The organism is Streptomyces sp. NPDC002889 (genome assembly GCF_042888425.1).
In the GTDB taxonomy this organism is placed as follows: Bacteria; Actinomycetota; Actinomycetes; order Streptomycetales; family Streptomycetaceae; genus Streptomyces.
This window is the reverse complement of record NZ_JBIAPT010000003.1, coordinates 168,104-224,824: the sequence shown is the minus strand read 5'-3', so window position 1 is coordinate 224,824 and position 56,721 is coordinate 168,104. Positions and strand designations below refer to the sequence as shown.

50 protein-coding genes and 1 tRNA gene (2 of these 51 only partly in view) are annotated in these 56,721 nt (G+C 70.7%); 34 read left to right on the top strand and 17 right to left on the bottom strand.

Annotation, left to right across the window (positions count from 1 at the left end):
• The 3 genes in view from ACFYWI_RS06015 to ACFYWI_RS06005 are tightly spaced (each overlapping or abutting the next) and all read right to left on the bottom strand, a layout consistent with a single transcriptional unit that may run on beyond the window.
• Nucleotides 1-458: the 5' portion of a CoA-transferase subunit beta gene (locus ACFYWI_RS06015; RefSeq protein ID WP_389225791.1), read on the bottom strand. 274 nt of this gene lie to the left of the window's left edge; the window shows 458 of its 732 coding nt (coding positions 1-458); the start codon lies at nt 456-458; its stop codon lies off the left edge, out of view.
• The gene (locus ACFYWI_RS06010; RefSeq protein WP_389225788.1) at nt 455-1,306 is read right to left on the bottom strand and encodes a CoA transferase subunit A; all 852 of its coding nucleotides are present in this window, start codon (nt 1,304-1,306) and stop codon (nt 455-457) included. Before ACFYWI_RS06010 ends, ACFYWI_RS06015 begins: the two co-directional genes overlap by 4 nt.
• Entirely contained in the window at nt 1,299-2,057 is a 759-nt protein-coding gene (locus ACFYWI_RS06005; protein WP_389225785.1) for an enoyl-CoA hydratase family protein, read from the bottom strand. Before ACFYWI_RS06005 ends, ACFYWI_RS06010 begins: the two co-directional genes overlap by 8 nt.
• Nucleotides 2,058-2,112: 55 nt before the next feature.
• On the opposite strand from ACFYWI_RS06005, the gene ACFYWI_RS06000 reads away from it, so the two are divergent.
• The 4 genes from ACFYWI_RS06000 (at nt 2,113) to ACFYWI_RS05985 (ending at nt 4,711) form a co-directional block, all read left to right on the top strand.
• Entirely contained in the window at nt 2,113-2,880 is a 768-nt protein-coding gene (locus ACFYWI_RS06000; RefSeq protein ID WP_389225782.1) for an SDR family oxidoreductase, read from the top strand.
• Nucleotides 2,877-3,788 carry an SDR family oxidoreductase gene (locus tag ACFYWI_RS05995; RefSeq protein WP_389225779.1) on the top strand — a complete coding sequence of 304 codons (912 nt, stop codon included), beginning with the start codon at nt 2,877-2,879 and terminating at the stop codon, nt 3,786-3,788. Before ACFYWI_RS06000 ends, ACFYWI_RS05995 begins: the two co-directional genes overlap by 4 nt.
• Before the next feature lie 116 nt (nt 3,789-3,904).
• The gene (locus tag ACFYWI_RS05990) at nt 3,905-4,294 is read left to right on the top strand and encodes a ribonuclease domain-containing protein (RefSeq protein WP_389225776.1); all 390 of its coding nucleotides are present in this window, start codon (nt 3,905-3,907) and stop codon (nt 4,292-4,294) included.
• Between the two features lie 30 nt (nt 4,295-4,324).
• A complete protein-coding gene (locus tag ACFYWI_RS05985; protein ID WP_389225773.1) occupies nt 4,325-4,711 on the top strand; it encodes a barstar family protein in 387 nt (128 codons plus the stop codon).
• On the opposite strand, the gene ACFYWI_RS05980 is transcribed toward ACFYWI_RS05985, so the two are convergent.
• Nucleotides 4,708-6,282, bottom strand: coding sequence for an ankyrin repeat domain-containing protein (locus ACFYWI_RS05980; protein WP_389225770.1), 1,575 nt, complete (start codon nt 6,280-6,282; stop codon nt 4,708-4,710). The genes ACFYWI_RS05985 and ACFYWI_RS05980 overlap by 4 nt on opposite strands.
• Before the next feature lie 23 nt (nt 6,283-6,305).
• Nucleotides 6,306-7,199: a hypothetical protein gene (locus ACFYWI_RS05975; RefSeq protein WP_389225767.1), complete on the bottom strand. Its 894-nt coding sequence runs from the start codon at nt 7,197-7,199 to the stop codon at nt 6,306-6,308.
• Between the two features lie 276 nt (nt 7,200-7,475).
• Here ACFYWI_RS05975 and ACFYWI_RS05970 point away from each other — a divergent pair, with 276 nt between their 5' ends.
• The 5 genes from ACFYWI_RS05970 to ACFYWI_RS05950 all read left to right on the top strand — a co-directional run bounded on the left by ACFYWI_RS05970 (nt 7,476) and on the right by ACFYWI_RS05950 (nt 14,589).
• Nucleotides 7,476-8,246 carry a S1 family peptidase gene (locus tag ACFYWI_RS05970; RefSeq protein ID WP_389225764.1) on the top strand — a complete coding sequence of 257 codons (771 nt, stop codon included), beginning with the start codon at nt 7,476-7,478 and terminating at the stop codon, nt 8,244-8,246.
• Between the two features lie 173 nt (nt 8,247-8,419).
• On the top strand, nt 8,420-8,821 hold the full coding sequence (locus ACFYWI_RS05965) for a chorismate mutase (protein ID WP_389225761.1): 402 nt from the start codon (nt 8,420-8,422) through the stop codon (nt 8,819-8,821).
• A 96-nt stretch (nt 8,822-8,917) separates the two neighbouring features.
• The gene (gene pepN, locus ACFYWI_RS05960; RefSeq protein WP_389225758.1) at nt 8,918-11,407 is read left to right on the top strand and encodes an aminopeptidase N; all 2,490 of its coding nucleotides are present in this window, start codon (nt 8,918-8,920) and stop codon (nt 11,405-11,407) included.
• 351 nt (nt 11,408-11,758) lie between these two features.
• Nucleotides 11,759-13,135, top strand: coding sequence for a pyridoxal phosphate-dependent decarboxylase family protein (locus ACFYWI_RS05955; protein ID WP_389225754.1), 1,377 nt, complete (start codon nt 11,759-11,761; stop codon nt 13,133-13,135).
• Nucleotides 13,132-14,589 (top strand): lysine N(6)-hydroxylase/L-ornithine N(5)-oxygenase family protein, encoded by a 1,458-nt coding sequence (locus tag ACFYWI_RS05950; protein WP_389225751.1) that lies wholly within the window; start codon nt 13,132-13,134, stop codon nt 14,587-14,589. Before ACFYWI_RS05955 ends, ACFYWI_RS05950 begins: the two co-directional genes overlap by 4 nt.
• Here ACFYWI_RS05950 and ACFYWI_RS05945 read toward each other — a convergent pair.
• Nucleotides 14,586-16,409: a bifunctional metallophosphatase/5'-nucleotidase gene (locus tag ACFYWI_RS05945; RefSeq protein WP_389225748.1), complete on the bottom strand. Its 1,824-nt coding sequence runs from the start codon at nt 16,407-16,409 to the stop codon at nt 14,586-14,588. The two genes, ACFYWI_RS05950 and ACFYWI_RS05945, sit on opposite strands and share 4 nt — an antisense overlap.
• A gap of 199 nt (nt 16,410-16,608) precedes the next feature.
• On the opposite strand from ACFYWI_RS05945, the gene ACFYWI_RS05940 reads away from it, so the two are divergent.
• Entirely contained in the window at nt 16,609-17,310 is a 702-nt protein-coding gene (locus tag ACFYWI_RS05940; protein ID WP_389226300.1) for an SIMPL domain-containing protein, read from the top strand.
• Between the two features lie 202 nt (nt 17,311-17,512).
• Nucleotides 17,513-18,946 (top strand): pyruvate kinase, encoded by a 1,434-nt coding sequence (gene pyk / locus ACFYWI_RS05935; RefSeq protein WP_389225745.1) that lies wholly within the window; start codon nt 17,513-17,515, stop codon nt 18,944-18,946.
• A 4-nt stretch (nt 18,947-18,950) separates the two neighbouring features.
• Here the strand turns inward: pyk and ACFYWI_RS05930 are convergent, their stop codons facing one another.
• Together ACFYWI_RS05930 and ACFYWI_RS05925 are read right to left on the bottom strand one after the other, a co-directional pair.
• The gene (locus ACFYWI_RS05930; RefSeq protein ID WP_389225742.1) at nt 18,951-19,739 is read right to left on the bottom strand and encodes a helix-turn-helix domain-containing protein; all 789 of its coding nucleotides are present in this window, start codon (nt 19,737-19,739) and stop codon (nt 18,951-18,953) included.
• Between the two features lie 84 nt (nt 19,740-19,823).
• Nucleotides 19,824-19,906: transfer RNA gene (locus tag ACFYWI_RS05925), tRNA-Leu, on the bottom strand.
• A gap of 95 nt (nt 19,907-20,001) precedes the next feature.
• On the opposite strand from ACFYWI_RS05925, the gene ACFYWI_RS05920 reads away from it, so the two are divergent.
• From ACFYWI_RS05920 to ACFYWI_RS05890, 7 genes are all read left to right on the top strand, one after another.
• Nucleotides 20,002-20,655 (top strand): ANTAR domain-containing response regulator, encoded by a 654-nt coding sequence (locus tag ACFYWI_RS05920; protein ID WP_389225739.1) that lies wholly within the window; start codon nt 20,002-20,004, stop codon nt 20,653-20,655.
• Between the two features lie 696 nt (nt 20,656-21,351).
• Nucleotides 21,352-22,512 (top strand): branched-chain amino acid ABC transporter substrate-binding protein, encoded by a 1,161-nt coding sequence (locus ACFYWI_RS05915; RefSeq protein WP_389225736.1) that lies wholly within the window; start codon nt 21,352-21,354, stop codon nt 22,510-22,512.
• Between the two features lie 178 nt (nt 22,513-22,690).
• The gene (locus ACFYWI_RS05910; RefSeq protein WP_389225733.1) at nt 22,691-23,614 is read left to right on the top strand and encodes a branched-chain amino acid ABC transporter permease; all 924 of its coding nucleotides are present in this window, start codon (nt 22,691-22,693) and stop codon (nt 23,612-23,614) included.
• On the top strand, nt 23,611-24,996 hold the full coding sequence (locus tag ACFYWI_RS05905; protein WP_389225730.1) for a branched-chain amino acid ABC transporter permease: 1,386 nt from the start codon (nt 23,611-23,613) through the stop codon (nt 24,994-24,996). Before ACFYWI_RS05910 ends, ACFYWI_RS05905 begins: the two co-directional genes overlap by 4 nt.
• On the top strand, nt 24,996-26,021 hold the full coding sequence (locus tag ACFYWI_RS05900) for an ABC transporter ATP-binding protein (protein WP_389225727.1): 1,026 nt from the start codon (nt 24,996-24,998) through the stop codon (nt 26,019-26,021). Before ACFYWI_RS05905 ends, ACFYWI_RS05900 begins: the two co-directional genes overlap by 1 nt.
• Before the next feature lie 74 nt (nt 26,022-26,095).
• Nucleotides 26,096-26,785: an ABC transporter ATP-binding protein gene (locus tag ACFYWI_RS05895; RefSeq protein WP_389226297.1), complete on the top strand. Its 690-nt coding sequence runs from the start codon at nt 26,096-26,098 to the stop codon at nt 26,783-26,785.
• 91 nt (nt 26,786-26,876) lie between these two features.
• Nucleotides 26,877-27,377, top strand: a complete 501-nt coding sequence (locus ACFYWI_RS05890; protein WP_389225724.1) for a GNAT family N-acetyltransferase — start codon at nt 26,877-26,879, stop codon at nt 27,375-27,377.
• Between the two features lie 326 nt (nt 27,378-27,703).
• On the opposite strand, the gene ACFYWI_RS05885 is transcribed toward ACFYWI_RS05890, so the two are convergent.
• Nucleotides 27,704-28,162 carry a PaaI family thioesterase gene (locus ACFYWI_RS05885; RefSeq protein ID WP_389225721.1) on the bottom strand — a complete coding sequence of 153 codons (459 nt, stop codon included), beginning with the start codon at nt 28,160-28,162 and terminating at the stop codon, nt 27,704-27,706.
• Nucleotides 28,163-28,258: 96 nt separating this feature from the next.
• Complete coding sequence (locus tag ACFYWI_RS05880; RefSeq protein WP_389225718.1) at nt 28,259-30,538, bottom strand: FdhF/YdeP family oxidoreductase; 2,280 nt, start codon at nt 30,536-30,538, stop codon at nt 28,259-28,261.
• A 122-nt stretch (nt 30,539-30,660) separates the two neighbouring features.
• Here ACFYWI_RS05880 and polA point away from each other — a divergent pair, with 122 nt between their 5' ends.
• Complete coding sequence (gene polA / locus ACFYWI_RS05875; protein WP_389225715.1) at nt 30,661-33,369, top strand: DNA polymerase I; 2,709 nt, start codon at nt 30,661-30,663, stop codon at nt 33,367-33,369.
• A gap of 82 nt (nt 33,370-33,451) precedes the next feature.
• Here polA and ACFYWI_RS05870 read toward each other — a convergent pair whose 3' ends face one another.
• Nucleotides 33,452-34,306 carry a DUF4184 family protein gene (locus ACFYWI_RS05870; protein ID WP_389225712.1) on the bottom strand — a complete coding sequence of 285 codons (855 nt, stop codon included), beginning with the start codon at nt 34,304-34,306 and terminating at the stop codon, nt 33,452-33,454.
• 200 nt (nt 34,307-34,506) lie between these two features.
• Between ACFYWI_RS05870 and ACFYWI_RS05865 the strand changes: the two genes are divergently transcribed.
• The 3 genes from ACFYWI_RS05865 to ACFYWI_RS05855 all read left to right on the top strand — a co-directional run bounded on the left by ACFYWI_RS05865 (nt 34,507) and on the right by ACFYWI_RS05855 (nt 37,547).
• Complete coding sequence (locus tag ACFYWI_RS05865) at nt 34,507-36,222, top strand: lytic transglycosylase (protein WP_389225709.1); 1,716 nt, start codon at nt 34,507-34,509, stop codon at nt 36,220-36,222.
• 175 nt (nt 36,223-36,397) lie between these two features.
• The gene (locus tag ACFYWI_RS05860) at nt 36,398-36,535 is read left to right on the top strand and encodes an SPW_0924 family protein (RefSeq protein ID WP_389225706.1); all 138 of its coding nucleotides are present in this window, start codon (nt 36,398-36,400) and stop codon (nt 36,533-36,535) included.
• Nucleotides 36,536-36,545: 10 nt separating this feature from the next.
• Nucleotides 36,546-37,547, top strand: coding sequence for a DUF3068 domain-containing protein (locus ACFYWI_RS05855; protein ID WP_389225703.1), 1,002 nt, complete (start codon nt 36,546-36,548; stop codon nt 37,545-37,547).
• Here ACFYWI_RS05855 and ACFYWI_RS05850 read toward each other — a convergent pair.
• Together ACFYWI_RS05850 and ACFYWI_RS05845 are read right to left on the bottom strand one after the other, a co-directional pair.
• Nucleotides 37,537-40,122: an ATP-dependent RNA helicase gene (locus ACFYWI_RS05850; protein WP_389225700.1), complete on the bottom strand. Its 2,586-nt coding sequence runs from the start codon at nt 40,120-40,122 to the stop codon at nt 37,537-37,539. The genes ACFYWI_RS05855 and ACFYWI_RS05850 overlap by 11 nt on opposite strands.
• An 11-nt stretch (nt 40,123-40,133) precedes the next feature.
• Nucleotides 40,134-40,937, bottom strand: a complete 804-nt coding sequence (locus tag ACFYWI_RS05845; RefSeq protein WP_389225697.1) for a class I SAM-dependent methyltransferase — start codon at nt 40,935-40,937, stop codon at nt 40,134-40,136.
• A 350-nt stretch (nt 40,938-41,287) separates the two neighbouring features.
• Here ACFYWI_RS05845 and rpsA point away from each other — a divergent pair, with 350 nt between their 5' ends.
• From rpsA to ACFYWI_RS05825, 4 genes are all read left to right on the top strand, one after another.
• On the top strand, nt 41,288-42,796 hold the full coding sequence (gene rpsA / locus ACFYWI_RS05840) for a 30S ribosomal protein S1 (protein WP_389225694.1): 1,509 nt from the start codon (nt 41,288-41,290) through the stop codon (nt 42,794-42,796).
• Between the two features lie 177 nt (nt 42,797-42,973).
• Nucleotides 42,974-43,912: a PAC2 family protein gene (locus tag ACFYWI_RS05835; RefSeq protein WP_389225691.1), complete on the top strand. Its 939-nt coding sequence runs from the start codon at nt 42,974-42,976 to the stop codon at nt 43,910-43,912.
• Nucleotides 43,913-43,935: 23 nt separating this feature from the next.
• Nucleotides 43,936-44,535 (top strand): dephospho-CoA kinase, encoded by a 600-nt coding sequence (gene coaE, locus ACFYWI_RS05830; protein ID WP_389225688.1) that lies wholly within the window; start codon nt 43,936-43,938, stop codon nt 44,533-44,535.
• A gap of 130 nt (nt 44,536-44,665) precedes the next feature.
• Nucleotides 44,666-45,034 carry a tetratricopeptide repeat protein gene (locus ACFYWI_RS05825; protein ID WP_389225685.1) on the top strand — a complete coding sequence of 123 codons (369 nt, stop codon included), beginning with the start codon at nt 44,666-44,668 and terminating at the stop codon, nt 45,032-45,034.
• Nucleotides 45,035-45,063: 29 nt separating this feature from the next.
• Here ACFYWI_RS05825 and ACFYWI_RS05820 read toward each other — a convergent pair whose 3' ends face one another.
• Entirely contained in the window at nt 45,064-45,321 is a 258-nt protein-coding gene (locus ACFYWI_RS05820) for a DUF6343 family protein (RefSeq protein WP_389226294.1), read from the bottom strand.
• A 130-nt stretch (nt 45,322-45,451) separates the two neighbouring features.
• Here ACFYWI_RS05820 and ACFYWI_RS05815 point away from each other — a divergent pair, with 130 nt between their 5' ends.
• The 6 genes from ACFYWI_RS05815 to ACFYWI_RS05790 all read left to right on the top strand — a co-directional run bounded on the left by ACFYWI_RS05815 (nt 45,452) and on the right by ACFYWI_RS05790 (nt 52,964).
• A complete protein-coding gene (locus ACFYWI_RS05815; protein ID WP_389225682.1) occupies nt 45,452-45,892 on the top strand; it encodes a DoxX family protein in 441 nt (146 codons plus the stop codon).
• 153 nt (nt 45,893-46,045) lie between these two features.
• Nucleotides 46,046-47,077, top strand: coding sequence for an SPFH domain-containing protein (locus tag ACFYWI_RS05810; protein WP_389225679.1), 1,032 nt, complete (start codon nt 46,046-46,048; stop codon nt 47,075-47,077).
• A 150-nt stretch (nt 47,078-47,227) separates the two neighbouring features.
• Nucleotides 47,228-50,131: a DEAD/DEAH box helicase gene (locus ACFYWI_RS05805; RefSeq protein WP_389226291.1), complete on the top strand. Its 2,904-nt coding sequence runs from the start codon at nt 47,228-47,230 to the stop codon at nt 50,129-50,131.
• The gene (locus ACFYWI_RS05800; protein ID WP_389225676.1) at nt 50,128-51,459 is read left to right on the top strand and encodes an SWIM zinc finger family protein; all 1,332 of its coding nucleotides are present in this window, start codon (nt 50,128-50,130) and stop codon (nt 51,457-51,459) included. Before ACFYWI_RS05805 ends, ACFYWI_RS05800 begins: the two co-directional genes overlap by 4 nt.
• A gap of 343 nt (nt 51,460-51,802) precedes the next feature.
• Entirely contained in the window at nt 51,803-51,961 is a 159-nt protein-coding gene (locus ACFYWI_RS05795) for a hypothetical protein (protein ID WP_389225674.1), read from the top strand.
• A 295-nt stretch (nt 51,962-52,256) separates the two neighbouring features.
• Nucleotides 52,257-52,964 (top strand): chaplin, encoded by a 708-nt coding sequence (locus ACFYWI_RS05790; RefSeq protein ID WP_389225671.1) that lies wholly within the window; start codon nt 52,257-52,259, stop codon nt 52,962-52,964.
• Nucleotides 52,965-52,992: 28 nt separating this feature from the next.
• Here the strand turns inward: ACFYWI_RS05790 and ACFYWI_RS05785 are convergent, their stop codons facing one another.
• Nucleotides 52,993-53,652, bottom strand: a complete 660-nt coding sequence (locus ACFYWI_RS05785; protein WP_389225668.1) for a DUF2293 domain-containing protein — start codon at nt 53,650-53,652, stop codon at nt 52,993-52,995.
• 19 nt (nt 53,653-53,671) lie between these two features.
• Nucleotides 53,672-54,130, bottom strand: coding sequence for a hypothetical protein (locus tag ACFYWI_RS05780; protein ID WP_389225665.1), 459 nt, complete (start codon nt 54,128-54,130; stop codon nt 53,672-53,674).
• A 68-nt stretch (nt 54,131-54,198) separates the two neighbouring features.
• Here ACFYWI_RS05780 and ACFYWI_RS05775 point away from each other — a divergent pair, with 68 nt between their 5' ends.
• Complete coding sequence (locus ACFYWI_RS05775) at nt 54,199-54,930, top strand: hypothetical protein (protein ID WP_389225662.1); 732 nt, start codon at nt 54,199-54,201, stop codon at nt 54,928-54,930.
• Nucleotides 54,931-55,342: 412 nt separating this feature from the next.
• On the opposite strand, the gene ACFYWI_RS05770 is transcribed toward ACFYWI_RS05775, so the two are convergent.
• Entirely contained in the window at nt 55,343-56,554 is a 1,212-nt protein-coding gene (locus ACFYWI_RS05770) for a pyridoxal phosphate-dependent aminotransferase (protein ID WP_389225659.1), read from the bottom strand.
• Nucleotides 56,555-56,640: 86 nt separating this feature from the next.
• Here ACFYWI_RS05770 and ACFYWI_RS05765 point away from each other — a divergent pair, with 86 nt between their 5' ends.
• Nucleotides 56,641-56,721, top strand: partial view of a winged helix-turn-helix transcriptional regulator gene (locus ACFYWI_RS05765; RefSeq protein WP_389225656.1) — the 5' portion only. It continues 558 nt past the right edge of the window; only the first 81 of its 639 coding nucleotides appear in the window; its start codon is at nt 56,641-56,643; the stop codon falls past the right edge of the window.

Below are 56,721 nucleotides of genomic sequence, written 5' to 3'. Positions count from 1 at the left end.
GCACTGTCGTACCCCACCCCGCAGACCATGTCGACCCGCGCGACGAAGGACCGGGTGGAGTGCCTGGGCACCCAGTAACTGACCGGGTGGTTGAGGGTGTTGACCGGAGCGCCGCGCACCCCGAGCAACTGGCGCGTGGGGCGCTGCCAGTCGCCGATGCACGAGATGTTCTGGTTGCCGTGCCGGTCGAGCTGACTGGCGCCCATCATGACGTGCCGCCTGCCGCCGGTGACCAGGGCGAGATGGCGGCGGTACGGCAGCCAGCCCTCCACCGTCCCGTCCAGGCCGACGAGCATCGCCTCGCCGTCGGTGAGCAGCAGGTCGGGGGAGAAGGTGTGCTTGGCGAGCCGGGCGGCGAGGGACGGGATCAGGCCCATGGGGCTCGCCAGTACCTCCCCGTTGCCCCGCCATGCCTCGGCGCAGGCGACGACGCAGTACTCGCCCCGGCTGACGGTCATCGCTGCTCCTCGTGCCAGGCGGCGACGGCGCGCCGGTAGGCCGCTTCGCCGCCGGGGAGCAGGAAGCGCTCGGCGAACTCCGGCCAGGGCGTGCTCGCGTAGTGGCGCAGAAAGGCCTCGTCGCGGTCGTAGTGGGCGGCGCAGGACGTGAAGTGCGCGCCGCCGGGGACCTCGACGACCCCGGTGACGCTGTGCCGGCTGATCAGCAGGGTCTGCGGTGCCGCGTCCTTGGTCAGTTCGGCGCTCTCGACCAGCTGCTCGCACGAGACGTACGCCTCGTCCGCGGCCTCGCAGAACAGATCGTCGAAGTACGGGTCGGGGCCCAGGTACTGCGCGTTGCCGTGCCGGTCGGCGCGGTTCAGGTGCACGAGCGCCGCGTCCAGGCGCAGGGCGGGCACGGCGACGAGCGTCTCCCCGTCCTCGTACGGCGAAGTCACCGTCCGCAGGCCGGGGTTCACGCGCATGACGTCGGAGCCGATACCGGCCCGGACCGGCAGGAACGGCAGCCGGTTCGCGGCGGCGTGCAGCCCCCACATGAACATCGCCTCGTCGAGCTCGGTCAGTTCGAGGGCTCCGCGCTCACGGGCGGCCCGGAAGTGCGGCTCGAGCGGTACGGAGTCGAGCGTGGCGAACGGCGCGACGAGCCTGCGGATCCGGCCGGCGGCGGCGAGCAGGCCCACGTCGGGTCCGCCGTACGAGACAACGGTGAGATCAGTGATCTCGGAGCGGAGCAGCGCACGCACCAGTGCCATGGGCTTGCGGCGTGCCCCCCAGCCGCCGATACCGAGCGTCATCCCGCTGCGCAGCCGGGATGCGACCTCGCCGGCGGTCATGGTCTTGTCACTCATGCGCGGCGGCCTCCTCGCTGCCGAAGGCGGCGCGGACGCGGCCGGCGGTTCCGCCGAGCGCGGCCTCGAAGGTGAAGCCCTGCTCGAATCGGTAGCTGCGGCGTACGTCGACAGGGTCGATGCCGTTGATGGCCGCCTTCGCGAGCCGGATCAGGATGCCGTCCTTGCGGGCGATCTCCCCGGCCAGCCGCAGTGCCTCGGCTGCCAGTTCGGCCCGCGGGACGACCTTCCAGACCGACCCGTGGGTGTGCAGCTCCTGCGCGGTCACGGTCCGCGAGGTGTAGTACAGGCCGCGCATCAGATGCTGCGGGACCAGCCGGGCCAGATGCGTGGCCGCGCCGAGCGCGCCCCGGTCCAGTTCCGGCAGCCCGAAGGCGGCGTCGTCGGAGGCGACGATCACGTCCGCGTTGCCCACCAGGCCGATCCCGCCGCCCAGGCAGAAGCCGTGCACCGCGGCGACCACGGGCACCTCGCATTCGTACACGGCGGCGAATGCCTCGTGGCAGCCCCTGTTGGCACCGATGAGCGCCTCGTTGCCGGTGTCGCGCTGCAGCTCCTTGATGTCCACGCCCGCGTTGAAGCCGCGGCCGGAGGCTGCCAGCACCACACAGCGCACGTCCGGGTCGCGCCCGGCCTCGCGCAGTGCGTCGGCGAGCTCGTACCAGCCCCGCACGGGAAGGGCGTTGACCGGTGGGAAGTCGACCGTGACGAGCGATACGCCCTTCTGCGGGCTTGCGGTGGAGACAGCCATGAGCGGATCATCTACCTTCCACCAAACGTTTGTTAGGTGAGGAAGGTAGCAGCCGATGGAGCTTCAGGGGAGGGTCGCCGTCGTCACCGGCGGGACCCGGGGAGTGGGCGCGGGCATCGCGCGGGCGTTCGTGCGGGCCGGTGCCACCGTGGTCGTATGCGCCCGGCGCCCGCCCGAAGTCCCCCTCGCCGGGACGGAGTTCCTGCCGCTCGAGCTGCGGGACGCGGCCGCGGTGGGGGAGTTCTTCCACACGGTCGCGGCGCGGTACGGCCACCTCGACACGCTCGTCAACAACGCGGGCGGCACGCCCCGCCGGCTGCTCGACGAGGCGGGCGCGGCCCGCCACGCCAGGGTGATCGAGCTCAATCTCACCGCACCGCTGACCGCCTCGCTCGCGGCCCGCGCGCATCTGAGGGCGGCCCGCGGATCGATCGTGATGATCGGCAGTGTCAGCGGCGGCCGGGCCTCGCCGGGCTCGGCCGCGTACGGCGCGGCCAAGGCCGGGCTGGAGAGCCTGGCGCGTTCGATGGCCGTGGAATGGGCGCCCGAGGTACGGGTGAACACACTGGCCGTCGGCATGGTCCGGACCGAACTGTCCTGCCTGCACTACGGGGACGAGGACGGCATCGCGGCGGTCGGCCGCACCGTGCCGCTCGGGCGCCTCGCAGAGCCGGCGGATGTCGGCGAAGCGGCCGTGTTCCTCGCCTCCGATCGCGCCGCATACATCAGCGGCGCCTCTCTGCTGGTGCACGGCGGTGGCGAACGCCCCGCCTTCCTGGATGCCGCGACGGCCGGCAACGGCGGGCAAGGAGTGAACAGATGACGGGAATCTGCGAGGGACGCGTGGTGGTCGTGACCGGTGCCGGGCGCGGGCTCGGGCGCGCCCATGCCCTGGCCTTCGCGGCCGAGGGCGCGAAGGTGGTCGTCAACGACCTCGGCGTCGGCGTCGACGGGGCGGGCGGCTCGGGCGGACCGGCGCGGGCCGTGGCCGACGAGATCGTCGCAGGGGGCGGAACCGCCGTGTCGCACCTGGGCGACATCGCCACCGCCGAGGGCGCGGCGTCCCTGGTGGCGACCGCCGTGGACACCTTCGGGCGGCTGGACACGCTCGTCAACAACGCCGGGTTCCTCCGCGACCGGATGCTCGTCAATCTCGGCGAGGACGACTGGGACGCCGTCATGCGGGTCCACCTCAAAGGGCACTTCCTGCCGCTGAAGCACGCGGCAGCGCACTGGCGGGCGGAGGCGAAGGGCGGTGGGGGGACGGCGGCCAGGGTCGTCAACACCAGTTCGGGCGCCGGTCTGCTGGGCAGTGTCGGGCAGGGCAACTACGCGGCGGCCAAGGCCGGGATCATCGGGCTGACGCTCGTCGCGGCGGCGGAACTGGCCCGCTACGGAGTCCAGGTCAATGCCATCGCCCCGGCCGCACGGACCCGGATGACCGAGCAGACCTTCGCCGAGACGATGGCGGCGCCCGCGCCGGGGGAGTTCGACGCGATGTCGCCCTCGAACGTGTCGCCGCTGGTCGTCTGGCTGGGCTCGGCCGACTGCGCCGGGGTGAGCGGCCGGGTCTTCGAAGCGGAGGCGGGCCGGATCACGGTCATGGAGGGCTGGCGCCCTGGGCCCACCGCGGACAAAGGGGCGCGCTGGACGCCGGTGGAAGCGGGTGGAGCCGTACGGAAACTGCTGACAGAGGCGGAAGTTCCTCATCCGGTATATGGCATGCGGTAGTTGTGCGCAGGACGGGTGAAGATCGCCGGTCATGGATCCGGAATTCGGTGAACGTACGGGAAATTCCATGAGATTGACATTGACACGTCAAGTTCTACGCGCATCAAATGGTGGCCATGCGAATCCCCCCACGAATCGCCGCCCTCGGTGGCATCGCAGCTCTTGTATCCACCCTCGTCATCGGCACCCAGGCCACCGCCGCCCCGGCGCACACCTTCGCGGTCGGCGACATCTGCTACGCGGACCTGCCCTCCCAGGCGTACGAGACGCTCGACCTGATCGAGCGGGGCGGGCCCTTCCCCTACGAGCAGGACGGCACCGTCTTCGGGAACCGTGAAGGCGTCCTGCCGTCGCAGCCGACCAGCTACTACCACGAGTACACCGTCGTCACACCGGGCTCCCCCACGCGCGGCGCACGCCGCGTCGTCACCGGTGACGCGGCGCAGGAGGACTACTACACGTCCGACCACTACGCGTCCTTCGACCTCATCGACTACGACTGCTGACCCGCACCGTTGCCCGGTAGGCTCCGCCCCGTGACCACGACCTATGTGATCGACGGGGCGGAGATCACCGGTCTGGAAAGTTTCTGGAAGGTGATCGGCGAAGCCGTCAACGGACCGGGCGGATACTTCGGCAGCAACCTCGACGCACTCGCCGACTGCCTCACCGGCGGCTACGGCACCCCGGACGACGACGACTTCGTCATGGAGTGGCGCGACCACGAACTCTCCCGCCGGGCGCTGGGGCAGGAGGAGACCGTTCGGCAGCTGGAGCGGCGGGCCCAGCGCTGCCATCCGGACAACCGGGCCGCGGTCCTGCGCGACGTGGAGCGGGCACGGGCCGGGGAGGGCCCCGCCGTCTTCGACCGGATCGTGGAGATCTTCGAGCAGCAGGTACCCGGCAGTCTGCGGCTGCGCTAACGGTGGCGCGGTGCGGTCCCCGTCAGGCGCCGCCTCAGCCCCTCGTCCCGCAGGTAGCGCACCGCCTCCGCCGCGGTGCTGTGCGCATAGCCGTCCGGGTCCTCGTCCGCGAGCAGCCCCGCCAGTACCTCCGCAGCACGCGGATCCTGACGCATCGCCAGGCCACGGGCCGCCTCCGCGAGGGTGTCCGGGTCCCGGTCGTCGGTCCGCGCCGCGAGCGCCTCGCGGATCCCGGGCGTATCGGCCGGCACGCCCGCCAGCGCCATCGTGGCCCAGTCCCTGGTCCGGACATCCGCGTCCCGGCTCAGCGCGATCAGCGCGGCAATGCCCTCCGCGTGGTCGCCGGGCACCAGCCCGCCGAGCGCCAGCGCCACCCTGTGGCGCACCTCGGCGTCGGGATGCCCGGCGTGCCGCAGAATCTCCGGCAGCCCGGCCGGGTCCCCGTGGTGCCCGAGCGCGAGCACCACCGACTGGATCAGTTCGGCGTCCCGGGCCTCCCGGGACAACTCCCGCAGCAGCGGCAACGTCCGTGCCGCGAAAGGCCGTCGGACCTCGTCCTTGGACTCCTCGGGCCAGGGAAGAGGCTCGTCGGCCTCGCCCTCCGTCTCGTCGTCCGTGTCCCCGCTCCCGTACCCGAACCCCAACTGGGCGAGCACATCCGCCGCGAACGCCTGGTGCAGCGGGTCGTCGCTCGCGCACCCCGCGGCCGCAGCCTCGAACGTCTCCTCGTCGCCCCGCCGCGACAGGGCCGTCACCGACTCGCTCCAGTTGTCCCGGTCCGGGCGGCCCTCGCGCAATGCCCGCTCGGCGAGCTGCGCATACGGCGTACGGATGCCCAGCCGCTGCTCCAGGATCGTGGCGATCGCCGCATGACCCGTCTGCTGCTCGTTGCCCGACCGAGGCACACCGTCCCGCAGCGCTTCGACCACGACGGTCTCTCCGCCGTCCTCCTCGACCCGGCGGGACACCGTCCGGGTCCCGGGTCCCTCGACCCGCACCAGCGCGTCCCGCACCTCCTGCTCCACATCGCGGGCCAGCCACTGCCGTGCCAACTCCAGCGCCTGGGCGTGTGCGTCCGCGCCGTGCCGCAGCAGGGCCCGCACGGTCGACGGCGAGCCGCGCCGCGCCGCCGCCACCAGCGGCGGCTCGTTGTCCGAACCCGGCAGACCGGGATCGGCGCCGTACTCCAACAGCGCCTCCACCGTGCGCGTGCGGCCCCCCTGCACCGCCCACGCGAGCGCCGTGAAGCCGGACGTCTCCCGCAGATCGGGCCGGGCTCCCGCGGCGAGCAGCGCCCGTACCGTCTCGGTGTGACCCCAGACCGCGGCCCCGCACAGAGGCAGATCGTCCTCGTCGGGCCCGCAGGCGCGATCGGGGTCGGCCCCGGCGGCCAGCAGCAGCCTTACGACGCCCGCACGGCCGTCGACCGCCGCCAGATACAGCGGCGTCCGGCCGTCCTCGTCGGTGTCCTGCACCCGGGCGCCTGCCCGCAGCTGCCGCACCACGGCGTCCTCGCCCTCGTACAGCGCCTCGAACAGGTCCTGGGCGTCCGCCGCCGCTTCCTCGTCCATGGTCCGACCTTACGGAGGGGGGATCAGGTGTCGCATTCGATAATCGCCCGGCACAGCCCGCACCGTGCCCGCACCCGGCCCCGTACCGGCAACCGGATGCGCTGGTGGCAGGTGGGGCAGGGGAACGAGACGCGCAACCCGTCCGTGCTGTGCTCGAAGCCGTACGCCGCAGGGCCCGCGACCGGGTGGGCGGGGTGCTCAAGGGCGTGCCGGCGGTCCTTGGCGTAGCGGTGCCGGCCCGTCCAGCCGGCGACGGTGAGCGGCGGCTGCTGGGCGTCGCGCAGCGCCTGGGCACGGCCCTTGGTGTATGCGCGGTAGCCCTGGGGGCTGGTGAACCAGGGCGAGGGGTCCTCGCCGAAGGCGAGCGCCCGCTCGGCGAGGACGTAGCCGAACTCCTCGGGGGTGAGATAGCCGAGTTTCTGGCTGGAGACGTCGTCCTCCCGGAAGGCGTCCAGCAGGAGCCAGCCCGCCCCCAGATAGGTGGTGGCCGTGTCGGTGAGGATCTCGTTGTCGCGGGTGCCGGGGAACGAGAGCCCGAGCCGGTGCAGCAGCACATGCATGATCTCGTGGGCGAGGGCCGCGCCGATGTCCCGCCGGTGCGTGCGGAAACGGTCGTTCAGCTCGATGAAGTACTCGGGTCCCGCGGTCAGTTCGACGCTCGCCGCATGCCGCATCTCGCGGAAGCTCACGATCACCCGCGCGTCGGGCAGCCGCAGATGGTGCACCAGCGCGCGGGCGACGCGCTGGGCCCCCAGATGCAGATCGTCCTGGTCGCTGAAGGCCGCGTCGGCGGGCAGCAGGCTGGGCGCGTAGGAGAGCACGCCCTCGGGCGAGAGCCGCCGGTACAGCGCCGTGATCGCCGCCCGCACCGTGTCGAGGTGCGGAAAGCCGTGTACCACTTCGCTGCCGTTCGCCACGTCCCCGTACCCCCATGCACGACGGTTGGCCGATCTCAACCATACGACCGGTCCGGTCCGGGGCGGTGGGCCTGTGCCCGGGGGCGCGGGTGACGCTCTCCGGGGCCCCGGGGCGGGGTCGGCGGTCTCGTTCCTGGCCGAAAAGCATGCCTTGTGCGGTGGTGATCCACTCCGAATAATCCGGACCACGTCTTGTCGGGCCCATGTCAGAGAAGGTGCTTCGCTACGCGGGTCCGCCAGCGGCGTACGTCTCAACCCCCCACGAAAGGCAGTCCGTTGAAGCAGCTTCTGCGTGTGCTCAAGAGATGCGCCGCGGCCGGGGCCGTCATCCTCGCCGCCGTCAGCCTCCAGCCCACCTCCGCCTCTGCCGCAACGCCCCCCGTCGTCGGCGGCACGCGCGCCGCCCAGGGTGAGTTCCCGTTCATGGTCCGGCTCTCCATGGGCTGTGGTGGAGCGCTCTACACCCAGCAGATCGTTCTCACCGCCGCACACTGTGTGGGCGCGACCGGCAACAACACCAGCATCACCGTCACCGGCGGAGTCGTGGACCTCCAGAGCTCGAACGCCATCAAGGTCAGGTCCACCAAGGTCTACCGGGCGCCCGGCTACAACGGCACCGGCAAGGACTGGGCACTGATCAAACTCGCCCAGCCGATCAACCAGCCCACCCTGAAGATCGCCGAGACCACGGCGTACAACAGCGGCACCTTCACCGTCGCCGGCTGGGGCGCCCGCAGCGAGGGCGGCGGCCAGCAGCGCTACCTGTACAAGGCGACGGTCCCGTTCGTCTCCGACGCCTCCTGCAAGCAGTCGTACCCGGAGCTCGTGTCGAACGAGGAGATCTGCGCCGGCTACACCCAGGGCGGGGTCGACACCTGCCAGGGTGACTCCGGCGGCCCGATGTTCCGCAGGGACAACGCCGGAGCCTGGATCCAGGTCGGCATAGTCAGCTGGGGCGAGGGCTGCGCACGGCCCAACCTCCCCGGCGTCTACACCGAGGTGTCCACCTTCGCCTCCGCCATCAAGGCCGCGGCGGCCGGGCTGTAGCACCTGACGACCAGCGCGACGCACGACGGAGGGGCGGGCGGGCCGCCCGCCCCTCCCCGTACACCCGGCCTTCCCCATGCGCCCGCCCCGCCCGCGACGCGGCCGGAGCAACCGCGTCCGGACTCTGAGCGCCCCGGGACCCTCTGCCCGCCAGGCACGTAAGCTCGCTGACCATGACCACGAGCGACATCGACGAGACCGTACGCGCCGAACTGGCCCGCCTGCGTGAGAGCATCGACAACATCGACGCCGCCGTCGTTCATATGCTCGCCGAACGCTTCAAGTGCACCCAGCAGGTCGGCCACCTCAAAGCCGCGCACGATCTTCCGCCCGCCGACCCGGCCCGCGAGGCCCGCCAGATCGAGCGGCTGCGCCAGCTCGCCGAGAGCGCCAAACTCGACCCGGCATTCGCGGAGAAGCTGCTGAACTTCATCATCGCCGAGGTCATCCGCCACCACGAGCAGATCGCCGACAAGCCGCAGAACAACGGCACAGCCGCCCGCTCCGAGGACCGCCCGCAGGACCGGTCCGATATCCGTCCCGAGGACCGCGCCGAGGGCCCGCAGCAGCCCTGAGCAGGACCTGGGCCCCCGGAATGCGGGGACCCGAGTGCGCTGACAGCGAACCGCACGCCCCTGTGCCGCCCCCCGCCCATCCGGCAGCATGGCGGCATGCCCGTACTGACGCGCGACGAAGCGCAGACCCGAGCCCAGCTCCTCGACGTCCACCGGTACACGGTCGACCTCGACCTCACCACCGGCGAAGAGACCTTCGACTCGCGAACCGTCATACACTTCACCGCCCGTACCTCCGGGGACACCTTCGTCGAGCTCAAGCCCGCCGCACTGCGCAGCGTCACCCTCGACGGGCAGCCCATCGAGCCGGGGACACTGGCCGAGAACCGGCTCGCGCTCACCGGCCTCGCCGCCGGCGACCACGAACTGCGCATCGAGGCGGACATGCGCTACTCCCGCACCGGCGAGGGCATGCACCGCTTCACCGACCCCAGCGACGGCGAGACCTACGTCTACACCCAGCTGTTCCTGGAAGACGTCCAGCGCGTCTTCGCCGCCTTCGACCAGCCCGACCTCAAGGCCGTCTTCGAGCTCTCCGTCACCGCGCCCAAGAGCTGGACCGTGCTGGGCAACGGCATCGCCACCCCCCACGGCGACGGCCGTTGGACCTGCGCGCCCACCCCGCCGCTGTCCACCTACTTCGTCGCCGTCGCCGCCGGCCCCTGGCACTCCGTACGCATGGAGCACGCCGGACTGCCCTTCGGCCTCCACACCCGCCGTTCGCTCGGCGCGTGCCTGGACGCCGACGCCGACGAGCTCTTCGAGATCACCCGGCAGTGCTACGACCGCTACCACGAGAAGTTCGAGGAGCCGTACCCCTTCGACTCCTACGACCAGGCCTTCGTCCCCGAGTTCAACGCCGGGGCCATGGAGAACCCGGGCCTGGTCACCTTCCGCGACGAGTACGTCTACCGCTCCGCCGTCACCGACACCCAGCGCCAGACCCGCGCCATGGTGATCGCCCACGAGATGGCCCACATGTGGTTCGGCGACCTCGTCACCCTCAAGTGGTGGGACGACATCTGGCTGAACGAGTCGTTCGCCGAGTACATGGGCTACCAGACCCTCACCGAGGCCACCCGTTTCACCGGCACCTGGGTCGACTTCGGCATCGCCCGCAAGTCCTGGGGCTACGACGCCGACCAGCGACCCTCCACCCACCCGGTCGCCCCCGACCCGGACGCCGTGCCCGACACCGCCTCCGCGATGCTCAACTTCGACGGCATCTCCTACGCCAAGGGCGCATCCGCGCTGCGCCAGCTCGTGACCTGGATGGGGGAGAAGGAGTTCCTCGCCGGAATCAACGACCACTTCGCCACACACAAGTTCGGCAACGCCACCCTCGCCGACCTCATCGACTCCCTCGCCCGGGCCACCGACCGCGATGTGCACGCCTGGGCCGAGGCATGGCTGCGCACCACCGGCGTGGACACCCTCACCCCCACCGTCACCGAGACACCGGGCGGCTGGCAGCTGACCGTCGAACAGTCAGGCACCCGCCCGCACCGCATCGCGGTGGGCGCCTACGACACCGACCCCGTCCAACCGGGCCGCCTCGTGCTGCGCGAGCGCATCGAGACGGACGTACCGCACGGCAAGCCCGAGACCCGCCCCGGCCGCCGCCCCGCCCTGATCGTCCTCAACGACGGCGACACCAGCTACGCCAAGGTCCGCCTGGACGAGGTGTCCTGGGCCACCGCCCTCGGCTCCCTGTCCGGCATCCCCGACCCGCTGACCCGAGCGGTCGTGTGGAACGCCGCCCGCGACATGGTCCGCGACGGCGAGCTGGCCCCCACCGCCTACCTGGAGGCCGCCGCCGCCCACCTCCCGCGCGAGAGCGACACCGCCGTCGTCCAGGGCGTCCTCGGCTTCGCCGCCGCCGACATCGCCGACCGCTACCTCCCCGCCGAGCAGCGCCCCGCGGCGCTCACCACCCTCACCCACATCTGCCGCGCCCTGCTGCGCCGCACCGAGGACGGCAGCGACCCCGGCCTGCGGCTCACAGCCGTACGCCACTTCATCGACGCCGTACCCCAGCCCGAACCGATCCAGGAGTGGATGGCCGACGGCAGCGTCCCCGGCGGCCCCGAGCTCGACCCCGAACTGCGCTGGCGCATCCTGAGGCGCCTCGCCGTCCTCGGCGCGACCGACGAGCCCGCGATCGCCGCGGAACTGGACCGCGACCCCAGCGCCAGCGGCCAGGAAGGCGCCGCCCGCTGCCGCGCCGCGCTGCCCACCCCCGAGGCCAAGGCGGCGGCCTGGGAGCGGCTGTTCGCCTCCGACGATCTGTCCAACTATCTGTTCGCGGCCACCGCCCAGGGCTTCTGGCAGCCCGAACAGGCCGAACTGGTACAGGAGTACGTGGCCCGGTACTACCCCGACTCGGTCGCCCTCGCCGCCCGCCGCGGCCCGGCCATCGCCGAAGCGGCCGGCCGCTACGCCTTCCCGGCCCACGCGGTCGACGCCCAGGCACTGAGCCTGGGTGAGGACTGCCTGCGCGACGCGACGATGATCCCGGCACTGCGCCGCAAACTGGTGGACCAACTCGACGACCTCCGCAGGGCGTCGGCGGTCCGCGACGCGTAGCCCCGCCCGCCCGGGGCACAGCCCCGGGCCCCTCATCTGCCGCGGAGACCGGTTCCCCCGCCCGCAACGCCGTCGGGCGTGGTCCACAGACTCCGGACGGCGTTCCGTGCGGGCGGAGCCCCAACACCGTGGGGCGGGACACGGAGCCCCGGTCGGGCGTGAGGAGCCCCCTTCGCTCGCGAGCCCACAGGGGAGGAGTGGGGAAGCACCCCTATACCAGCACCCTCACCCCCACCCCGCCCCTTCCACCGGCCAATACCACTTTCGGGTCAGGATCGCCCGCTCTGCGGGCGCCCCGCCGGGTCCCCCCGTCACCGTGGGGTGACACCCGCGCCGGCCGAAGGACCCCGCATGACTACGCCGCCGCCCCTCGCCGGAGGCACCACCGGCCCCGACGCCCTGCGGCCCCTGCTCGCCGTCGTGCTCGACGCGCTCGCCGAGGGCGCCGCGGCCCGCGGCGGGCCCATCCCCGCCGGGGGACCCGCCGCAGTCGCCGCCCGGATGCGCAACGTCGTCGAGCCCGTGCTCCCCGACCACGGACGCGGCGCCGAAGAAGCCCTGCACACCCTCGTCAGAGAAGTCGCCCACGGCGCCGCCGACCCCGCCGACCCCCTGTGCGCCGCCCATCTGCACACCCCGCCCCTCGCCCTCGCGGCCGCCGCCGACCTCGCCGCGTCCGCGCTCAACCCGTCCATGGACTCCTGGGACCAGGCCCCCGCCGCATCCGAGCTCGAGAGCGCCGTCACCCGCGCTCTGGCCGCCGAGGTCTATCCGCACGGCCCCGACCCCGACGCCCTCGTCACCACCGGCGGCACCGAGTCCAACCATCTCGCCCTGCTCCTCGCCCGCGAGCGCCACGGCACGATCCAGGTGATCTGCGGCGCGGCCGCCCACCACTCCGTGCACCGCGCCGCCTGGCTGTTCGGGCTGCCCGAGCCGGTGACCGTCCCCGCACCCGCGGGCGTCCTCGACCCGGCCGCGCTCGACGAGGCCCTCACCGACCTGCACGGCCCGCTCCTCGTCGTCGCCACCGCCGGCACCACCGACACCGGACGCATCGACCCGCTGCCCCAGATCGCCGACCTCACCCACCGGCACGGCGCCGAGCTGCACATCGACGCCGCCTACGGCGGGCCACTGCTGTTCAGCGACCGCCACCGCACCCTGCTCCAAGGTCTGGACCGTGCCCACTCCGTCACCCTCGACCTGCACAAACTCGGCTGGCAGCCCATCGCGGCCGGACTCCTCGCCGTACCCGACCGGGCCGTGTTCACACCCCTCGGCCACACCGCCGAATACCTCAACCCCACCGACGACACCGACGCCGGACTGCCCGACCTGCTCGGCCGCTCTCTGCGCACCACCCGCCGCCCCGACATCCTCAAAGCAGCCGTCACCCTCAGAGCCCTCGGCCGCTCCGGACTCGCCGAACTCATCGACCGCACCCGCGCAGCCGCCCAACAGCTCGCCGACCTCGTCGACAAGAGCCCCCGCCTGACCCTGTACGAACGGCCCGGCCTCACCACCGTCCTGTTCCGCCCCACCGCCGCCACCGACGAGCAGACCGCCCAGATCCGCCGCACCCTTCTCGACCAGGGCCGCGCCGTCCTCGGCCGGGCCCGCGCCGACGGCCGCCTCTGGCTCAAGGCCACCCTGCTCAACCCCTACGCCACCCCCCGCGACCTCGAAACCCTCACCGCACTCGTGGAAGGCAGCACCCCCCGATGACCGGCACGCCCGCTACCGAGGCCGCCGCGGCGGCCGAACCCTCCCCCCACGCCCCCGCGGCGTGGGGGGAACCCCAGCCCCACGACCTCGTGGGCATCGGCATCGGCCCGTTCAACCTCTCCCTCGCCGCGCTCGCCCACGGCGTCCCCGGCGGCCTCGCCACCGCCTTCTACGAGCAGCGCCCCGGCTTCCACTGGCACCCCGGCCTGCTCATCGAAGGCGCCACCCTCCAAGTCCCCTTCCTCGCCGACCTCGTCACCCTCGCCGACCCGGCCAGCCCCTGGTCCTTCCTCAGCTATCTCCGCTCCAAGGACCGGCTGTTCCCCTTCTACTTCGCCGAGCGGTTCCACATCCAGCGCGCCGAATACGACGCCTACTGCCGCTGGGTCGCAGGCAGCCTCCCCGGCCTCCACTTCGGCCACCAGGTCGACGCCGTGCGCTGGAGTCCCGAACGCGCCCTGTTCGAGGTCGACTTCACCCAGCTCGACGCCGACGGCGCAGCAGAAGCCCTCGGCCGCGCCTACACCAGGCACATCGCACTCGGAGTCGGCACCGAACCGTACGTCCCCGAGCCACTGCGCCCGCTCGCCGACGCCCCCGCCGTCCCCGTCGTCCACTCCGCGCACTACCTCGACCACCGCGAGCACCTGCTGGCCGCCGAACACATCACCGTCGTCGGCTCCGGGCAGTCCGGTGCCGAGATCTTCCTCGACCTGTTGCGCGCCCGCCCCGCCGGCGCCGAGAAGATCCACTGGCTGGCCCGCACCGAGGCGTTCGCACCGATGGAGTACTCCAAGCTCGGCCTGGAACACTTCACCCCCGACTACAGCCGCTACTTCCACGCCCTGCCCGAGTCCGCACGCGACGAACTCCTCCCGCGCCAGTGGCAGCTCCACAAGGGCATCGACGCCGGCACCATCGCCGCCATCCACGACGAGCTCTACCGCCGCACCCTGCACGGCGGCTGGCCCGACGCCGTCCTCACCCCCGGCGTCAGCGTCCGCACCGCCGGCCGCATCGCCAACACCAGGATCGAACTCCATCTGGAGCACACCCGGCAAGGCACCCGCTCCCGGCTCACCACCGACGCCGTCGTCCTCGCCACCGGCTACCGGGAACGCCCACTGGACCGGATACTGGGCGGACTCGACCCGTACATGCACCGCGACACCGCCGGCCGCCCGCGCATCGACGACGAGTTCCGGCTGATGCTCGACCCGTCCGTCACCGGATCGGTCTACGTACAGAACGCCGAACGCCACACGCACGGCGTCGGCGCCCCCGACCTCGGCCTCGCCGCCTGGCGCAGCGCCAGCATCCTGGGCTCCCTCACCGGCAAGGAACCGTATCCGCTGCCGCGCCGCACCGCCTTCACCACGTTCGGCCTCGAAAAGCGCGAGGCGCCCGGCATCCCCGGCCAGGCGCCCCCGCTCACCCCTCTGAGGCCTTACTAGAACACCGGAACACCGTCCCGGGTGAGCCTCCAGCCGACCGCCGCGAACTCGGCCGGGTCCACCGTGCCCTTCGCCTTCACCCAGTTGATGATCGTGTTACGGATCTCCTCCGAGTTCGCCCACAGCTGCTGCGCCTTGGCCACATGCGGGAAGTTGCCGCCGCCGCTCGCACGGTAGTTGTTGACGGCCAGCACGAACTGCGCGGCGGCGTCCACCGGCTTGCCCTCGAACGCCAGGTTCACGATCCGCGACCCCGCCGGCCTGGCGATGTCGATGTCGTACGTCAGGCCCGAGATCGCGTCGTAGTTGTAGTCCGGGATGTTGTCGGCATTCGTCAGCTTGGCGGTGTCGACCGGCGCCGCGGCCGGCGTCTGTACGTAGTACCGCGCCGAGAACTCCAGATAGTCCTTCACCTGCGAACCCGTCAGCAGCCGCGCCTCGAGAGTGTTCTCGAAGACGTACAGACCGGCCGCCTCACGGATGGTCACCTGCCCGGCCGGGATCGCCGCGGTGCGCGAGAAGCACGACGCCTGCGACAGCACCGGCAGCGCCGCGTACTGACCGCCGGCCAGCGCCGCCCTCACCGTCTCGGCCTGCACATGGCCGATCAGGTCGATGATCGGCTCGTCCCGCCACGGAGCCGCCGCCGTGCTCATGGCGGCGGTGGACGTGCCGATGACCTGGTTGACGTAGGCGACGACCTTCTTGTGCTCGTCGCCCAGCAGCCGGGTGATCTTCTCGTCCTCGGCGGCCGTGTTGGAGTTCAGGACCTGCGCGCCGGCCTTCTCGACCGACCAGCGGCCCTTGTCCCACACCAGATCGAAGTCGAACAGGGTCAGGCGCTGACCCCACTTGAGCGGCTCGGAGAGCACGACCTGCTTGCCGGTCTCCTTGTTCGTCACGAAGTACTCGGCGATCTCGGTGTGCGCATGGCCGACCAGGATCGCGTCGATCCCCGGCACCTGCTCGGCGACCAGACCGGCGGCGTTCTCGATGTAGGGGAGCTGGTCACCGTACGAGGAGGTGCCGCTGGAGCCCGAGTGCGCGGAGACGATCACGACGTCCGCACCCATGGAGCGCAGCTTCGGCACCCACTTGGCGGCCTGCTCCTCCAGCCCCGGGAACACCATCTTGCCGCTGACGTTCTGCTTGTCCCAGATCGCGATGCCCGGGTTGGTCAGCCCGAGGACCGCCACCTTGACATCACGGCCGTGCGGCGTGCACAGCCGGTGCATGCTGTACGGCGCGAACGCCGGGCGCAGCGTCCTGGCGTCCAGCGCGTTCGCGCCCAGCAGCGGGAAGTCGCACTGGTCCTCGAACTTCCGCAGCACCGGGATGCCGTAGTTGAACTCATGGTTGCCGAGCGCCGCGGCGTCGTAGCCGATGGCGTTCATGGCCTGCGCCATCGGGTGCACCGGGCCGCGCTTCGCCGTGATCGGGTCGACCTTGGCGTAGTAGTACGACAGCTGGGTGCCCTGGATCGTGTCGCCGGCGTCTATCAGGAGCGTGTTGCGGCGCCCCTTGTCCTTGCGGATCTGTTCGACGAGCGTGGAGATCTTCGCCAGGCCCACATCGTTGTGCGCCTTGTCGTCGAACTCCTTGTCCGTGAAGTAGTCCCAGTTGAAGACGTTTCCATGAAGATCGGTCGTACCCATGACCGTGAAGGAGTACCGCTTCGGCGGACGTCCATGGCCCTGGGGCTGAGCCAGGGCCTGGTCCCGGCCCGCGGCCGCGGCGGGTGCGGCCACGCCGCCGGTGATGGCAGCACCGGCTCCGGCGGCGGCCGACCGCTCCAGGAACGTCCTACGGTTCAGCGGCATTTCGTCTCCCTCGATCAGTTGCACAACGCGCGTAGATTCTGGCCCAGGAGACGACCCCCGCAACACCCCCTACGGGTTTCCATCCGGTGTCCACCCGTTGTCGCCGGAGGATGCGAGAGTGTCCCTGACCGTCCGACCGTGACGCCCGCCGCCCCGATCACCCGGTACGAGGGAGCCTCCCGTGACCATCGACGCACCCATGCCGCCCTCACCGCCCCCGCCGTTCGGCACCCCGGAGATGCCGAGAGTCGCCGTGCGCGGCGAGGCACGCCTGGAGGTCGACCCCGAGATCGCCCGGATCGGAGTCGTCGTCAGCGCACGCGGCACGGACCGGCGCAGCGCACTCGAAGACCTCACCCGCCGCAACTCCGCCGTCCTCGAACTCATCAAGTCCTACGGCGAATCCGTGGAGAAACTCGAGACCGGCGCCTTCTCCATCAGCCCCGAACTCACCCGGCACGGCCGCGGCGAGCGGGTCCGCGCCTACCACGGCAGCGTTCACCTCACCGCGGAACTCTCGGACTTCACCGCACTCGGCGAGCTCACCACCCGCCTCGCCGACCTCGAACTGACCCGGGTGAACGGCCCCTGGTGGGCCCTGCGCCCCGACTCGCCCGCCCACGGCGAAGCCCGCCGCCAGGCGGTACGGGAAGCGGTGCAGCGCGCCCGCGAGTACGCCGGCGCCCTCGGCGCACAACTCGCGGCCCTGGTGGAGCTGGCCGACCTCGGCGCGGAAGGTGCCATTCCCTACGGCGCGCCCCAGGCCCCCGCAGGCATGATGAGGACCGCGTACGCGGGCACCGCCTCCGAAATGGCGCCCGCCCTCGACCTCGAACCCCAGCGCCAGGTGGTCCACGCCCAGGTCAACGCCCGCTTTACGATGACTCCCCCCGAGCTGTAGCAGGCGACCGCACGCCCGGAGGCGCGAGATCGACCCGGAAAAGATCACGATCGGAGCCGACCAACCCCGCCGGGCCGTCCGTACGCTCATCGGAGCAGTCCCCTGCACAATTCAACACTTGTCAATAACCTTTCACGTAAAGGTTGTTGAGTAGTCATGCCACGCCAATTCTCTACCGGTCGGTAAGCCCTAGGCTCGATATATGCGCCGAGCAAAAATCGTCTGCACCCTGGGGCCCGCCACCGACACATACGACCAGATCAAGGCACTGGTCGAAGCCGGAATGGACGTCGCCCGATTCAATCTCAGCCACGGCACCTACGCCGACCATGAGGAGCGATACCACCACGTCCGCAAAGCCTCCGAGGAAACGGGCCGCAACGTCGGCATCCTCGCCGACCTTCAAGGCCCGAAGATCCGCCTCGGACGCTTCAGCGAAGGCCCCGTACTGCTTGAACGCGGCGACGAGTTCACGATCACCGTCGAACCCGTCGAAGGCGACCGCCACATCTGCGGCACCACCTATCACGGCCTCGCCGCCGATGTCACCGTCGGTGAACGCATCCTCGTCGACGACGGCAAGGTCGCCCTCGAAGTCACCCACATCGACGGCCCCCGCGTCCGCACCACCGTCGTCGAAGGCGGCATGGTCTCCGACCACAAGGGGCTCAACCTCCCCGGCGTCGCCGTCTCCGTCCCCGCACTGTCCGAAAAGGACATCGAAGACCTCCGTTGGGCCCTGCGCACCGGCGCCGACATCATCGCCCTCTCCTTCGTACGCACCGGACGCGACATCGACGACGTCCACCGCGTCATGGACGAGGAGGGCCGGCGCCTCCCCGTGATCGCCAAAGTCGAAAAGCCGCAGGCCGTCGAGAACATCGACGACATCGTCGCCGCGTTCGACGGAATAATGGTCGCCCGCGGCGACCTCGGCGTCGAAATGCCTCTCGAGCAGGTCCCCATCGTCCAGAAGCGCACCATCAAGCTCGCCAAGCGCAACGCCAAACCGGTCATCGTCGCCACCCAGATGCTCGACTCGATGATCGACAACTCCCGCCCGACCCGTGCCGAGGCGTCCGATGTCGCCAACGCGGTCATCGACGGCACCGACGCGGTGATGCTCTCCGGCGAGACGAGCGTCGGCAAATACCCCGTCGAGACGGTGCGCACCATGAGCCGCATCGTCGAAGCAGCGGAAGAGGACATCCTCGCCAAGGGCCTCCCGCCCCTGACCGACCGCAACAAGCCCCGCACCCAGGGCGGCGCGGTCGCCCGCGCGGCCGCCGAGATGGGCGACTTCCTCGGTGCCACATCCCTGGTCGCCTTCACCCAGTCCGGCGACACGGTCAAACGCCTTTCCCGCTACCGCTCCCCGATTCCTCTGCTGGCCTTCACCCCGGAACCGGCCACGCGCTCCCAGCTCAGCCTGACCTGGGGCGTGGAGACCTTCCTCGGCCCGCACGTCGAGTCCACGGACGCGATGGTCGCCCAGGTCGACGAGGAACTCCTGAGGATCGGCCGCTGCGCGAAGGGCGACATCGTGGTGATCACGGCCGGCTCCCCGCCGGGCGTCCCCGGCTCGACGAACCTGGTGCGCGTCCACCACATCGGCGAGGACGACAGCCCCAAGTAAGGGGTCAGTACTTGGGCCCGACGTGCGCGTCCATGAGCGCGACGGACGCGCGTCGGGCCACGGAGACGTTGTACGGCCGGCCGTGGCGGGTGCAGTCCTTCCACTCGACGCCGACCTTGTCCAAGGTGTCGGTGTAGAGCTGCCGGATGTCGTCGGAGACATTCGTGAACCAGTAGCGCGGATACTCGTATCGTTTCCGTTCGCCACCGACGATGCGGGTGGTCCAGTTCATGTTCCGGCAGCCGTCGGAGTGGACGAGTCCGCGGATGAACTCCCAGGGGTGAGCGTCCACGATCTCCTGCTGCCAGGGCTCGAGGGCGATCTTGCGCTCGTGCTTCCTGCCGCGCCCATGCTGCGGAAACATGCACCACAGATGGTTCGAATACACCTTGACGTTGCGGCACCCCTGCTTGATGACCCGGCAGACCGAGTTGTCGGGAAAAACGGTCTGCATCGCTCTCTCGCACTCGTCCATGAGGCCGGGCCAGTCCTCGGAGCAGGTGATCATGAGGCTGGGGACGCGATGACCGGAGTACTGGATGATGTGGCCGTCCCCGAGATACAGGCCGAGAAGATACGCGTACGCCGCAGTCCCGAGTTCGCGGCCGTGGCAGCGGGGGCAGCGTGGTGCCCACCTTCCGGGGCACTCGCCGCGTCCCGCCCGGTCCATATGAAGCCAGTACGAGATGGTTCCCGGCGGCACGCTCAATCGGCGTGCCACGTCCGCGTTCCTAGCCCCGCCACGCAGCAGGTCCAGGGCCTTCTGTCGCACAGCCGTGCTGTGGAATCGCATACGACCACACTGTGTGAGCATGGGTGGCTGTGCGCAGCGAAAAGCGGATGTTCACGAGAACGTGAGCATCCGCTCGGCGAACGGTGCCGGGTGCGGGATTCGAACCCGCACGTCCTTTCGGACAGATGTGTTTGAGACATCAGCGTCTGCCATTCCGCCAACCCGGCAAGGTTGCTGGTCGGAGTGTACCGGGTGAAGGTCGGCGCCTTCAGCTAGGTAGGCTCATTAGAGCAGTGACCTGCCCCGCACCGAGGAGCCCCCCGTGACCGCCCCCGAGTCGCCCCAGCCCACCGCCGATGACGACAAGTCACACGTACCGCCGTTGACGACCCGGGTCGTCATCGCCGAGGACGAGGCTCTCATCCGGCTCGATCTCAAAGAGATGCTCGAGGAAGAGGGGTACGCCGTCGTCGGTGAGGCCGGTGACGGGCAGCGGGCCGTGGAGCTGGCGCGGGAGCACCGGCCGGATCTGGTCATTCTGGACGTGAAGATGCCCGTCCTCGACGGGATTTCCGCGGCCGAGAAGATCTCCGAGGAGTCCATCGCGCCGGTCCTGATGCTGACCGCCTTCTCGCAGCGTGATCTGGTCGAGCGGGCGCGGGATGCCGGGGCCATGGCGTATCTGGTGAAGCCGTTCAGCAAGAGCGACGTGGTGCCGGCCATCGAGATGGCCGTGTCCCGGTTCACCGAGCTCAAGGCGCTGGAGCAGGAGGTCGCGGACCTTTCGCAGCGGCTGGAGACGCGCAAGCTCGTGGACCGGGCGAAGAGCATTCTGCAGACGCAGTACGGGCTGAGCGAGCCGGCCGCGTTCCGGTGGATCCAGAAGACGTCGATGGACCGGCGGCTGTCGATGCAGCAGGTCGCGGAGGCGGTCATCGAGGACGACGAGGAGAAGAAGGCGGCCAAGGGGCAGTAGTGGTCCCGTGGCGCGGGCGTCGAACAGAGCCCTCGGTCCAGGTCCGCTCGGGGAGCGGGGTGGTGACCGGGGGCTCTGTGCTGCTCGCGTGCGAGGCGTGGGGGTGCGGCGGGGTTCGTTGCCGGTGCGGCCGGAGGCCGCCCGGCGCACAGTGACGCGCACACGACATGGACGGTCTGTGGCACCATGTTCACGGTGTGTGCCCTAGAGCGTGGTGATGCCGCGACGCCGGGTCGTGGCATCGGGCAGGCGGGTGTCGCTGCGTTTCGCTGAGACAATCGGGGGTGAAGCTCAGGGGGCCAGGGGTGCGGAGGGGGCTGGTTCCGGCCGAATTCCGATGGCGGTGGCGCTGGTCGCCGCATGGCCGCCATGGGCCCCGTCAGCCCGCTGAGCAGGGAACTTCTCGTCGAGGCCGGCATCCTTCAGAGCCGCCGTCCCTGGCAGTCATGAAGATCATGTGTGAGTTGTCGCGAAGTTGTGTATCGCGACTGACATGTCCGCTCGCCGGTAAGGAGTGTTCTGTTTCCGGCGCATGACTGAGGTCACAGGGCGATCACACATCGGGCGGTCACCTATCGGTGCGCCCAAACCCGCGATTACATTCCCCGCACACCGCACGGACAAGCGGTGTCCTGTGAAGGGATAAAGAAGTTCCCTCACAGACAGGATCGTTCGGGCGGCTCCAAGGGGTTCGAAGTGCTGAACAAGACCATCGTCAAGCTGGCCATTCCGCTGGCAGTTGGTGCCATGGCATTGACCGGCTGCGGCAGTGACTCCGGCAGTGGCGGCGACGCCCTCAAGATTGCTTTCCAGGGCCCGCTCTCCGGCGACAACGTCGCACTGGGCGAGAACATGCAGAACGGCGTGAAGCTCGCCATCGACCAGGCGAACGCCAAGGGTGACCTCGACTTCAAGCTCGAGTACGTCGCTGCGGACGACCAGGGTCTGCCGGACAAGGCAACGGCCGCCGCGCAGAAGGTCATTGACGACGAGAGCGTCGTCGCGGTTGTCGGTCCCGCGTTCTCCGGTCCGACGAACACCGCGTCGCCGCTGTACGCCGAGTCGGGTCTGGTGACGGTTTCGCCGTCGGCCACGAACCCGCTGCTGACGGACAAGGCGAACGGCTTCACGAGCTTCCTGCGTGGTGTCCCCAACGACAACATGCAGGGCGCCGCGATGGCGACCTACTACGCCAAGAAGCTGAAGGCGAAGAAGGTCTACCTGATCGACGACAAGACCGACTACGGCGTGGGCCTGGCCGGCGTTGCCGAGAAGGGCCTGAAGGACGCCGGCATCACGGTCGTCAAGAAGTCCGTCCCGCAGAAGACGCCGGACTACAGCGCGACCGCGAAGGACGTCGTCAACTCCAAGGCCGACGCTCTGGTCTACGCCGGCTACTACCAGGACCTCGCGCCGTTCGCGAAGAAGCTGAAGGACGCGGGCTACAAGGGTGCGGGCATCTCGGGTGACGGTTCCAACGACTCGAAGTTCATCGAGCTCGCGGGTGACGCGTCCGAGAACTGGTTCCTGACCTGCCCGTGCACCGACGCCACTGTCGAGGCCGGCACCAAGAAGTTCGCCGCGGACTACGAGAAGGAGTTCGGCCGGGCCCCCGGTACGTACTCCGCCGAGGCGTACGACATCACCAACATGATCATTGACCAGGTCAAGGGTATGAAGGGCGATGTCCAGCGTGAGGCCCTGCGTGACGCTCTGGCGAAGGCGACGTACAAGGGTCTGACGAAGACCTTCTCCTTCGACGAGAACGGTGAGTTCAAGGGCACGGACGTGTACCTGTACCAGGTCAAGGGCGGCAAGATCGGGTACCAGGGCAACGTCAACGAGCTGATCGGCTGAGTCCGAGGCTTGAGTGGCTGACGCCATGCGACTGGGGGCCGGGAGGCAGCAGATCTCCCGGCCCCCGACCGCGAAATAGAGCGCCTCAGCTCGTACTGATTCGAAAGTTCCGCCCGCAAACCGCCCTCGTCGCCACGAGCGCAGCGGCTTGCTCAGCTCCCACAAGGAAGTCTGCTCCATGTCCCTTCAGGAATTCTGGGACTATCTCGTCCTAGGGGTGATGCTCGGCTCGCTGTATGCCGTCATCGCCATCGGCTACACCCTGGTCTACGGTGTGCTGCAGCTGATCAACTTCGCGCACAGCGAGGTGTTCATGCTCGGCGCCTACGGCAGCCTCATCGTCCTTCAGCTCATCAATCCGGGGGACAACCCGTCCGCCCTGGCCTCCATCGGCTTCGTCGCTCTCGCGATGGCGGGGTCGGCGTTGTTCGGCGGCGTCACGGCGTACGGCCTGGAGAAGGTCGCGTACCGACCACTACGCAGACGCGGTGCACCGCGGCTGATCTTCCTGATCACCGCGATCGGCGCCTCGTTCTTCCTGTACAACCTGGCCGGCAAGCTGTTCGGGCGTGACCCGCTGCCGCTGCCCGAGATGTACGACAACCACGAGGTGTTCACGATCTTCGGCGCCGGCGTGAACATCACGCAGATGCTGCAGTTCGCGACCGCCGTGGTGATGATGATCGCGCTCGACCTGCTGGTGAACCGCACCAAGCTCGGCAAGGGCATCCGCGCGGTGGCGCAGGACGCCGAGGTCGCCGGCCTGATGGGTGTGAACATCGACAAGGTCATCTCCCGCACCTTCATCATCGGCGGTGTCATGGGCGGTGTGGCGGGCTTCCTGTTCGCCAACCTGAACCAGGTGTCGTACACGATGGGCTTCATTCCCGGCATCACCGCGTTCGCCGCCGCCGTCGTCGGCGGTATCGGCAACATCCGCGGTGCGATGTTCGGTGGCATCCTGATCGGCATCGTGGAGACGATGACGGTGCCGCTGCTCGGTGACGAGTGGCGCAGCGTCTCGGCCATGGTGGTCCTGATCCTGGTGCTGATGTTCCGCCCGATGGGCATCCTCGGTGAGCGAGTGGGGAGGGCGGCATGAGCACTGTTGAGACTTCCAAGAACCTGACGCCGTCTGCGGCGAGCAAGCTCCGCCGTACGGCCTGGTATCAGTCGGAGCGCTTCTCCCGCCTGTGGGCGATGATCGCGCTGGGTGTGCTGCTGGCCCTGGTGACGGGTGAGCAGGGCAACACCCGTGACGTGTTCTTCTCCATCGAGTCGACCTTCACCGGTCCGAATCTGTGGGTCTGCCTGGCCATCACGGTCGGCATCTGGGCGCTGCGCGAGTTCGCGGCCGAGTCGATCAAGGGCGTTGCGTCGAAGGCGAAGACCTCGGCGAAGCAGAGTACGGCCGCCGGTCCGGTGGGCTCCCTGCGGGCGCGGTTCCAGACCGACAAGCGGCTGCGCTGGGGCGTGCTGGCTGTCGTCCTGATCCTGGTCCTGGTCATTCCGTCGGGTCTGGCACGGACCTGGCAGACGGTTCTGGTCGACCAGATCGCGATCTTCGCGCTGCTGGCGATCGGCCTGAACGTGGTGATCGGCTGGGCCGGTCTGCTGGACCTCGGGTTCTTCGCCTTCTTCGCGGTGGGTGCGTACTCGACGGCGTACTGGACGGGCCGGCTGCCCATCGAGCCGCCGGTGGTGCTGAACAACTTCTGGGTCATCCCGGTGGCGGTCATCACCTGCCTGATCTGTGGTCTGCTGCTGGGTGCTCCGACGCTTCGGCTGCGGGGCGACTATCTGGCGATCGTGACGCTCGGCTTCCACGAGATCATCTACCTGGTCGCGAAGAACGCGGACGGAATCACCGGCGGCCCGCAGGGCGCCCGGCTGATCCCCGACTTCTCGATCGACTTCGCGGGCATCGACTACAAGTGGTCGATCAAGCCGCTGCCGTACTGGTATCTGCTGGTCTTCTTCATCGTCCTGGTGATCATCCTGTTCTCGCGCCTCGAGCACTCGAGGGTCGGGCGCGCCTGGACGGCGATCCGTGAGGACGAGATCGCGGCCGCTGCCAACGGCGTCAACACGGTGCAGTTCAAGCTGATGGCGTTCGCCATCGGAGCCTCGACCTCCGGTGTCGCGGGCGTGATCTTCACCAGTAAGTACGGGTACATCAACCCCGAGGTCTTCCCGCTGCTGCAGTCGATCCTGATCCTGGCGTACGTCATCTTCGGTGGCATGGGCTCGATCCCGGGCGTGCTGGCGGGCACGGCGATCCTGGTGTGGCTGCCGGAGGCGCTCAAGGACTGGGTGGACCCGTCGGACCGGTACATGTACCTGGGCGCGCTGCTCGTGGTCATGATGATCTACCGGCCGCAGGGTCTCTGGCCTTCTCGCCGAAGGCAGCGTGAGCTGAAGATGGCGGAAGAGGGCATCGGTGACGCGGATGCGATGACCGAGCCGGCGGGAGGCAAGTTCTGATGACCACCGACGTGAAGAGCCCCGCGGCTGCGAAGCCCGCGGCGGACGGCGGCGAACTGGTGCTGCAGGCCTCGGACGTGACGCTGAGGTTCGGCGGTCTGACCTGCCTCGACCATGTGAACCTCAACATGCGGCGCGGCGAGATCCTCGCGGTGATCGGGCCGAACGGCGCGGGCAAGACCTCGCTGTTCAACTCGCTCACGGGCGCGTACACCCCGCAGGAGGGCCGGGTCGTCTTCCGGCCCAAGGACGGCGGTGAGAAGTCGCTGCTGGGCAGCAAGCCGCACATCGTCAACCGGCTCGGGCTGGCGCGTACGTTCCAGAACATCCGGTTGTTCGGCGCGTTGACGGCGCTGGAGAACGTGAAGATCGCGGCCGAGACCCGGCTGAAGGCCGGACCGGTGTCGATCATGCTGGGGCTGCCGAACGCGCGTAAGGCGGAGCGTCTCAGTGACGAGCGGGCGCACCGGCTGCTGAAGTTCGTGGGGCTGCAGGACAAGCTCAACGAGATCGCGGGCAGCCTCTCCTACGGCGACCAGCGCAGTCTGGAGATCGCCCGGGCGCTGGCCACCGACCCGCAGGTGCTCCTGCTGGACGAGCCGGCGGCCGGCACCAACCCGACGGAGAAGCTGGAGCTGGAGCAGCTGATCCGCCGTATCAACACTGAGCTGGGTGTCAGCGTGCTGCTCATCGAGCACGACATGCGTCTGGTGATGTCGGTGGCGGACCGGGTGATGGTGCTCAACTTCGGCAAGAAGATCGCCGAGGGGACGCCGAGCGAGGTGCAGCAGCACCCGGCGGTGATCGAGGCGTACCTGGGTGCGTCGGCGGAGGACGCCGAGGCGGTTCAGGCCGTTATTGCGGAGCAGCGGTCGGCGCCGGACGAGGAGTCGGAGGAGTCTTCGGACGACTCGGCGGACGAGGCGGACGATGCCTCGGACGGCGAGGCGTCGGAGGTTGCGTCCACCGGCGAGGCGTCGGACGAGGCGTCGGACCAGTCTGCGGACGAGGAGAGCGGCAAGTGAGCACCACGACTGAGCTGCAGAAGGACACCGGCACGCCCGGGTCGTCCGAGGAGACGCTGCTCGAACTGAAGGGTATGCGGGTGTTCTACGGCGCCATCGAGGCGCTGAAGGGCATCGACCTGACGGTACGCAAGGGCGAGATCGTCGCCCTGCTCGGCGGCAACGGCGCCGGCAAGACGACGACGCTGCGCACGATCTCGGGCATGCTCCAGCCGCGCCACGGCGAGGTGCTGCTGCGCGGTGAGCGCATCGACGGCATCAAGTCGCACGAGCTGGTGCAGTTCGGCATCGGGCATGTGCCCGAGGGCCGGCGGGTCTTCTCGACGATGACGGTGCGCGAGAACCTGGAGATGGGCGCGTACAAGTTCACGTCGGTGGACTCCGCCGACCTGGACCGGGCGTTCACCCTCTTCCCGCGGCTGGCGGAGCGGCGTTCGCAGCAGGCGGGCACGCTGTCGGGCGGTGAGCAGCAGATGCTGGCGATCGGCCGTGCCCTGATGGGCAGGCCGGAGCTGCTGTTGCTCGACGAGCCGTCGATGGGTCTGGCCCCGCTGATCGTGCAGCAGATCTTCGACATCATCGAGGAGATCAACAAGCAGGGCACGACGGTGCTGCTGGTGGAGCAGAACGCCACGCAGGCACTGGGTCTGGCGAACCGTGGGTACGTCCTGGAGACGGGTGCGGTCGCGATGTCGGGACCGGCGGGCGAGTTGCTCTCCGACACCCGTATCCGCGCGGCCTACCTGGGTGAGGGCGCGGCCTGACGGACCGGTTGACCGAGCGGCGGGGCCGGGGAGCCACAGGCTTCCCGGCCCCGCTGTGGTGTGTGTGCGTCCGTGTTGCACACTGCCAGACATGGACATCACGATCAGGAGAGTCGAGCCCGAGGAGTACGCCGAGCTCGGTGAGCTGACCGCGCAGGCCTATCTGGAGGGCGGCCTGCTGGACCTCGGCGAGGACGATCCGTATCTGTCGGTGCTGCGGGACGCCGCGGGGCGGGCCGCGGGGGCGGAGGTGTTTGTCGCGGCCGATGAGCGGGGCGGGCTGCTCGGCGGGGTCGCGTTCGTGCCGGACGGCGGCCCGTTGGCCGATATCGCGGGTCCCGGTGAGGCGGAGTTCCGGATGCTCGCGGTCAGTGGGAGGGCGCGCGGCCGTGGTGCGGGGGAGGCGCTGGTGCGCACCTGTGTCGAGCGGGCGCGGGTCACGCCGGGGTGCGTGCGGCTGGTGCTTTCGACGCAGGGCAGCATGCATGCCGCGCACCGGATCTATGGCCGTCTGGGCTTCGTCCGGACCCCCGAGCGGGACTGGGAGCCCGTTCCCGGCCTGAGGCTGCTGACGTACGCCCTGGAGCTCTGACGGCCCCAGGGCCTCTCTTTCGGATCCTGCCGGGGCTCGCCGTGCCCTGGGTCCCCCTGTAGCCCCTCGGGCACGGGAGGTGCCTTGGGCACCGGACCCCGCTCGCTGATCCGGCCTGATCCGCAACAGCGGCCCAGTATGCGCCCGCCGGCTGGGGGCGCGGCTGCAACAGGCCGCCGGGCGTGGCCCGTTCGTCCGCGCAGAGGCGGATCAGTTCGTGCATGCGCCGGTGACCGGGCGCCGGCGCGTCTGGTGCCGAGCACCACCGCCCAGGTGGACACGGTGGCCCGCCCATCCGGACCACCCCTGTCCTCCAGCCCTGTCCTCTAGCCCTGGACGTCGCGCAGCAGGCAGGTCAGCCGTGCCGTGCAGACCCGCTTGTCCTGCTCGTCGGTGATGACGATCTCGTACGTGGCGGTGGAACGGCCGCGGTGCACCGGCGTCGCGACACCGGTGACCGTGCCGGAGCGCACGCCCCGGTGGTGTGTGCAGTTGAGGTCCACGCCGACGGCGACCTTGTGCGGGCCGCCGTGCATCATCGAGCCGATCGACCCGAGGGTCTCGGCGAGAACGGCCGAGGCACCGCCGTGCAGCAGTCCGTACGGCTGGGTGTTGCCCTCGACGGGCATGGTGCCGACGACCCGGTCCGCGGCGGCCTCGAGGATCTGCACGCCCATGCGTTCGCCGAGCGTGCCGGCGGAGAAGAGCGCGGGCAGGTCCACTCCGAGCGTGGCGTACTCGTCGATGACCTCTTGAGGGAACTTCACGGTGGTCTGCTCGCCCATGGGCCCGGCTCCGATCTCCTGCGGTAAGTGCTGTGTGCACCGTCATATCAGATGCCTGAGCGAACGCTTAGACGGGAGGGGTCGTTCCCCGGGCCGTCATGTGCTCGTCGCCTGCTCGAACCGCACCACGACCGACTTGCTCGCCGGGGTGTTGCTGGTGTCGGCCGTGGACTCCAGCGGCACCAGCACATTGGTCTCGGGGTAGTACGCCGCCGCACAGCCCCGCGCGGTGGGGTAGTGCACCACCCGGAACCCGGGTGCACGCCGCTCCACAGCGTCGTTCCACTCACTGACCAGATCGGTGTACGAACCGTCCGTGAGGCCGAGCTCCCGCGCGTCGTCCGGGTTCACCAGCACCACCCGGCGGCCGCCCTTGATGCCCCGGTACCGGTCGTCGAGGCCGTAGATCGTGGTGTTGTACTGGTCGTGCGAGCGCATCGTCTGCAGCAGCAGCCGGCCCGCCGGGACCTCGGGGAACTCGACGGGGGCCGCCGTGAAGTTGGCCTTGCCGGTGGCGGTCGGGAAACGGCGCTCGTCACGCGGCGCGTGCGGCAGCGTGAAGCCGCCGGGCCTGGCGATCTTCGCATTGAAGTCCTCGAAGCCGGGGACCACCCGGGCGATCCGGTCACGGATCGTGCCGTAGTCCTTCTCGAAGTCCTCCCACGGGGTCGGCGACGCGGGCCCGAGCACGGCACGCGCCATCCGTGCCACGATCGCGGGCTCCGAGAGCAGATGGGGGCTCGCGGGCGTGAGGTTGCCACGGGAGGCGTGCACCATGCCCATCGAGTCCTCGACGGTCACCACCTGCCGGCCGCCGGCCTGCACGTCCTTGTCGGTGCGGCCCAGCGTCGGCAGGATCAGCGCACGCCGGCCGGTGACGGCGTGCGAGCGGTTCAGCTTCGTCGAGACATGGACGGTCAGCCGTGCCCGGCGCATCGCGGCCTCGGTGACCGCGGTGTCAGGGGACGCGCTCACGAAATTGCCGCCCATGGCGAAGAAGACCTTCGCGCGGCCGTCGCGCAGCGCCTCGATGGACCTGACCACGTCGAGTCCGTGATGACGCGGCGGGGCGAAGCCGAACTCCTTCTCCAGCGCGTCCAGGAAGGCGGGCGCGGGCCGCTCGAAGATGCCCATGGTCCGGTCGCCCTGCACGTTCGAATGCCCGCGCACCGGACAGACGCCGGCGCCGGTGCGGCCGATGCTGCCGCGCAGCAACAGGAAGTTGACCACTTCGCGGATGGTCGGCACCGCGTGCTTGTGCTGGGTCAGCCCCATCGCCCAGCACACGATGGTGCGCTCGGACCCGAGCACCATGGCCAGGGCCTTTTCGATCCCGGCCCGGTCCAGGCCCGTCGCGGCGAGCGTCTCGTCCCAGTCGGCGGCCCGTGCCGCTGCCGTGAACTCCTCGTACCCATGGGTGTACTCGCGGACGAACTCCTCGTCCACCGCGCCCGGCGTGTCGATGATCAGCTTGTTGAGCAGCCGGAACAGCGCCTGGTCTCCGCCGATACGGATCTGCAGGAACAGATCGTTCAGCGCCACGCCCTTGATCATGCCGAGCGGGGTCTGCGGGTTCTTGAACCGCTCCAGCCCCGCCTCGGGCAATGGATTGACCGAGATGATCCTGGCGCCCGAGGCCTTGGCCTTCTCCAGGGCGGACAGCATCCGGGGGTGGTTCGTGCCCGGGTTCTGCCCGGCCACGATGATCAGGTCCGCCTGGTGCAGATCCTCCAGCGAGACGCTGCCCTTGCCGATGCCGATCGTCTCGACCAGCGCCGAGCCGGACGACTCGTGGCACATGTTGGAGCAGTCGGGAAGATTGTTGGTGCCGAACTCCCGGGCGAACAGCTGGAGCAGGAACGCCGCCTCGTTGCTCGTACGTCCCGAGGTGTAGAACAGCGCCTCGTCGGGGGAGGAGAGGGCACCCAGTTCCTCGGCGATCACCGCGAAGGCGCGCTCCCAGGTGACCGCCTCGTACCTCTCCGCGTCCTGCGCCAGATACATCGGCTGTGTGATCCGGCCCTGCTGGCCCAGCCAGTACCCGCTGCGCGTGGCGAGGTCCGCGACCGTGTGCGCGGCGAAGAAGTCGGGGGTGACCCGGCGCAGGGTCGCCTCCTCGGCCACCGCCTTCGCGCCGTTCTCGCAGAACTCCGCGACATGGCGTTTGTCGCCCTCGGGCCAGGCGCACCCGGGGCAGTCGAAGCCGTTCTTCTGGTTGACCTGCAGCAGGGTCTGCGCGGTGCGGCGCAGGCCCATCTGCTGCTGGGCGATGCGCAGCGTGTGCCCGAGGGCATGCAGGCCCGCCGCCGCCTGCTGCGGGGCCGTGACCTGGGGTGCGTCCTGGGCCGGATCCCCTGCGGGCGGCTTGCTCGCCATCGCGCTCTCCTTTGAGCGTCGTCTCCTGCTGTACATCGCCGATCCTGTCACGCACCGCGGACGGTGCCCATGGGCGGGCGGACCGGTCGGGATTGTCAGTGGCACGTGGCAGGATCGGGGACGTGGCCGAGACAGCATCGAAGAAGACCGCAGACAACCGACCGCGCCTGCTCCTCATGGACGGGCACTCCCTGGCGTACCGGGCGTTCTTCGCGCTGCCCGCGGAGAACTTCACGACCGCGGGGGGCCAGCCGACGAACGCCGTCTACGGCTTCGCGTCGATGCTGGCGAACACGCTGCGCGACGAGTCGCCCACGCATTTCGCGGTCGCCTTCGACGTCTCCCGCAAGACCTGGCGCTCGCAGGACTTCCCCGAGTACAAGGCGAACCGCTCCGCGACCCCGGACGAGTTCAAGGGGCAGGTCGAGCTGATCGGCGAGCTGCTGGACACCATGAACGCGGTGCGGTTCGCGGTGGACGGCTTCGAGGCGGACGACGTCATCGCCACCCTCGCCACCCAGGCCGAGGCCGCCGGGTTCGAGGTGCTGATCGTCACCGGCGACCGGGACTCCTTCCAGCTGGTCAGCGAGCACACCACCGTGCTGTACCCGACCAAGGGCGTCTCCGAGCTGACCCGCTTCACCCCCGAGAAGGTCGAGGAGAAGTACGGGCTGACCCCGCAGCAGTACCCGGACTTCGCCGCCCTGCGCGGTGACCCGTCCGACAACCTGCCGGGCATCCCCGGCGTCGGGGAGAAGACGGCCACGAAGTGGATCACCCAGTTCGGGTCGTTCGCCGAGCTGGTCGAGCGCGCGGACGAGGTCAAGGGGAAGGTCGGGCAGGCGCTGCGGGACCATCTGGAGTCCGTCAAGCTCAACCGGCATCTGACCGAGCTCGTGCGGGACGTGGAGCTGCCCAGGTCGATCACGGACCTGGAGCGCGCGCCGTACGACAGGTCGGCGCTGAAGGGGTTCCTGGAGGTCCTGGAGATCCGTAACCCGAGCCTGCGCGAGCGGCTGCTCGCCGTCGACCCGGGCGCACAGGAGGACGAGCCGCCTGCCCCGGCCGCCGGGGTCGAGCTGGACGGCACCGTGCTGGGTGCGGGCGAGCTGGCGCCCTGGCTGGAACGGCACGGCGGACAGCAGCTCGGCGTGGCCACGGTCGCCACCTGGGCCCTGGGCGTCGGCAACGTCAGCGAGATCGCGCTCGCCGGGGCGGACGGAGCCGCCGCCTGGTTCGACACCACCACACTGGACGAGGCCGACGAGCAGGCCTTCGCCGCCTGGATCGCCGACCCGGCCCGGCCGAAGGTCGTCCACAGCGTGAAGGACGCGCTGCGGGTCTTCCCCGAGCACGGCTGGGACATCGCGGGCGTCACCATGGACACCGCGCTCGCCGCCTATCTCGTCAAGCCCGGCCGCCGCTCCTTCGCACTGGACGCGCTCTCCGTCGAGTACCTGCACCGTGAGCTCGCCCCGGCGGCCGCCGACGGACAGCTGGCGTTCGGCGCCGATGAACAGGCCGAGGCCGACGCCCTGATGGCGCAGGCCCGTGCGGTCCTCGATCTGGGTGAAGCCTTCGGCGAGAAGCTGACGGAGGTCGGCGCGGCCGAGCTGCTGCACGACGTGGAGCTGCCCACCTCCGTGCTGCTGGCCCGGATGGAGCGACACGGAATCGCCGCCGACCATGCCCATCTGGAGGCGATGGAGCAGCAGTTCGCCGGCGCCGTGCAGCAGGCGGTGAAGGAGGCGCACGCCACAGTGGGCCACGAGTTCAACCTCGGCTCGCCCAAGCAGCTGCAGGAGGTCTTCTTCGGCGAGCTGAACCTCCCCAAGACGAAGAAGACCAAGACCGGTTACACCACGGACGCGGACGCGCTGGCCTGGCTGGCCTCGCAGACCGAACACGAACTGCCGGTCATCATGTTGCGTCACCGCGAGCAGGCCCGGCTGCGCTCCACGGTCGAGGGCCTGATCAAGACGATCGCGGCCGACGGCCGGATCCACACCACCTTCAGCCAGACGGTCGCCGCCACCGGCCGGCTCTCCTCCACCGACCCCAATCTGCAGAACGTGCCGGTGCGCACGGACGAGGGCCGCGCCATCCGCCGGGGCTTCGTCGTCGGCGAGGGCTTCGAGTCGCTGATGACCGCCGACTACAGCCAGATCGAACTGCGGGTGATGGCGCATCTGTCCGAGGACGAGGGCCTGATCGACGCCTTCACCTCGGGCGAGGACCTGCACACGACCGTCGCCTCCCAGGTGTTCGGCGTCGAGCGCTCCGCGGTCGACGCGGAGATGCGCCGCAAGATCAAGGCGATGTCGTACGGCCTGGCCTACGGGCTCTCCGCGTTCGGACTCTCGCAGCAGCTGAGCATCGAGCCGGCCGAGGCCCGGGTGCTGATGGACACCTACTTCGAGCGGTTCGGCGGGGTGCGGGACTATCTGCGCCGCGCTGTCGACGAGGCGCGGGCCACGGGCTACACGGCGACGATGCTCGGCCGTCGCCGCTACCTCCCCGACCTCAACAGCGACAACCGGCAGCGCCGTGAGGCGGCCGAGCGGATGGCGCTCAACGCGCCGATCCAGGGCACCGCGGCGGACATCGTCAAGGTCGCGATGCTCAAGGTCGACCGGGCGCTGAGGCAGGCGGAACTCTCCTCCCGGCTGCTGCTCCAGGTCCACGACGAAATCGTGCTGGAGGTGTCCCCGGGCGAGCGCGCGGCGGTCGAGGAGATCGTCCGCCACGAGATGTCCTCGGCCGTGTCCCTGCGGGCCCCGCTGGATGTCTCGGTGGGCGTGGGCCCGGACTGGGAGTCGGCAGCGCACTGAGCGGCGGACGCACGAGCGGCGCGCGTCGCGGGGGCGTGGCGCCCGGGGCGGGCCACCCCGGATGCGCCGCCCGCCCGAGGGCTCAGGCGTCGGCGCGGTCCGCCTCGGTCTCGGGCACCGGCACCGGCGCCCCGTCGTCGCGGTGCTCCCGCAGCCGGGCGGCCGCCGCGTACAGCACCACACCCCCCGCCAGCCCCGCACCCGCGCCGAAGCATGCCGTCGGGATGATGTCCAAGGGCGTGTGGATCACGCCCCAGTACAGGTACCACCGCACACACCGGTGGACGACCCCGGCGAGCACGCACACCGCCAGCAGTGCGCCGGCCGCCCGCCGCTCGCGCCGGCCGAGCACCGGCACGGACCGCGGCGGCGCGGTGACCGGTTGGCGGCGCAGCGCCGAGACCGTGAACCAGACCAGGACGATCAGCGCCAGCACCGAACTCCCGTACTGCGTGTACGTGTAGAGGGGGAATCCCGCGACGACCTCACCGAGCACCGGCGCGACCCGCATCCCCCAACGGTCGAAGTGCGTGAACGCGTCCCACACGACATGCGTCGCCGCCCCGATCACCGCGGAGGCGTAGAACCAGAACGCCGTGACCAGCGGTGGCCGGTCGTGCCACGGGCGCCCCCGCACCAACGTGTGCACTCGTCCCTGCCACCCCCGCGGCAGCAGGGCCACGAGCGGGTCACGCACCATCAGCCAGAGCCCGACGAGTACCGCGGTGATGACGACGTCGACCGTCAGCACACCCCGCAGCCCGTGCGTCACGGTCCCGAACATCATCGCGCCGGGAAAGACGCTGGCCGCGAAGTACGTCATATCAGGGGCGAACGAGCCCATGACGAGAGCCGAAGCGACCAGCGGGCCGCGCCCGGTCCCGCTGCGCCGGACGCCGGGCAGCACCGCCGCGGCATGGCTCAGTGTGAACGGCATCCCATGGCCCCCTTGAACCCGGTTGATCACTGAGGCCCAGTATGCGTGATGCTCCCCGTTCACGATCAGGGGAACACGGAGGTGGCGAACCGGTGAAAACGGGTCAGGTGCCGGTGTCCGGCGGCCCGGAGTGCATTAGGGTCACGTGAGTCTGCGCGCTGGGGAGCGCGAAGAGCCGCTGATGGGGAGGGACCAGACGTATGGCAGCGCATTTCGGTCGCCGGCTGCGCAAGGGGGCGACGACGACCGCCGTGGCCGCGGCCGCGGTTGCGGCGCTCTCCGCGTCGCAGGCGCCCGGCATCACGTCCGCCACTTCGGATGACAGCCAGGGAGCGTCCGAGGCCACTGTGCCGCCCGGCACCCCGGTCACCGGCAACTCCCCGTACTACACGGACCTTCCGCCGCTCGGCGCTCCCGACCATCCGGCCTCTTCCGCGGATCAGCCGGCGAACGGCCCGACGGAGGCCGGTATTCCCGCGACCGTCCTCGCCGCCTACAAGCAGGCCGAACAGACCATCTCGGCATCCGATCCCGCGTGCCGGCTGCCGTGGCAACTGCTCGCCGCCATCGGCAAGGTGGAGTCCGGACAGGCGCGCGGCGGCAAGGTCGACGCCCAGGGCACCACCCTCTCGCCGATCCTCGGACCGGTCCTGAACGGCGTCGGCTTCGCGAACATATCGGACACCGACAAGGGTGCCTACGACGGCGACTCCGTGCACGACCGCGCGGTCGGCCCGATGCAGTTCATCCCGGCCACCTGGGAGACATGGGGTCAGGACGCCAACGCCGACGGCCGCAGGGACCCCAACAACATCTACGACGCGGCACTCGCAGCGGGCCGCTACCTCTGTGCGGGCGGCCGGGACCTCAGTGTCGCGGGCGACCTGGAAAAGGCGATCCTCGGCTACAACCACTCCCGCGAATACCTGCGCACGGTCCTGTCCTGGTTCGACTACTACAAGCGGGGCACCCACGAGGTTCCGGACGGCACCGGCGTGCTGCCGGTCGACGACCGCCCGGACAGCGCGGGCCCGCTGCCGACGCCGAACCCCTCCAAGCCCGGCACCGCGCCGACCCCCGAACCGAAGCCCGGCCGCCCGTCGAAGCCCGCCGACGGATCCGACACGTCGCCGGCCCCCACTCCGCCGGCCCCTACTCCGCCGGCCCCCACTCCGCCGACCCCTGAGCCGCCCACGCCGAGCCCCGTACAGCCCGCCCGAATCGAGGACGCGGGCACCGGCGCGCTGACGGCCATGGCCGGCCGGATGTTCACCGAGCGGGCCACGGTCCGTGTGGAGGACTCCGCCGGTGCCGGCCTCCCGAAGCAGCCCGTCCGTTTCGAGATCGTCGGCACCACCGACACGCGCTTCCCCGGCGGAAAGTCGAGCGTCACCCTTGTCACCGGGCTCGACGGCACGGCCACCGCACCCGCCCTGGTCGCGGGGGAGCGGACCGGTGCCTTCGTCGTCCGCGCCACGGTGGAGGCCCGCTCGCTGCCTGCCGTCGGCATCCCCGCGACCGTCACCCAGCGGGAGGCGGACAAGGTCGTACGGACCGACGGGAAGGCGCTGACGGCGACCCCCGGCTCCGAGTTCGCGGACGACGTCGAGGTCAAGGCCACGTACCAAGGCGGCGTCGCCTCCGGTGTGGCGGTCACCGCCACCATGATCACCTCGGCCGAGACCCCGGCCACGAACGACAAGGGGCCGTACTTCAAGGACGCCGACGGGAACCCGGTCCGCACCCTGACGGAGCTCAGGACCGACGCCGACGGCGTTCTCAAGCTCCCGAAGATCTTCGCGGACAGCACGGAAGGCACCTTCCTGCTCCGGCTCACCACTGCCGGCGGTGCATCCGTGGACATCGAGCTGAAGGTGGCGCCCCAGGCCACGCCCGCCCCGTCCCCGGCCCCCTGACCGGAGCGCCGCCGCACGGCAGCATTCCCGCACCGCCCCTGTGCCGCACCGGCGCAGGGGCGGTGTGGCGCGTCGTGCGGTGCTTCACGTTCTCGCTGTTCTCATCTCACGGCCGCGTTGCTACGGTGCCCCCGCCCTGACGCCATATCAGCTCCGAGCCCCCGGGAGGCCGAGCATGCGTGCCCTCGCCGCAGCCGCCATCGGGCTGGTCGCCGCCCTCGTCCTCGTCCTCACCCTCACCGCGATCGGCGCACCCGAGGGCACGACCTCGCCGAAGCCGCTGCTGACCACCGTCCCAGGACCGAAGAAGTAGGGGACGGACCGTGCGCCGCAGAGCCAGCCTCGTCCTCGTCGCCCTCGCCGTCTTCTGCGCCGCCCTGGCGCCTCTGCTGCGCTGGTACGCCTTCCCCCGCCTCGCCAAGATCCCGCCCGCCCAGTACCAGGAGATGGTCCTCGAGGCGAGGCCCGCGACCCTCCTCGACTACGGCACCCTCCAGGCGAAGCGGGTCGACAAGGTCACCATCGTGCAGACGCTCAAGGGCAATGTGGAGGAGTCCAGGAAGATCGAGCGCAGCGCCGGCCGCGATGTCGTCGTCTGGGACTCCCTCTCCTATGTGGTGGGACCCGACGGCGCGATGGTCTCCCGGATCCCCGAGCGCTACATCTTCGACGCGCACAGCCAGGCACCCGTGCACGCGACCGGAGAGGCGGTCGACGGCGACGCGGTACGGCGGGAAGGCATCGAGTTCAAGTGGCCGTTCCTCACCGAGAAGCGTGACTACGAGTACTTCGACGCCCAGACCCGCACCTCCGCGCCCATCCACTACCAGGGCACCCGCACCTTCCGCGGTCTGGACGTGTACTACTTCGAGCAGACCATCCCCTGGACCAAGGTGTTGTACCCGAAGACGATGCCCATCCCCGGCATCGATGCGACCACGCTCGAGAAGCAGACAGGCACCACCCGCTGGTACACCACCAAGCGGATGTTCTGGGTCGACCCGGTCACCGGCGCGCCGGTCAACGGCGAGGAGATCCACGAGGAGGAACTGCGCGGCGGCTCGCTGCTCGGAGGCCGCGACAAGGTCACCGCCTTCGCCGGGCATGTGCGGATGCGCGAGGACTACATCGATCACACGGTGGAACTCGTCGGCTCCCAGCGGCAGCTGGTGCTGCTGATGACCTCGTATCTTCCATGGGGGCTCGTCACGCTCGGCGGGGGACTGCTGGCACTCTCCCTGTGGCTGGAGGCCCGCTCACGGCGCCCGGACGATCCCGCCCCGGCCGCCCCGGTCCGCGACCCCGAACCGGCGCTCAGCGGTTGAGCCGCGCCTTCGTGTGCCGGGTCGGTTCCGCCGTCGCCGGATCCTCGGGCCACGGGTGCCTGGGATAGCGGCCGCGCAGTTCCGCCCGTACGGCCCGGTACCCCTCCCGCCAGAACGACGCCAGGTCCGCGGTGACGGCGGCGGGGCGGCCCGCGGGGGAGAGAAGGTGCACCAGCACGGGCACTCCCGCGACCTTCGGTGTCTCGCGCAGTCCGAACAGTTCCTGCACCTTCACCGCCAGCACCGGCTGCTCCCCGCCGTACTCCACCCGGATCCGTGAACCGCTCGGCACCTCGATCCGCTCCGGTGCGAGCTCGTCGAGCCGGGCCGCGTCGCCGCTCGCCCACGGCAGCAGGCGCTGCAGCGCCTGGCCCGCCTGGATCCGGGCCATGTCGGCCCGCCGCCGGGCGCGGGAGAGTTCCGGCTCCAGCCACTCGCCGGCGCGGTCCAGCAGCGCCGTGTCCGCGACGTCCGGCCAGGGCGGGCCCAGCACCCGGTGCACGAACGCGAGACGCTCGCGAAGCTCCTGCGCCTCACGTGTCCAGTGGAGCAGCCCGAGCCCCTCGCGCCGCAGCCCCTCCATCAGCGCATCCCGTACGAGGGCCGGGTCCGGTTTCTTCAGCGGCCGTACGGAGAGCTCCACCGCGCCCAGCCGGTCCACGGTGCGTGCGACCACATCGCCCTCCTGCCAGTGCACCTCCTCGTCGCCGGCGAGCAGATGCGAGGCGGCCGCGCGGGCGGTGTCCTCGTCGATGACGGCAGCGAGCCGCACCCGCGCGGACGCGGCGGTTGCGGCCCGGTCCGCCACGGCGACGGCCAGCCATGGTGTGCTCCGCAGCCGCGAGCCCTCGCCGAGCTCCGCACCGGTCCCGGAGGCCATCAGGAAGGTCTGCTCCCCGCGCGCCCGCGCCACCCGCTCGGGGAAGGCGAGCGCGGTGACGAGGCCGGCGACGGCGTCGTCGCCGGCCTGTCCGCCGCGGGTCGCGGCACCCGGTTTGCCGTGCGCGGGGCCGCTGCCCGGACCTGAGCCCGTGGCCGACGGCGCATCGCCGCCCCGACGCGCCGTGCCCCCGACGGCCCCGTGACCCGACGCCCCCGACAACGACGACTCCAGCCGTCTCGCCTCCGCACGCCAGCGCGCCCCGTAGGCGTCGCCGCCGCGCCGGGCGGCACGCCAGGCCGCGGCCAGGTCGTCCCCGTACTCCCGGGGCGGTTCCTCGCTCAGCAGCGCGACCACCTCGGCCACCCGGCGTCCACCCACCTGACGGGCGCCGTCGAGCAGGGCACGGGCCAGCCGGGGGTGCACGCCCAGCCGGGACATCCGTACGCCCCGTTCCGTGGCCCTGCCGTCGGCGTCCACCGCGCCGATGGCGCTCAGCACCGACCGCGCCGCCGCCAGCGCGCCGGCCGGCGGCGGGTCCAGCAGCGCCAGGCCGGTGGCCGCCGGGTCGCCCCAGCACGCCGCCTGCAGGGCGAACGCGGCCAGGTCCGCGACCTTGATCTCGGGCGAGGGGAACCGCGGCAGCCGGGCGTCCTCCGCCTCGGCCCAGCAGCGGTACACGGTCCCCGGCGCCTCGCGGCCGGCACGGCCCGCCCGCTGCCGCGCCGCCGCCTGCGAGGCGCGGACCGTCGTGAGTGCGCTCAGTCCCCGCGCATGGTCCGTGCGCGGCTCGCGCGCGAGACCCGAGTCCACCACCACCCGTACGCCCGGCACCGTGAGCGACGACTCGGCGACCGACGTCGCCAGTACCACCCGGCGCCCGGCGCCACCCCCGAGCACGGCGTCCTGCACGGCGGCCGGCGCCCGCCCGTGCACCTGGAGGACCGTGGCGTCCACCTCACCGAGCATTCCCGCCACCCGCGCGATCTCACCGACACCGGGCAGGAAGCACAGCACGTCACCGGAGCGTTCGGCCAGTGCCCTGCGCACCACCGAGGCCACATGCGCCAGGAACGCCGGATCGACCCGCATCCCGTGCGGCGGCCGCACCGGGCGCGTCACCGGCGCCCGGACGACGTCCACCGGATGCGCGACGCCCTCGGCCGCCACCACCGGCGCGTCCCCGAGCAGCCGGGCCCAGCCGGCCGCGTCCGTGGTCGCCGAGGCCGCCAGCAGCCGCAACTCCGGCCGCAGGGCGGCCCGCACGTCCAGCAGGAACGCCGCCACCGTGTCCGCGTCCAGATGCCGCTCATGGCACTCGTCGAGCATCACCACGTCGACGCCGGACAGTTCCTGGTCGCGTTGCAGGCGCTGAAGCAGCACACCCGTGGTGACGACCTCCACGACCGTGTCCCGCCCCACCGCCCGCTCCCCGCGCACGGTGAACCCCACCCGGCCGCCGGGCTTCTCCCCGAGCAGCCACGCCATCCGCCGGGCAGCCGCCCGCGCGGCGATCCGCCGCGGCTCGGCGACGACGACCCGGGCGCCGCGCTCCGCGAGAGCGAGGGGAACGAGCGTCGTCTTGCCGGTCCCGGGCGGCGCGCACAGCACCGCGGCACCGTGCCCGTCGAGTGCCGCCTCCAGGGCCGGCAGCGCGGTGCGTACGGGCAGGTCCAGGGCCTCGTCACGGATCACGCGGACACCGCTCACGCGCGTTCGCAGACGAAGATCGCCGTGCCCGGGATCAGATTCCCCCGCAGCGGGGACCAGCCGCCCCACTCGTGGCTGTTCCATGCGGGCCATTCCGGCTCGACCAGGTCGAGCAGCCGGAAACCGCCGGCCACCACGTCGCGCACCCGGTCGCCCAGGGTCCTGTGGTGCTCGACGTACACGGCGCGGCCCGCATCGTCCTGCTCGACGTACGGGGTGCGGTCGAAGTACGAGGCGGCCACCGAGAGACCCTCGGGCCCGGGCTCGTCGGGGAAGGCCCAGCGGATCGGGTGTGTCACCGAGAAGACCCAGCGTCCGCCGGGCCGCAGCACCCGCCTGATCTCCTGGAACGCCTTCACCGGGTCCGCGATGAACGGCACCGCGCCGTACGCCGAGCACGCCAGGTCGAAGGCGCCGTCCCGGAACGGCAGCGCGCCTGCGTCCGCCTCCACCAGCGGTACGTCACCGCCGATGCGCAGCGCGTGCTGAAGCTGGCGGTGGGAGAGGTCCAGCGCCACCGGGCGCGCGCCCTGTGCGGCCAGCCAGCGTGAGCACTGCGCCGCTCCCGCGCCGATCTCGAGGATGTCCAGGCCCTTCAGCGACCCTGCGGGTCCCAGCAGACCGGCCTCCGCCTCGTCCAGGCCCTCCGGGCCCCAGACGAACCGGTCGTCGCCCAGGAACGCGCCGTGCTCGTTCTGGTACTCGTCGGCGTTGCGGTCCCACCAGCCCCTGCTCGCCCGGCTGCTCTCCGAATCCCCTGCGTCACGGCGGGTGGCTTCCGGTTCGAAATCTTGGCTCATCGTCACCGTCGTTGTAGTTTGCGTGCAGCACCGCCGACGGCGGCCGGGAAGCAGCCATTGTGGCCTCGGCAAACATTAGTTGTGCCAGGTATGGGGCGTTCCGCCCCGGGTGTGCGCCTTCGCGCATTGACCATGCCCGGCTGCCCCCGTATGCTACAAGTTGCGCTGCGGGCCTGCGCGCCTCAGACAGAGCAGGCCGCGCTCGCATCTGTATGTATCCCTCGGTTCACGAGGCGCCGCCAGTTCTGGGTCGGCGCTTCCTAGGCTGTGCGGCTTCTGCAGCTGCGATAACTGGCTCTCGGCGTAGCAGTACCTACGACTTCAATGTCCGTACCGGAGCCCTTTCCCACATGACGAGCAGCACCGAGACCACCGCCACCACCCCGCAGGTTGCGGTCAACGACATCGGTAACGAGGAAGCCTTCCTCGCCGCGATCGACGAGACGATCAAGTACTTCAACGACGGCGACATCGTCGACGGCGTCATCGTGAAGGTCGACCGGGACGAGGTCCTGCTCGACATCGGTTACAAGACCGAAGGTGTCATCCCGAGCCGCGAGCTCTCGATCAAGCACGACGTCGACCCGAACGAGGTCGTCAAGGTCGGCGACGAGATCGAGGCCCTTGTTCTCCAGAAGGAGGACAAGGAAGGCCGCCTGATCCTCTCGAAGAAGCGCGCCCAGTACGAGCGTGCCTGGGGCACCATCGAGAAGATCAAGGAAGAGGACGGCATCGTCACCGGCACCGTCATCGAGGTCGTCAAGGGTGGTCTCATCCTCGACATCGGCCTCCGTGGCTTCCTGCCGGCGTCCCTCGTCGAGATGCGTCGCGTCCGCGACCTCCAGCCCTACGTGGGCAAGGAGCTCGAGGCGAAGATCATCGAGCTGGACAAGAACCGCAACAACGTGGTCCTGTCCCGCCGTGCCTGGCTCGAGCAGACCCAGTCCGAGGTGCGCCAGACGTTCCTCACCACCCTGCAGAAGGGTCAGGTCCGCTCCGGCGTCGTTTCCTCGATCGTCAACTTCGGTGCCTTCGTGGACCTGGGTGGCGTCGACGGTCTCGTCCACGTCTCCGAGCTCTCCTGGAAGCACATCGACCACCCCTCCGAGGTTGTCGAGGTCGGCCAGGAAGTCACCGTCGAGGTTCTCGACGTCGACATGGACCGCGAGCGCGTCTCCCTGTCGCTCAAGGCGACGCAGGAGGACCCGTGGCAGCAGTTCGCCCGGACCCACCAGATCGGTCAGGTCGTCCCGGGTAAGGTCACCAAGCTCGTTCCGTTCGGTGCGTTCGTGCGCGTCGACGAGGGCATCGAGGGCCTGGTCCACATCTCCGAGCTGGCCGAGCGCCACGTGGAGATCCCGGAGCAGGTCGTCCAGGTCAACGACGGGATCTTCGTCAAGGTCATCGACATCGACCTCGAGCGCCGTCGCATCAGCCTCTCGCTGAAGCAGGCCAACGAGTCCTTCGGTGCCGACCCGGCCTCGGTCGAGTTCGACCCGACGCTGTACGGCATGGCCGCGTCCTACGACGACCAGGGGAACTACATCTACCCCGAGGGCTTCGACCCGGAGACCAACGACTGGCTCGACGGCTTCGAGACCCAGCGCGAGGCGTGGGAGACCCAGTACGCCGAGGCGCAGCAGCGCTTCGAGCAGCACCAGGCCCAGGTCATCAAGTCCCGCGAGGCCGACGAGGCCGCTGCCGCCGAGGGTGCTGCCGCCCCCGCCGCGGGTGCGGGTGCCGGTGCCGGTGTCTCGGGTGGTTCGTACTCCTCGGAGTCGGACGACAACTCCGGCGCCCTGGCGTCGGACGAGGCCCTGGCTGCCCTGCGCGAGAAGCTGGCCGGCGGCCAGAGCTGAGGCTCTGACCCCGGGCTGGTGAACAGCTGACGCAAGGCCCGCTCCCCGAGGGGAGCGGGCCTTGCGCCGTTCTCGGGGCGAACTGGGCCACGTCGGCGGCGTGTTCGGCGGCGGAACGGGGAATGCACCCGCACGACCACGCGTTCTTCTGTACGAACACGAGGAGGAGCGGTAATCGTGCTTGATCCGCAGGGTTTGTACGAATGGGAGCCGAAGGGCCTCGCGGTCGTCGACATGGCGCTCGCGCAGGAGTCGGCCGGCCTGGTCATGCTGTACCACTTCGACGGCTACATCGACGCGGGTGAGACCGGCGAGCAGATTGTCGACAACCTGCTGGAGTCGCTTCCCCACCAGATTGTGGCGCGTTTCGACCACGACAGGCTCGTGGACTACCGTGCCCGCCGCCCGCTGCTCACCTTCCGGCGCGACCGCTGGGCCGGGTACGAGACCCCGACGATCGACGTCCGGTTGGTCCAGGACGCCACCGGTGCCCCGTTCCTGCTGCTCTCCGGCCCCGAGCCGGACGTCGAGTGGGAGCGTTTCGCGGCCGCCGTACGCCAGATCGTCGAGCGGCTCGGAGTGCGCCTCTCGGTCAACTTCCACGGCATCCCGATGGGCGTCCCGCACACGCGTCCGGTCGGCCTCACCCCGCACGGCAACCGCACGGACCTCATGCCGGGCCACCGCAGCCCCTTCGACGAGGCGCAGGTGCCGGGCAGTGCCGAGTCCCTCGTCGAGTACCGCCTGATGGAGTCCGGCCACGATGTGCTGGGCGTCGCCGCCCATGTGCCGCACTACGTCGCCCGCTCCTCCTACCCGGACGCGGCGCTGACCGCGCTGGAGGCGATCACGGCCGCGACCGGCCTGGTGCTGCCGGGCGTCGCGCATTCGCTGCGCACCGAGGCGCACCGCACCCAGACCGAGATCGAGCGGCAGATCGGTGAGGGCGACGAGGAGCTGGTGGCACTCGTGCAGGGCCTGGAGCACCAGTACGACGCGGTGGCCGGGGCGGAGACCCGGGGCAGCCTGGTCGCCGAGCCGGTCGACCTGCCGTCCGCCGAGGAGATCGGCCTCGAGTTCGAGCGCTTCCTCGCGGAGCGGGAGGGCGACGCCTGAGGGGGCTCGCGTAGGCTGCCGCCATGCTGACCGTGGGGTTGACCGGCGGAATCGGAGCCGGCAAGAGCGAGGTGTCCCGGCTTTTCGTCTCGTACGGGGCGGTGTTGATCGACGCCGACCGGATCGCCCGGGAGGTCGTCGAGCCGGGCACACCGGGGCTGGCGGCCGTCGTCGACGCCTTCGGTACCGGCATCCTCGCGGCGGACGGCTCTCTCGACCGGCCCAAGCTCGGCTCCATCGTGTTCGCCGACGCGGAGCGCCTCGCCGCGCTGAACGCGATCGTCCATCCGCTGGTCGGCGCGCGCTCCCAGCAGCTGCAGAACGCCGCAGGCCCGGACACGGTCGTCGTCCACGACGTACCGCTGCTCACCGAGAACAAGCTGGCTCCGCTCTACGACGTGGTCGTGGTCGTCGACGCGGCGCCCGAGACCCAGCTGGACCGGCTGGTGCGGCTGCGCGCCATGGAGGAGTCCGAGGCGCGGGCGCGGATGGCGGCACAGGCCACGCGCGAGGAGCGGCGGGCCGTCGCGGATCTGGTGATCGACAACGATGGGCCGCTGGAAGAGCTGGAACCGCAGGTCCGCACGGTCTGGCAGGAGCTGTCACGCCGGGCGGCCTCCTGACGGTCGGCGTTGTGGGTCCTGCGCGGGCGCGGGCTGCGGGGCGGCGGGCCCTCGGCGGGGCGGTCGTGCCACCGGAATAGCGCTGCGCCAAGCGGTGTTGGAACCGGGCAGCGAAGGGAAGGATGCGACCGTGCCCCACAGCAACCCGGATACGCACGTCATCGACTACCGCGCCGCAGAGCAGTTGCTTGCCGCGCGGGACCCGCGTGGCGCCGTCAAGCTGCTCGACTCGGTGATCGCGGCCCATCCCGAGAACACGGCGGCTCGGCTGCTGCGGGCCCGCGCCTTCTTCGCGGCGGCCCAACTTCGCCCGGCCGAGCTCGAGTTCGAGCTGGTCCTGGAGCGCGAGCCGGACAACGCGTTCGCGCACTTCGCACTGGCCCGCACCTTCGAGCGGTCCGGCCGGCCCGAGCAGGCGAAGCGTCACTTCCGCCTGGCGGCCGCGCTGGACCCGAAGCCCGAGTATCTGAAGGCCGCGCGCTTCGACGGCGAGGGGTGACGCCGCAACCGCTTGGGGGGCGGGCCGCGTCAGCCGTGGTCGGGTTCGTACGGCGGGATGTCGCGGCCCGGCTGGTAGTGCGGCCCCTGGTGGATATGGCGCAGCACCATCACCAGGTCCACGGTCACGATCACCATCAGTGCTCCGCATGCCGCCGCCCAGCCGGGGCGGCCGACGAGGGCGAAGGCCGTGGTGCCCGCAGCGGCCCAGATCATGCCCCATACGCTCAGCCAGAACCGCAGCCGCAGAGGGCTGCGCGCGGTGATCGGTTCGTTCCCGGTACGCATGGCCATCGCCTCTCACCCTCCAGGATGCACCCGACCCGCGCCCGGAAGTGCGATGAGTTCCGGGCGCCGTCCCGGTCCACCTCCTGAACGCGCCGGGCAGCGCGCGAACACTCACCGGAGGAGACCCACGATGTCCGCAACCACCACCACGGCCACCCCCACCACCACGGCCGTCGGCGCGATCGCGGGGCGCCGTACGCACCTCGCCGTGCGCGCGCTGCAGAGCCTGCTGGCGCTGTTCCTCGCGATCGCCGGCGCCGCCCCGAAACTCGTCGCGCACCCCTCGGCCACCGAGAGTTTCGACAGGATCGGCTACGGCGACCGGTACATGTACCTCGTGGGGTCGCTGGAGCTCGTCGGTGCGATCGCGCTGGTGATCCCGATCCTGTCCGGTGTCTCCGCCCTGGCGCTGATGGGGCTGATGATCGGGGCGTTCATCACCCAGGTCACGGTGTTCGACAAGCAGTACGCGCTCACGCCGGCCGTCTTCTTCGTACTGCTGGCCCTGGTGGCACGGGTCCGCCGGAATCACACCGCGCAGCTGATTGCACGGGTGCGCAGGCACCTCTGACGGCCCCCGGTGCGGCGGGGAGGGCCGGCGGCGGGCCGGCCCTCCCCGGGACCCGCAGCGAGGACCGTGTGAGGGTTCGCCCCTCAGGGCATAACGGTCATACCGTGGTACGTGTCATCCGCGATATCACCTCGGACGGTAAGGGGTGCCCTGATGGTCGAGGAGCTGGTGGTCGCCGGCGTGGCGGCCGCGTCCGCTTGTGCGGTGTACGTGGTGGCTGCGGCGAAGGTCGTGAAGCAGTACGAACGAGGTGTGGTGTTCCGCCTCGGCAGGCTGCGCAACCAGGTGCGCACGCCGGGATTCACCCTGATCGTCCCCGGGGTCGACCGGCTGCGCAAGGTGAACATGCAGATCGTGACCATGCCCATCCCGGCCCAGGAGGGCATCACCCGCGACAACGTCACGGTGCGGGTGGACGCGGTCGTGTACTTCCGGGTGATCGACCCGGCCAACGCCGTCGTCGAGGTCGAGGACTATCGCTTCGCGGTGTCGCAGATGGCGCAGACCTCACTGCGATCCATCATCGGCAAGAGCGATCTGGACGATCTGCTCTGCAACCGCGAAAAGCTCAACCAGGGGCTGGAGTTGATGATCGACAGCCCGGCGGTCGGCTGGGGTGTGCAGGTCGACCGGGTGGAGATCAAGGATGTGTCGCTGCCGGAGGCGATGAAGCGGTCGATGGCGCGGCAGGCCGAGGCGGACCGTGAGCGGCGCGCCCGGGTCATCAACGCCGATGCGGAACTGCAGGCGTCGAAGAAGCTGGCCCAGGCCGCACAGGAGATGTCGAAGCAGCCGGCCGCCCTGCAGCTGCGGCTGCTGCAGACCGTGGTCGCCGTCGCCGCCGAGAAGAACTCCACGCTGGTACTGCCGTTCCCCGTCGAGCTGTTGCGGTTCCTGGAGCGGGCACAGCAGCCTGGAACGCTGCCGCAGGTGTCCGGACAGCCGGCGCCTGAGCCGCCTGCGCCGGACGGGTACGCGCCGGAGCCGTCGGCCGCTGATCAGCCGGTTCCCGATCGGTCGGTCCCCGACCAGGGGGTCAGGGAACAGCCGGTGCCCGAACGGTCGCTGCCGGGGCGGCCCGACCCGGAGACGGCCACGTCCCTGGAGGAGCTGACAGCGGCAGAGATCCAGGCGGAACGAATCACTTCGCCACTCCCGCCGACCCTGCCGCCCGGCGCGGCCTGACAGGCGCCCATTGCCGACATCCACGCAGGTCACAGCGGTGACCGGGGTCATTGTCAGACCCCGCCCGTAAGGTCGAGGATCAAATGATTCGGTGCTCGGGCGCTGCGGCGCCCGCACCCGACCGGCGGAGGGGAGGTGGCCCTGTTGAGCGTGGAAGCGAGCCGTCCGGCGCATCCGCTGCGCGCCTGCGCCGCGGTCTTCGTGCCGGCCGATCTGCCCCGCCAAGGCCGGGTCGCCTTCTGGGCCCCGGACGGCGGCCCGCTGCCGGGCCCGGACGGCGGCCCGCTCCCGGGCCCGGCCGACGCCGTGACCGGTGCGCCGGGCCGGCCCGGCGCCGGGACGGGCGAGCTCACCGTGGTCAGGCGGCACGGAACCGGGGTGCGCGGCCGCAGCGTGCCCGCCGTCCTGCTGCCGGTCGGCGACGCACTGCCGCTGCTCGCCCGAGCCCGTCACGATCCGGCCGCGCACCCGGCGGCCGCCTGCTGGGGCGCCGCCGCTCTGCACGCCCTCCATCTGGTGGCCCGGGGCCGACTGCTGCCGGGCCTGACCGCCGGAGACCACGACGCATGGCGGGCCGGGCCGCTGGACGCGGACGACATCGCCCAGCTGCGCGCCATCGCGGCCGCCATGCCCTACGAAGCGCATGCCGTTCCCGTCCCCGGGCTGCGACCCCTGCGGCTGCCCGACCCCGAGGCCCTGGTCCGCGCGTTCTTCGACGCGGTCGCCGACAGCCTGCCGCGTACCCCCGCGGCCGCGCACGCCGCGGGGGCGCCGTTCGCGGCCGTCGCCGCGCAGCATCTTCCGGCCGCGCGTGAGTGGGCCGCCGAGGCCGCCGCCGGGATGGACGCGGGGGTGCGGGTCTCCCTGCGCCTGGACCTGTCCGCCTTCGAGCTCTTCGACACGGCCCAGGAGGACGGGGCGCAGCGCAGTGCCGGGGCGGCCCTGGTCCAGGTGCACAGTCTCGCCGACCCGACGCTCGTGATGGACGCCACGCGGCTGTGGGCGGGCGACGGCGACGAGCACTTCGGTCCGCGCGCCCGGATCGACGCCGTACTGGCGCTGCGCCGCGCCGCCCGGGTCTGGCCGCCGCTGGCCCGCCTGCTGGAGCGGGACGTGCCGGATGTGCTGCCGTTGACCGAGGACGAGCTGTACGAGCTGCTGGGGCCCGGCGCCGCCCGTCTGGACGCGGCGGGCGTGGCCGTCCACTGGCCCAAGGAGCTGGCGCGTACGCTCACGGCCGCCGCCGTCGTACGGTCCGCGCCCGGCTCGGCGACCGACGGCACGCCGTTCTTCGACAGCGATCAACTGCTCAAGTTCAACTGGCAGTTGGCGTTGGACGGCGATCCGCTCACCGAGCGGGAGATGGACGCACTGGCCGAGTCGCACCGCCCCGTCGTGCGGCTGCGCGACCAGTGGGTCGTGGTCGACCCCGACCTCGTACGCAAGGCGCGCAAGCGCGAGCTGGGGCTGCTCGAGCCCGTCGACGCGCTGGCCGTGGCGCTGACCGGGACCGCCGAGGTGGACGGCGAGACCGTGCAGGCGGTGCCGACCGGGGCGCTGGAGAGCCTGCGCGACCGCCTCACCGCCGCGGCCGCTCCCGTTGAGGCCCCGCCGGGCCTGGACGCCACGCTGCGTGACTACCAGCTGCGCGGTCTGGCCTGGCTCGACCTGATGACCGGCCTCGGGCTCGGCGGCTGTCTCGCCGACGACATGGGTCTCGGCAAGACGATCACCGTGATCGCCCTCCATCTGCGCCGGGCACGCAGGGCGCCGACGCTCGTCGTCTGCCCGGCCTCCCTGCTCGGCAACTGGCAGCGGGAGATCGCCCGGTTCGCCCCCGGGGTGCCGGTGCGCCGTTTCCACGGCGCCGACCGCACCCTGCCCGAGCCCGCCGACCTGGCCGGTGACGGAGCAGACGCCGGATTCGTACTGACCACCTACGGCACCATGCGCTCCGGCGCGGAGCGGCTGGCCGCACACACCTGGGGCATGGTCGTCGCGGACGAGGCACAGCATGTGAAGAATCCGTTCTCGGCGACCGCCAAGGCCCTGCGCACCATCCCGACCCCCGCCCGCGTCGCCCTCACCGGCACCCCCGTGGAGAACAACCTCTCCGAGCTCTGGGCGCTGCTCGACTGGACGACGCCGGGTCTGCTCGGGCCGCTCAAGGCCTTCCGCGCACGTCACGCACGCCTGGTCGAGAACGGGGAGGACCAGGACGCGGCCCAGCGGCTGGCCCGGCTGGTCCGCCCCTTCCTGCTGCGCCGCAGGAAGTCCGATCCGGGCATCGTGCCGGAGCTGCCCCCGAAGACGGAGTCCGACCATCCCGTCGCGCTCACCCGCGAGCAGGCGTCCCTGTACGAAGCGGTCGTGCGGGAGACGATGGCGGCGATCGAGGGTGCGCAGGGCATCGCGCGCCGTGGCCTGGTGATGAAGCTGCTGACCTCCCTCAAACAGATCTGCAACCACCCGGCACAGTTCCTCAAGGAGTACGGGCCACAGGGCCCGACCTCCCGTCTCGTCGGCCGCTCCGGCAAGCTCGCGCTCCTCGACGAGCTGCTCGAGACGATCCTGTCCGAGGACGGCTCCGTCCTGATCTTCACCCAGTACGTGTCCATGGCCAGACTGCTGTCCGCCCATCTCGCATCCCGCGCGATCCCCGGCCAGCTCCTGCACGGCGGCACCCCGGTGGCCGAGCGCGAGCGCATGGTCGACCGCTTCCAGTCCGGCGAGATCCCGGTGTTCATCCTCTCCCTCAAGGCCGCCGGCACCGGACTGAACCTCACCAGGGCCGGACATGTCGTCCACTACGACCGCTGGTGGAACCCGGCGGTCGAGGAACAGGCGACCGACCGGGCCTACCGCATCGGCCAGACCCAGCCCGTGCAGGTCCACCGGCTGGTGGCGGAGGGGACGGTGGAGGACCGCATCGCCGACATGCTCGCCGCCAAGCGGGCGCTGGCGGACTCGGTGCTGGGCTCGGGCGAGGCGGCCCTGACCGAGCTGACCGACCGGGAGCTGGCCGACCTCGTCTCGCTGCGGAGGTCCTCATGAACCGGCCCGACCGGCCCCGTCCGGGTGCCACCCGGCCCGGGGCCCGCCCCGGCCCGCGTTCCGGGTCCCTGCCCGGGCACGACGACCACCGGCGTACATTCCCCGCCCTTGAGCCGCTCGCCGGCGAGGAGGCCGCCGCCACCTGGTGGGGCAACGCCTGGGTGGACGCGCTGGAGGACATGGCACTCGACCGGGCCCGGCTGTCCCGCGGCCGCGCCTACGCCCGTGGTGGGAACGTCGCGTCCATCACCGTCACACCCGGCCGCGTCATGGCCTACGTCCAGGGAAGCCGGCCGCGCCCGTACCGCACGGAGATCCGCCTGCACACCCTCTCCGACGACGACTGGGACGACTTCCTGGCCGCGGCGGCGGCCCGTCCCGACCACATCGCGGCGCTGCTCGACAAGGACGTGCCGCACGGGCTGGCGGCCGCCGTCGATCTGCTGCCCGCGCCCGGCGACCTGATCCCCGACTGCTCCTGCCCGGACGACGGTTACCCCTGCAAGCATGTGGCGGCGCTCTGTTACCAGACGGCCCGGCTGCTGGACGAGGACCCTTTCGTGCTCTTCCTGATGCGCGGCATGGGCGAGCGGGAGATCCTCGCCGCGCTGGCCCGCCGCAACGCCACACGGTCGGCCGCCGAGCGATCCGTCACCGCCGGCGCCGCTCCCCTGGCGACCGTCCTCGCCCGCGACGCGGTCACCGCACAGGTGCGGCCGGCCCTGCCGCCCCCGCTCCGGGCCCCCCACCGCGCCGGGCGACCGCCGTCGTATCCGGACGCGCCCGGCGCACCCGACCCGCTCGCCCTGGACCTGCTCGCGGGCGAGGCCGCCGCGCGCGCCCACACCCTCCTGACCACCGGCCGGGACCCCGTCGCCCAGCTGACGCAGTGGCAGGACGCGGTCCGGCTGGCCGCCGCGCACCCCGGCTCCGGGCTGACCGCGTCCACCCGGGCCCTCTACCGCGACCTCGCGGCAGCCTCCGGCCGCACCTCCATCGACCTGTCCCGCGCCGTCGCGGCCTGGCGGCAGGGCGGCCTCGCGGCCCTCGCGGTACTCGAAGAGCCGTGGGATCCGCCCGCCGGGCCCTTCGACCGGGCCCGACCCGCGCTCATCGCCGCCGACTTCCCGCCCTTCCGCCCCTGGCGCAACCAGCTCTCCACCCTCCCCCAGCCTTCGGCCGGGGGTGCCCCCATGCTCCAGCTGCGCTTCGGCCGCGACGGCCTCTGGTACGGCTACGAGTCGGACCCGGACCGGGAGGACTGGTGGCCGCGGGGCACCCCTGACACCGACCCGGTGGGCGCGCTCACCACACTGGTCGGCGGCTGACCGAGCTTCCCCGACAGCCCCGCAACCTCGGCGAAGAAGGCTTTGCGGAAGCCGAGTCGGTAGCACGGTGACAGCGGGAGCGCCGGCGCCGGCCCAGCGGATGGTCACGGAGCCGGGACCTCGGCGCGCGGGCGCGTGGTGCGCTTCTTCCCGCGCAGGAGTGCCGACCCCGAGGCGGTCGGAGGGGAACCGGACACCGCCGACTGGGAGTTGGTCGACGCCCAGCAGTCCGCCGACATGCAGACGGCGGCCGACATTCAGGCCGAACGGCGCTTCCTGTTGCGCCGTACCCTGCAGGCCCGACCCGCAGGCGGCGGCCGAACCGCACATCCTGCTCGACTAGTTGTCCCCCGACGCGCCCGTACGGCGGGTGACCGAGGTCCATGAGACCCACAGCACCATCACCGTCCGGATCAGCCGGCACCGCACGGTGATCCGGACGCCCGCGGTCGGGGACATCCACTGCGGCGGCCGGTCCGGGCTGCGCCGTTGTGCCGCGTGAGAGAAACGTCCTGGCGCCCCCTCGGACGTACGGACGACCGTGGACGGCGGCTGGGTCCCCCTGCGGAGCCGCGGTTGCCCGTTCTCGACGTGCCCGCCATCGCCGCCGAACTCGCCGAACTGCTCTCCGAGCCGGTCGCTCGCGTCATAGCAGCACATTCGGGACCACGACGGCTCGTTCGACTTTTCGCACACCCGATGAGGTGAATGGCGCTCACGCCAGAACCTGGAAGGCCCCGTGACGTTATTCCGGTGCGGGCGAGTGTCCCGAGAATTTCTCCTGAAGGCAGGGATCAATGAGGCAGGTTCACCGAAAGGGCCTGGCCACCGTGATGCTCACGGGTGGCGCGCTGGCCATGGCAACGGGCTACGCGCACGCGAACTCGAACGCGGATGGCGCCGCGTCCGATTCACCGGGAGTGCTGTCCGGCAATACGGTGCAGCTTCCGGTGAACGTTCCGGTCAACGTGTGCGGCAACACCGCCAACGTCGTCGGAGTGCTGAACCCGGCGGTCGGCAACCAATGCGCCAACGGCTCGGGCGCGGGCGCCGGCTCCAACAGCGGCAGCGCCGCGAACGGGGGCACGGCGGGCAGCAGCACAGCGGGGTCCGCATCCAACGGCGGCGGCGCCACGGCCGACGGCGGAGCGTCCAACTCCCCGGGCGTCCTGTCCGGCAACAGCGTCCAGCTGCCGATCGACGTGCCGGTCAACGTCAGCGGCAACTCGGTCAACGTCGTCGGCATCGGCAACCCCGCCACCGGCAACACGTCGGCGAACGTCCCGGGCAAGCCGCCTGCCGCGGCGCCTGCCACGCCGCCGAAGGCCGCACATCCGCCGAAGTCCGCCACGGACGACGAGGGGCCCCTTTCGTCCGGCGGGTCCCTCGCCCACACCGGCAGCGACCAGCTGGCGTTCGCCGTTCCGGCGGGTGCCACCCTGCTGCTCGGCGGCCTGGTGCTCTACCGTCGCTTCCGGCCGGCGCAGGAGTCGGCGCGCGTCTGACGGCGGGGGAGACCTGCCGGGACATGGCCTAGGCACGCCAGGACGCCAGCACCGCCTCGATCTCCGGCGCCACCCGTGCCCGCGCCTCGTGGCGCTCGACTCCTGCCATCAGCAGGCTGTCGTACGGGGTGTCGAGATGCCGGACGGAAGCCCGCACCGCGGCGGCCACCGCTCCCTCGTCCAAGGAGCGGCCCGCCGCCGTGCGGCCCACCCGGCCACTGCCACGCACCGAGGCATGCGCGGCGACCGCGGCTGCCCGCCCGGCCGGGCAGCCGGGAAACAGCCGCCGGATCTCGGCGGTCAGTGCGGCGGTGAAACGAACGTCCTCGGCCGCGCGGCGCAGAGCGTCCCGCTCCCGGCGGCGGGCCCGGACCTCGGCATCGGCGAGGCACGCAGACTCGGCGCGGGCGAGGGCCTCTTCCTCGACCAGCAGCCCCTGGCGCTCGTAGCGCCTGCGTCGCCGGTTGAAGCGGACCACGACCGCGCACAGGGAACTCGCTTCGCGGGCGCGGCGGGTGAGGGCAGCGGAGCCCCGTGGCAGATAGACGAGATGACCGAGATCCGCGCAGTCCAGACAGACCGGGGCATTGAACTCGAGCACATGCAGCGCGAGTGGCCCCCGACGGCACTCCGCGCAGTGTCTGCCCTTCAGCGGCTCGACGACCACCAGGTCCACACCCGCGCCCACGCCGGTCCTCCGATTCCCCTCAGCGCACCCCGGGCGCCGCGGCCCCGATGAACTCGGACAACGTCTCGCGGGCCTGCTCCGAGCGCTGTGCCCGGTCGTCCTCGTTCCGCGCCTCGTGCATGCAGTTGGTGACCTCGAAGGCGGATGCCGCAAGTTCCAGGGCCGCGGGATCGTCACAGACCAACTGCACGCGGATCAGCGCCTGATGGGCGCTGGAGCGCAGACGGTAGGAGTCGATACGGGACTGCTCCGCCACGGGGCTGCCCGGCGCGTCCTGCGCCCGGTGCCAGCGGTCGTTCTGGCCGCGCCGGTAGTCCACGAGCGCATCGGCGAACGAGCTGTACGCCGAGATCTTTTCCTGGCGCAGCTGTTCGGCGCGGGCGAGCGCGGCGCTGCGCTCGGCCGTCTGGCGTTGGAAGAAGTGGGTCGCCACCGAGCCGAGCAAGGTGCCTACGACCGCGATGACGGCTGTCCACATGATGCTGACTCCCGAGCTCTGAATAAATCGTTCGAGCAGTGCTGATCGGTGTTGATAACTTCATCCTCGTGGCGAAACTCAATCAGATCATCGCAGTGGAGAAGGGCGTCAAGTCCAAGGCGCATCAGGACCTTACGGCGGCGCATCACGGGCTGCAGAAGCCGGCGCTGCTCGCCGGTATCTCGCGTACGTACCAGCCCAAGGACGAGGAGGGCGAGCAGCTGCCGCCCGAGTCGACCAGGGTGCAGGTCAAGGCCGAGGATGTGCTGCGCGAGACGGCGAAGACCCTGACCAGGCTGTTCGATGTGACCGCCACGAAGGACTGGGCCAACTGCGCGGCGCGCGCCGATGTGAGCGTGGACGGGCGCGTGCTGGTGAGCGATGTGCCGGTCGCCTATCTGCTCTTCCTCGAGAAGCAGCTCACCGACATCAACACCTTTGTCCGCAAGCTTCCGGTGCTGGACGCCTCGGAGGCATGGACGCAGGACCCGTCGACCGACGCCTGGAAGACCGAGGCGGTGCGGACGCTGCGGACGAAGAAGGTGCCGCGCAACCATGTGAAGGCCGAGGCGACCGAGAAGCACCCGGCGCAGGTCGAGGTGTACTACGAGGACATCCCGGTGGGCTACTGGACCACCGTGAAGTTCTCCGGCGCGCTGCCCGCCCGCCGTGTGAACGAGCTTCTGGACCGCGTGGAGAAGCTCCAGCAGGCCGTGAAGTTCGCACGTGAGGAGGCGAACGGCGCGGAGGTCACCGACCAGCGGGTGGGTGACGCCGTGTTCGGCTACCTGTTCGGGTAGCCTCAATGACTCCCCGTCCGCCTGTGTGCGGGCGGGGTGCGCGAGGAGCGCAAGCTGAAACTGAAGCTTGTCGTGATCGTGCGGTTCCAGTGGAGGTTCGAATCCTCCCCGCGGCATTTCCCCTCTCGGGCCGCGGTAGCCCAAGTCGGTAGAGGCAGACCGCCGTCAATCTCAGACTATTGCTCCAGACTCAGCATTCGCCGCCGATCGCCGGATCGACCGGGCCCGGGCTCCGGACGTCGAATTGCCGGTTCAAGTCCGGCCCGCACAGCTCGATGTGCGGTGGTCCAAAGGCAGGACGCGACGACATCATGACTGACTCGGGCTCTCAAGCGTGCCGGCGTGCCACATGGGCGGCATCACAGGGCTCGGGGGCCGGCTACGCCCCCGGGCCCGCTCCCATGTCTCCAGGTCACTGCCGATAACCGCTCAGGAAGCGGCCGATGCGGCTGATCGCGGCGTCGAGGTCGTCGGCGTACGGGAGGGTCAGGATCCGGAAGTGGTCGGGGCGCGGCCAGTTGAAGCCGGTGCCCTGTACGACCTGGATCTTCTCGCGCAGCAGCAGATCCAGCACGAACTTCTCGTCGTCGTGGATCGGATGCACCTTCGGGTCGAGCCGCGGGAAGGCGTACAGCGCGCCCTTGGGCTTGACGCAGGAGACGCCGGGGATCTCGTTCAGCTTCTCCCAGGCGCGCTCGCGCTGCTCGTGGAGCCTGCCGCCGGGCGCGACCAGCTCCCGGATGGACTGGCGTCCGCCGAGCGCGGCCTGGATGGCGTACTGGGCGGGGGCGTTGGCGCACAGCCGCATCGAGGCGAGCATCGTCAGGCCCTCGATATAGCTGCGGGCGTGCTGCCTGGGCCCGGAGACGACGAGCCAGCCCGAGCGGAAGCCGGCGACGCGATACGTCTTGGACAGGCCGCTGAAGGTCAGCACGACCAGGTCCGGGGCGAGCGCGGCCGCGGTGTGGTGGACGGCGTCGTCGTACACGATCTGGTCGTAGATCTCGTCGGCGAACACCATCAGCTGGTGGCGGCGGGCGAGGTCCAGCATGCCCTCGACGATCTCCCGCGGATAGACCGCGCCGGTGGGGTTGTTGGGGTTGATGATCACGATGGCCTTCGTGCGGTCGGTGATCTTCGCCGTCATGTCGTCGAGGTCCGGGTACCAGTCGGACTCCTCGTCGCACAGGTAGTGCACCGCCCTGCCGCCGGCGAGTGTGGTCACGGCGGTCCACAGCGGGAAGTCCGGTGCAGGGATGAGGACTTCGTCGCCGTCCTCCAGCAGCGCCTGGACGGCCATGGAGACCAGCTCGGAGACGCCGTTGCCGAGGAAGACGTCGTCGACCGACACCTCGGGCAGGCCGAGTTCCTGGTAGCGCTGGGCGACCGCGCGGCGGGCCGAGAGGATGCCTCGCGAGTCGGTGTAGCCGTGGGCCTGCGGGAGCATCCGGATCATGTCCTGCACGATCTCCTCGGGCGCCTCGAAGCCGAAGAGCGCCGGGTTGCCGGTGTTGAGGCGCAGGACGCTGTGGCCCGCCTCCTCCAGCGCGTTGGCGTGCTCTATCACCGGACCGCGGATCTCGTAGCAGACCTCGCTGAGCTTGCTCGACTGCCGGAACTCCATGCCGTGGCCTCCCAGGACTGAATGACGTACTTGGTTTTACCAAGTGAGAGCTTGGAAAGTCCAACAACTTGTCTAGACTGCGTCGCATGCCCCGTCAGACTCGCCGCCGAAGCTATGACCAGTACTGCGCCGCCGCCCGCGCGCTCGACGCCGTCGGGGACCGCTGG

Excerpts from the sequence above, each read along its gene's own strand:
- ACFYWI_RS06010 (WP_389225788.1), bottom strand. The coding sequence starts at position 1,306 with ATGAGTGACAAGACCATGACCGCCGGCGAGGTCGCATCCCGGCTGCGC.
- ACFYWI_RS06005 (WP_389225785.1), bottom strand. The coding sequence starts at position 2,057 with ATGGCTGTCTCCACCGCAAGCCCGCAGAAGGGCGTATCGCTCGTCACG.
- ACFYWI_RS06000 (WP_389225782.1), top strand. The coding sequence starts at position 2,113 with ATGGAGCTTCAGGGGAGGGTCGCCGTCGTCACCGGCGGGACCCGGGGA.
- ACFYWI_RS05995 (WP_389225779.1), top strand. The coding sequence starts at position 2,877 with ATGACGGGAATCTGCGAGGGACGCGTGGTGGTCGTGACCGGTGCCGGG.
- ACFYWI_RS05990 (WP_389225776.1), top strand. The coding sequence starts at position 3,905 with ATGCGAATCCCCCCACGAATCGCCGCCCTCGGTGGCATCGCAGCTCTT.
- ACFYWI_RS05980 (WP_389225770.1), bottom strand. The coding sequence starts at position 6,282 with ATGGACGAGGAAGCGGCGGCGGACGCCCAGGACCTGTTCGAGGCGCTG.
- ACFYWI_RS05965 (WP_389225761.1), top strand. The coding sequence starts at position 8,420 with ATGACCACGAGCGACATCGACGAGACCGTACGCGCCGAACTGGCCCGC.
- pepN (WP_389225758.1), top strand. The coding sequence starts at position 8,918 with ATGCCCGTACTGACGCGCGACGAAGCGCAGACCCGAGCCCAGCTCCTC.
- ACFYWI_RS05955 (WP_389225754.1), top strand. The coding sequence starts at position 11,759 with ATGACTACGCCGCCGCCCCTCGCCGGAGGCACCACCGGCCCCGACGCC.
- ACFYWI_RS05950 (WP_389225751.1), top strand. The coding sequence starts at position 13,132 with ATGACCGGCACGCCCGCTACCGAGGCCGCCGCGGCGGCCGAACCCTCC.
- ACFYWI_RS05945 (WP_389225748.1), bottom strand. The coding sequence starts at position 16,409 with ATGCCGCTGAACCGTAGGACGTTCCTGGAGCGGTCGGCCGCCGCCGGA.
- ACFYWI_RS05940 (WP_389226300.1), top strand. The coding sequence starts at position 16,609 with ATGCCGCCCTCACCGCCCCCGCCGTTCGGCACCCCGGAGATGCCGAGA.
- pyk (WP_389225745.1), top strand. The coding sequence starts at position 17,513 with ATGCGCCGAGCAAAAATCGTCTGCACCCTGGGGCCCGCCACCGACACA.
- ACFYWI_RS05930 (WP_389225742.1), bottom strand. The coding sequence starts at position 19,739 with ATGCGATTCCACAGCACGGCTGTGCGACAGAAGGCCCTGGACCTGCTG.
- ACFYWI_RS05910 (WP_389225733.1), top strand. The coding sequence starts at position 22,691 with ATGTCCCTTCAGGAATTCTGGGACTATCTCGTCCTAGGGGTGATGCTC.
- ACFYWI_RS05905 (WP_389225730.1), top strand. The coding sequence starts at position 23,611 with ATGAGCACTGTTGAGACTTCCAAGAACCTGACGCCGTCTGCGGCGAGC.
- ACFYWI_RS05900 (WP_389225727.1), top strand. The coding sequence starts at position 24,996 with ATGACCACCGACGTGAAGAGCCCCGCGGCTGCGAAGCCCGCGGCGGAC.
- ACFYWI_RS05895 (WP_389226297.1), top strand. The coding sequence starts at position 26,096 with ATGCGGGTGTTCTACGGCGCCATCGAGGCGCTGAAGGGCATCGACCTG.
- ACFYWI_RS05890 (WP_389225724.1), top strand. The coding sequence starts at position 26,877 with ATGGACATCACGATCAGGAGAGTCGAGCCCGAGGAGTACGCCGAGCTC.
- ACFYWI_RS05885 (WP_389225721.1), bottom strand. The coding sequence starts at position 28,162 with ATGGGCGAGCAGACCACCGTGAAGTTCCCTCAAGAGGTCATCGACGAG.
- ACFYWI_RS05880 (WP_389225718.1), bottom strand. The coding sequence starts at position 30,538 with ATGGCGAGCAAGCCGCCCGCAGGGGATCCGGCCCAGGACGCACCCCAG.
- ACFYWI_RS05870 (WP_389225712.1), bottom strand. The coding sequence starts at position 34,306 with ATGCCGTTCACACTGAGCCATGCCGCGGCGGTGCTGCCCGGCGTCCGG.
- ACFYWI_RS05865 (WP_389225709.1), top strand. The coding sequence starts at position 34,507 with ATGGCAGCGCATTTCGGTCGCCGGCTGCGCAAGGGGGCGACGACGACC.
- ACFYWI_RS05860 (WP_389225706.1), top strand. The coding sequence starts at position 36,398 with ATGCGTGCCCTCGCCGCAGCCGCCATCGGGCTGGTCGCCGCCCTCGTC.
- ACFYWI_RS05845 (WP_389225697.1), bottom strand. The coding sequence starts at position 40,937 with ATGAGCCAAGATTTCGAACCGGAAGCCACCCGCCGTGACGCAGGGGAT.
- rpsA (WP_389225694.1), top strand. The coding sequence starts at position 41,288 with ATGACGAGCAGCACCGAGACCACCGCCACCACCCCGCAGGTTGCGGTC.
- coaE (WP_389225688.1), top strand. The coding sequence starts at position 43,936 with ATGCTGACCGTGGGGTTGACCGGCGGAATCGGAGCCGGCAAGAGCGAG.
- ACFYWI_RS05820 (WP_389226294.1), bottom strand. The coding sequence starts at position 45,321 with ATGCGTACCGGGAACGAACCGATCACCGCGCGCAGCCCTCTGCGGCTG.
- ACFYWI_RS05815 (WP_389225682.1), top strand. The coding sequence starts at position 45,452 with ATGTCCGCAACCACCACCACGGCCACCCCCACCACCACGGCCGTCGGC.
- ACFYWI_RS05810 (WP_389225679.1), top strand. The coding sequence starts at position 46,046 with ATGGTCGAGGAGCTGGTGGTCGCCGGCGTGGCGGCCGCGTCCGCTTGT.
- ACFYWI_RS05800 (WP_389225676.1), top strand. The coding sequence starts at position 50,128 with ATGAACCGGCCCGACCGGCCCCGTCCGGGTGCCACCCGGCCCGGGGCC.
- ACFYWI_RS05790 (WP_389225671.1), top strand. The coding sequence starts at position 52,257 with ATGAGGCAGGTTCACCGAAAGGGCCTGGCCACCGTGATGCTCACGGGT.
- ACFYWI_RS05780 (WP_389225665.1), bottom strand. The coding sequence starts at position 54,130 with ATGTGGACAGCCGTCATCGCGGTCGTAGGCACCTTGCTCGGCTCGGTG.
- ACFYWI_RS05770 (WP_389225659.1), bottom strand. The coding sequence starts at position 56,554 with ATGGAGTTCCGGCAGTCGAGCAAGCTCAGCGAGGTCTGCTACGAGATC.